This window comes from Shewanella sp. BC20 (genome assembly GCF_003129585.1).
Lineage (GTDB): Bacteria > Pseudomonadota > Gammaproteobacteria > Enterobacterales > Shewanellaceae > Shewanella > Shewanella seohaensis.
This window is the reverse complement of the sequence record NZ_NHRI01000009.1, coordinates 57672-115342: the sequence shown is the minus strand read 5'-3', so window position 1 is coordinate 115342 and position 57671 is coordinate 57672. Positions and strand designations below refer to the sequence as shown.

At 49.0% G+C, this 57671-nt stretch carries 51 protein-coding genes (2 of these 51 cut by a window edge); 29 read left to right on the top strand and 22 right to left on the bottom strand.

Annotated features, from left to right (window positions below; all coding sequences use genetic code 11):
- The 4 genes in view from menD to menE are tightly spaced (at most 22 nt apart) and all read left to right on the top strand, a layout consistent with a single transcriptional unit that may run on beyond the window.
- Window positions 1–1254: the 3' portion of a 2-succinyl-5-enolpyruvyl-6-hydroxy-3-cyclohexene-1-carboxylic-acid synthase gene (gene menD / locus CBX96_RS11180; protein WP_011624488.1), read on the top strand. The gene continues 468 nt to the left of window position 1, outside the view; 1254 of the gene's 1722 nt are visible here — the last part of the coding sequence; its start codon lies beyond the left edge, outside the window; the stop codon is at window positions 1252–1254.
- The gene (gene menH / locus CBX96_RS11175; RefSeq protein ID WP_109286740.1) at window positions 1254–2057 is read left to right on the top strand and encodes a 2-succinyl-6-hydroxy-2,4-cyclohexadiene-1-carboxylate synthase; all 804 of its coding nucleotides are present in this window, start codon (window positions 1254–1256) and stop codon (window positions 2055–2057) included. Before menD ends, menH begins: the two co-directional genes overlap by 1 nt.
- Before the next feature lie 22 nt (window positions 2058–2079).
- On the top strand, window positions 2080–3129 hold the full coding sequence (gene menC / locus CBX96_RS11170; protein WP_109286739.1) for an o-succinylbenzoate synthase: 1050 nt from the start codon (window positions 2080–2082) through the stop codon (window positions 3127–3129).
- 6 nt (window positions 3130–3135) lie between these two features.
- Window positions 3136–4611, top strand: a complete 1476-nt coding sequence (menE, locus tag CBX96_RS11165; protein ID WP_109286738.1) for an o-succinylbenzoate--CoA ligase — start codon at window positions 3136–3138, stop codon at window positions 4609–4611.
- Between the two features lie 72 nt (window positions 4612–4683).
- Here the strand turns inward: menE and rpoH are convergent, their stop codons facing one another.
- From rpoH to ftsY, 4 genes are all read right to left on the bottom strand, one after another.
- A complete protein-coding gene (gene rpoH / locus CBX96_RS11160; protein ID WP_011624492.1) occupies window positions 4684–5541 on the bottom strand; it encodes an RNA polymerase sigma factor RpoH in 858 nt (285 codons plus the stop codon).
- A gap of 230 nt (window positions 5542–5771) precedes the next feature.
- A complete protein-coding gene (ftsX, locus tag CBX96_RS11155) occupies window positions 5772–6737 on the bottom strand; it encodes a permease-like cell division protein FtsX (protein WP_011624493.1) in 966 nt (321 codons plus the stop codon).
- On the bottom strand, window positions 6734–7435 hold the full coding sequence (gene ftsE, locus CBX96_RS11150) for a cell division ATP-binding protein FtsE (RefSeq protein ID WP_011624494.1): 702 nt from the start codon (window positions 7433–7435) through the stop codon (window positions 6734–6736). The genes ftsX and ftsE overlap by 4 nt, the downstream gene beginning before the upstream one ends.
- A 3-nt stretch (window positions 7436–7438) precedes the next feature.
- On the bottom strand, window positions 7439–9178 hold the full coding sequence (gene ftsY, locus CBX96_RS11145) for a signal recognition particle-docking protein FtsY (RefSeq protein ID WP_109286737.1): 1740 nt from the start codon (window positions 9176–9178) through the stop codon (window positions 7439–7441).
- A gap of 213 nt (window positions 9179–9391) precedes the next feature.
- Here ftsY and rsmD point away from each other — a divergent pair, with 213 nt between their 5' ends.
- A complete protein-coding gene (gene rsmD, locus CBX96_RS11140; protein ID WP_109286736.1) occupies window positions 9392–10039 on the top strand; it encodes a 16S rRNA (guanine(966)-N(2))-methyltransferase RsmD in 648 nt (215 codons plus the stop codon).
- A 1-nt stretch (window position 10040) separates the two neighbouring features.
- Window positions 10041–10316, top strand: coding sequence for a DUF1145 domain-containing protein (locus CBX96_RS11135; protein ID WP_109286735.1), 276 nt, complete (start codon window positions 10041–10043; stop codon window positions 10314–10316).
- A gap of 70 nt (window positions 10317–10386) precedes the next feature.
- Here CBX96_RS11135 and cymA read toward each other — a convergent pair whose 3' ends face one another.
- Window positions 10387–10950 carry a NapC/NirT family cytochrome c CymA gene (cymA, locus tag CBX96_RS11130; RefSeq protein ID WP_086902435.1) on the bottom strand — a complete coding sequence of 188 codons (564 nt, stop codon included), beginning with the start codon at window positions 10948–10950 and terminating at the stop codon, window positions 10387–10389.
- Between the two features lie 413 nt (window positions 10951–11363).
- Between cymA and CBX96_RS11125 the strand changes: the two genes are divergently transcribed.
- The 8 genes from CBX96_RS11125 (at window position 11364) to CBX96_RS11090 (ending at window position 21514) form a co-directional block, all read left to right on the top strand.
- Window positions 11364–11726: a hypothetical protein gene (locus CBX96_RS11125; protein ID WP_109286734.1), complete on the top strand. Its 363-nt coding sequence runs from the start codon at window positions 11364–11366 to the stop codon at window positions 11724–11726.
- A gap of 102 nt (window positions 11727–11828) precedes the next feature.
- Window positions 11829–12284 carry a DUF2057 family protein gene (locus CBX96_RS11120; RefSeq protein WP_011624500.1) on the top strand — a complete coding sequence of 152 codons (456 nt, stop codon included), beginning with the start codon at window positions 11829–11831 and terminating at the stop codon, window positions 12282–12284.
- 72 nt (window positions 12285–12356) lie between these two features.
- Entirely contained in the window at window positions 12357–12833 is a 477-nt protein-coding gene (locus tag CBX96_RS11115; RefSeq protein WP_011624501.1) for a hypothetical protein, read from the top strand.
- 219 nt (window positions 12834–13052) lie between these two features.
- Window positions 13053–13313, top strand: a complete 261-nt coding sequence (locus CBX96_RS11110) for a heavy metal-binding domain-containing protein (RefSeq protein ID WP_023266436.1) — start codon at window positions 13053–13055, stop codon at window positions 13311–13313.
- Window positions 13314–13334: 21 nt separating this feature from the next.
- Window positions 13335–14843 (top strand): efflux RND transporter periplasmic adaptor subunit, encoded by a 1509-nt coding sequence (locus CBX96_RS11105; protein WP_109286733.1) that lies wholly within the window; start codon window positions 13335–13337, stop codon window positions 14841–14843.
- 9 nt (window positions 14844–14852) lie between these two features.
- Window positions 14853–17990 (top strand): efflux RND transporter permease subunit, encoded by a 3138-nt coding sequence (locus CBX96_RS11100; protein WP_109286732.1) that lies wholly within the window; start codon window positions 14853–14855, stop codon window positions 17988–17990.
- A gap of 178 nt (window positions 17991–18168) precedes the next feature.
- A complete protein-coding gene (locus CBX96_RS11095; RefSeq protein WP_109286731.1) occupies window positions 18169–19326 on the top strand; it encodes a ribonuclease T2 in 1158 nt (385 codons plus the stop codon).
- A gap of 226 nt (window positions 19327–19552) precedes the next feature.
- Entirely contained in the window at window positions 19553–21514 is a 1962-nt protein-coding gene (locus CBX96_RS11090; RefSeq protein ID WP_109286730.1) for a methyl-accepting chemotaxis protein, read from the top strand.
- Window positions 21515–21626: 112 nt separating this feature from the next.
- Here CBX96_RS11090 and CBX96_RS11085 read toward each other — a convergent pair whose 3' ends face one another.
- The 3 genes from CBX96_RS11085 to plsB all read right to left on the bottom strand — a co-directional run bounded on the left by CBX96_RS11085 (window position 21627) and on the right by plsB (window position 26215).
- Window positions 21627–22403 (bottom strand): VOC family protein, encoded by a 777-nt coding sequence (locus CBX96_RS11085; protein WP_109286729.1) that lies wholly within the window; start codon window positions 22401–22403, stop codon window positions 21627–21629.
- A gap of 132 nt (window positions 22404–22535) precedes the next feature.
- Window positions 22536–23792: a tryptophan permease gene (mtr, locus tag CBX96_RS11080; protein WP_109286728.1), complete on the bottom strand. Its 1257-nt coding sequence runs from the start codon at window positions 23790–23792 to the stop codon at window positions 22536–22538.
- Complete coding sequence (gene plsB / locus CBX96_RS11075) at window positions 23792–26215, bottom strand: glycerol-3-phosphate 1-O-acyltransferase PlsB (RefSeq protein ID WP_086902444.1); 2424 nt, start codon at window positions 26213–26215, stop codon at window positions 23792–23794. The genes mtr and plsB overlap by 1 nt, the downstream gene beginning before the upstream one ends.
- Window positions 26216–26376: 161 nt before the next feature.
- On the opposite strand from plsB, the gene lexA reads away from it, so the two are divergent.
- The 6 genes from lexA to CBX96_RS11045 all read left to right on the top strand — a co-directional run bounded on the left by lexA (window position 26377) and on the right by CBX96_RS11045 (window position 32511).
- Complete coding sequence (gene lexA, locus CBX96_RS11070; RefSeq protein ID WP_086902445.1) at window positions 26377–26997, top strand: transcriptional repressor LexA; 621 nt, start codon at window positions 26377–26379, stop codon at window positions 26995–26997.
- Window positions 26994–27506 carry a cell division inhibitor SulA gene (locus CBX96_RS11065; protein WP_109286727.1) on the top strand — a complete coding sequence of 171 codons (513 nt, stop codon included), beginning with the start codon at window positions 26994–26996 and terminating at the stop codon, window positions 27504–27506. The genes lexA and CBX96_RS11065 overlap by 4 nt, the downstream gene beginning before the upstream one ends.
- A gap of 406 nt (window positions 27507–27912) precedes the next feature.
- Complete coding sequence (coxB, locus tag CBX96_RS11060; RefSeq protein WP_109286726.1) at window positions 27913–29454, top strand: cytochrome c oxidase subunit II; 1542 nt, start codon at window positions 27913–27915, stop codon at window positions 29452–29454.
- Window positions 29455–29463: 9 nt separating this feature from the next.
- A complete protein-coding gene (gene ctaD, locus CBX96_RS11055; protein WP_109286725.1) occupies window positions 29464–31056 on the top strand; it encodes a cytochrome c oxidase subunit I in 1593 nt (530 codons plus the stop codon).
- 1 nt (window position 31057) lies between these two features.
- The gene (locus tag CBX96_RS11050; RefSeq protein ID WP_011624514.1) at window positions 31058–31639 is read left to right on the top strand and encodes a cytochrome c oxidase assembly protein; all 582 of its coding nucleotides are present in this window, start codon (window positions 31058–31060) and stop codon (window positions 31637–31639) included.
- Complete coding sequence (locus CBX96_RS11045) at window positions 31636–32511, top strand: cytochrome c oxidase subunit 3 (protein ID WP_109286724.1); 876 nt, start codon at window positions 31636–31638, stop codon at window positions 32509–32511. The genes CBX96_RS11050 and CBX96_RS11045 overlap by 4 nt, the downstream gene beginning before the upstream one ends.
- Before the next feature lie 28 nt (window positions 32512–32539).
- Here CBX96_RS11045 and CBX96_RS11040 read toward each other — a convergent pair whose 3' ends face one another.
- On the bottom strand, window positions 32540–32770 hold the full coding sequence (locus CBX96_RS11040) for a DUF2909 family protein (RefSeq protein ID WP_041412864.1): 231 nt from the start codon (window positions 32768–32770) through the stop codon (window positions 32540–32542).
- Here CBX96_RS11040 and CBX96_RS11035 point away from each other — a divergent pair.
- The 5 genes from CBX96_RS11035 to CBX96_RS11015 all read left to right on the top strand — a co-directional run bounded on the left by CBX96_RS11035 (window position 32715) and on the right by CBX96_RS11015 (window position 36901).
- On the top strand, window positions 32715–33626 hold the full coding sequence (locus CBX96_RS11035) for an SURF1 family protein (protein WP_181382192.1): 912 nt from the start codon (window positions 32715–32717) through the stop codon (window positions 33624–33626). The genes CBX96_RS11040 and CBX96_RS11035 overlap by 56 nt on opposite strands.
- Window positions 33627–33693: 67 nt before the next feature.
- Window positions 33694–34239, top strand: coding sequence for a hypothetical protein (locus CBX96_RS11030; RefSeq protein WP_023266448.1), 546 nt, complete (start codon window positions 33694–33696; stop codon window positions 34237–34239).
- Complete coding sequence (locus CBX96_RS11025; RefSeq protein ID WP_109286723.1) at window positions 34239–35297, top strand: heme A synthase; 1059 nt, start codon at window positions 34239–34241, stop codon at window positions 35295–35297. Before CBX96_RS11030 ends, CBX96_RS11025 begins: the two co-directional genes overlap by 1 nt.
- Before the next feature lie 17 nt (window positions 35298–35314).
- Entirely contained in the window at window positions 35315–36217 is a 903-nt protein-coding gene (gene cyoE / locus CBX96_RS11020; protein WP_089068794.1) for a heme o synthase, read from the top strand.
- Window positions 36218–36271: 54 nt separating this feature from the next.
- Entirely contained in the window at window positions 36272–36901 is a 630-nt protein-coding gene (locus CBX96_RS11015) for an SCO family protein (RefSeq protein WP_161629207.1), read from the top strand.
- Window positions 36902–36915: 14 nt separating this feature from the next.
- Here CBX96_RS11015 and CBX96_RS11010 read toward each other — a convergent pair whose 3' ends face one another.
- Complete coding sequence (locus CBX96_RS11010; protein WP_109286722.1) at window positions 36916–37962, bottom strand: polysaccharide deacetylase family protein; 1047 nt, start codon at window positions 37960–37962, stop codon at window positions 36916–36918.
- A 22-nt stretch (window positions 37963–37984) separates the two neighbouring features.
- Between CBX96_RS11010 and CBX96_RS11005 the strand changes: the two genes are divergently transcribed.
- Entirely contained in the window at window positions 37985–39352 is a 1368-nt protein-coding gene (locus tag CBX96_RS11005) for an MATE family efflux transporter (protein WP_109286721.1), read from the top strand.
- Between the two features lie 77 nt (window positions 39353–39429).
- Window positions 39430–41367, top strand: coding sequence for a S9 family peptidase (locus CBX96_RS11000; RefSeq protein ID WP_109286720.1), 1938 nt, complete (start codon window positions 39430–39432; stop codon window positions 41365–41367).
- A 63-nt stretch (window positions 41368–41430) separates the two neighbouring features.
- Here the strand turns inward: CBX96_RS11000 and nfuA are convergent, their stop codons facing one another.
- The 7 genes from nfuA to CBX96_RS10965 all read right to left on the bottom strand — a co-directional run bounded on the left by nfuA (window position 41431) and on the right by CBX96_RS10965 (window position 48647).
- Window positions 41431–42009 carry a Fe-S biogenesis protein NfuA gene (gene nfuA / locus CBX96_RS10995; protein ID WP_011624525.1) on the bottom strand — a complete coding sequence of 193 codons (579 nt, stop codon included), beginning with the start codon at window positions 42007–42009 and terminating at the stop codon, window positions 41431–41433.
- A 227-nt stretch (window positions 42010–42236) separates the two neighbouring features.
- Complete coding sequence (urdA, locus tag CBX96_RS10990; RefSeq protein ID WP_089068798.1) at window positions 42237–43985, bottom strand: urocanate reductase; 1749 nt, start codon at window positions 43983–43985, stop codon at window positions 42237–42239.
- 93 nt (window positions 43986–44078) lie between these two features.
- Window positions 44079–44843 carry an outer membrane protein OmpK gene (locus CBX96_RS10985; RefSeq protein ID WP_109286719.1) on the bottom strand — a complete coding sequence of 255 codons (765 nt, stop codon included), beginning with the start codon at window positions 44841–44843 and terminating at the stop codon, window positions 44079–44081.
- Between the two features lie 189 nt (window positions 44844–45032).
- The gene (locus CBX96_RS10980; protein WP_109286783.1) at window positions 45033–46277 is read right to left on the bottom strand and encodes a HAMP domain-containing sensor histidine kinase; all 1245 of its coding nucleotides are present in this window, start codon (window positions 46275–46277) and stop codon (window positions 45033–45035) included.
- On the bottom strand, window positions 46264–46941 hold the full coding sequence (locus CBX96_RS10975) for a response regulator transcription factor (RefSeq protein WP_109286718.1): 678 nt from the start codon (window positions 46939–46941) through the stop codon (window positions 46264–46266). Before CBX96_RS10975 ends, CBX96_RS10980 begins: the two co-directional genes overlap by 14 nt.
- A 2-nt stretch (window positions 46942–46943) precedes the next feature.
- On the bottom strand, window positions 46944–47690 hold the full coding sequence (locus CBX96_RS10970) for a helix-turn-helix transcriptional regulator (RefSeq protein WP_109286717.1): 747 nt from the start codon (window positions 47688–47690) through the stop codon (window positions 46944–46946).
- Between the two features lie 168 nt (window positions 47691–47858).
- Window positions 47859–48647, bottom strand: coding sequence for a ComF family protein (locus CBX96_RS10965; protein WP_181382191.1), 789 nt, complete (start codon window positions 48645–48647; stop codon window positions 47859–47861).
- Between the two features lie 25 nt (window positions 48648–48672).
- Between CBX96_RS10965 and bioH the strand changes: the two genes are divergently transcribed.
- Together bioH and CBX96_RS10955 are read left to right on the top strand one after the other, a co-directional pair.
- Window positions 48673–49467: a pimeloyl-ACP methyl ester esterase BioH gene (bioH, locus tag CBX96_RS10960; protein ID WP_109286716.1), complete on the top strand. Its 795-nt coding sequence runs from the start codon at window positions 48673–48675 to the stop codon at window positions 49465–49467.
- 61 nt (window positions 49468–49528) lie between these two features.
- Complete coding sequence (locus CBX96_RS10955; RefSeq protein WP_023266455.1) at window positions 49529–50083, top strand: hypothetical protein; 555 nt, start codon at window positions 49529–49531, stop codon at window positions 50081–50083.
- A 66-nt stretch (window positions 50084–50149) separates the two neighbouring features.
- Here CBX96_RS10955 and CBX96_RS10950 read toward each other — a convergent pair whose 3' ends face one another.
- The 5 genes from CBX96_RS10950 to CBX96_RS10930 form a co-directional block, all read right to left on the bottom strand.
- On the bottom strand, window positions 50150–52114 hold the full coding sequence (locus CBX96_RS10950; RefSeq protein ID WP_109286715.1) for an LTA synthase family protein: 1965 nt from the start codon (window positions 52112–52114) through the stop codon (window positions 50150–50152).
- A gap of 218 nt (window positions 52115–52332) precedes the next feature.
- Window positions 52333–54672, bottom strand: coding sequence for a Tex family protein (locus CBX96_RS10945; RefSeq protein WP_109286714.1), 2340 nt, complete (start codon window positions 54670–54672; stop codon window positions 52333–52335).
- Between the two features lie 129 nt (window positions 54673–54801).
- Window positions 54802–55305, bottom strand: coding sequence for a transcription elongation factor GreB (gene greB / locus CBX96_RS10940; protein ID WP_011624531.1), 504 nt, complete (start codon window positions 55303–55305; stop codon window positions 54802–54804).
- A 58-nt stretch (window positions 55306–55363) separates the two neighbouring features.
- Complete coding sequence (locus tag CBX96_RS10935) at window positions 55364–56290, bottom strand: diguanylate cyclase (RefSeq protein WP_109286781.1); 927 nt, start codon at window positions 56288–56290, stop codon at window positions 55364–55366.
- Between the two features lie 20 nt (window positions 56291–56310).
- Window positions 56311–57671, bottom strand: partial view of a PAS domain S-box protein gene (locus tag CBX96_RS10930; protein WP_109286713.1) — the end only. It continues 3520 nt past the right edge of the window; only the last 1361 of its 4881 coding nucleotides appear in the window; the start codon falls outside the window, past its right edge — the gene reads right to left on this strand; it ends in the stop codon at window positions 56311–56313.

The following is a 57671-nucleotide window of genomic DNA, read 5'->3' as shown; positions in this document are numbered from 1 at the left end:
GCGGTGGCAAACCAAACACGCCCAGTGCACATCAACTGCATGTACCGCGAACCTCTATATCCGAGTGAGATGAGTGGCACCATTCTCGATAGCGAATCGCCTTATCTGAGGCCACTGCAAACTTGGCTGCAACACGCCAGACCCTACACTCAATACGGTAAGAGTGAACAGCTCAGTAGCCCGAGCGATGATGCCATTATGCGTTTCGTCCACGGTAAGGGCGTCATCATCGCGGGTACACTCACGCCGGAGCAAGATCCACAGCAACTTATCGCCCTCTCGCAAAAGATTGGTTGGCCATTGCTGACCGATGCACAGTCACAACTGCGGCAACATCCCGCGGCGATAGGCAATATTGACCAACTACTGCAACATCCTAAGGCGCGCAATCTGTTGCAAGAGGCGGACCGCGTGCTGGTATTTGGTGGGCGCTTATTGTCCAAGCGTTTGATTGCTTACCTTGCCGAGCAAAACTGGCACAGTTACTGGCAAGTGCTGCCACAGCAGGACAGGCTCGACCCAAGCCATAATGCCAAACACATTTGGCACGCCAACGCCGCGCAATTTGCTCAACTTAATTGGTATCGTTCCTCTTCGGCTAATTGGGCCAACACCTTAGTCACCTACAACGATGAATTACATAGTTTATTTGTACGTAATATCGATCAAGGAGAGTTTGGTGAAGCACAGGTTATCCGCGCCATTGCCAATACGCGGCCGTTAGAGCAGCAATTGTTTATCGGCAATAGTCTGCCCGTGCGGTTATACGATATGTACGCCCCAGTGAGTTGTTGCACGGCCACCACTTACACCAACCGTGGCGCATCGGGGATCGACGGCTTACTGGCCACCGCCTGCGGCATTGCCGCGCATCAAGGTAAACCCACGAGCTTGATTATTGGGGACTTATCCCAGCTGCATGATCTCAACTCTTTTGCCATTGCCCGCAGCTTAACCAGCCCGCTGGTGATCATTATTCTCAACAACGACGGCGGCAATATCTTTAATCTCTTGCCCGTCCCTAATGAGGAACTGCGCAGTGATTACTACCGCTTAAGCCATGGTCTAGAGTTTGGTTACGCCGCTGCCATGTTTAATCTGCCATATAATCAAGTGGATAATTTAGCTGACTTCCAAAGCTGTTATCACGAAGCGCTCGATTATCAGGGAGCCTCGGTGATCGAAGTCAGTGTAAGCCAACACCAAGCCAGCGAGCAGATCGCCGCGCTGAATTTATGGGTGAAACAAAGCTAATGCCAACCGTGGCCCGTTACGGGGAAGTCTCGCAGCCAAACTTAGTCCTGCTTCACGGCTTTTTAGGGACTAAGGCCGATTGGCTGCCGATTATCCCCGAACTGAGCCAGCATTTTCACTGTATCTGCCTCGATTTACCCGGACACGGCGATAATCAGCATGAGCTGCCATCGACGCTCGCCAATGGTTTTGAGCATTGTGTTCAGGACATTATCAGCCGCCTCGATCGCCTTGGTATTGAATCCTTTTATCTCTACGGTTATTCCCTCGGCGGCCGCATCGCGCTGCATCTTGCCAAGGCGTATCCGCAGCGCATTTTGAGCTTATGGCTAGAGTCCTGTCATCCCGGGCTAACCGATACCGCAGAGCAAGCCGCACGCAGTAAAAACGACAATCTGTGGGCCAAACGCTTACTCAGCTTAAGCAGTCGGGATTTTTTACAGCTTTGGTACCAACAAGCGGTGTTTGCCGATATGTCCGACAAGGCGCGGCATGCCTTGATAGCCAAGCGTGCGGCGCTGCTAGACCAACATCCCAAGCAGACACTAAAGCAGATCTTTTTAGCCACATCGCTGGCTCGCCAAGCCTCTCTCTGGGATGTACCTGCAAGCCTTGGCTGTGAATGCCATTTTTTTGCTGGCAGCCAAGATGCGAAATTCACCGCCATAGCAAAGGATTGGCAAGCACAACAGCCCATCATCTTGCATCAGATTGAACAGGCTGGGCATAACATACATCAAGCCAATCCCGCGGCGTTAGTCGCTTGCTTAAGCGCACTCAAGCTTAAAAAATCGATGACTTGAAACAGATAAATTTAGGGAAAATATGATCTTAACTTCGCTCAGCTTGTCCTTATATCGCCTGCCCTTAGACCGCTTTTTACCCGTGGGGAAACAGCGTATCGACCATAGAACGGGCTTAGTGTTGCAGGCAAAAGCACGAGCAGAGGGTGAAGAAAGCGAGCAACTGGTTGAAATCGCGCCGCTCTCAGGGATTGATATCGACCAACAGCCGTTGTCCGGTTTTAGCCGCGAGAGCCTAGACGAAGTACAACAGGCCTTAGTGGCGCTATTGCCCGAACTGCAAAATCAGCCTATCGATTGCTTGCTCGAGCAGGCCGAAGCGAGTCCCTATCCGTCCATGGCCTTTGGCTTGAGCCTATTGCATGCCAAACTCAGCGGAAAACTCGAGTCGGTGCGGCCTGTCACCAGCACAGTGCCGCTCATCTATCAGCCAGCGGATGCGCCAAAATCCGAATTGATAGCAAGAATTGCGAGTCTCGATAGCGGCGTACACTCAGTCAAAGTGAAAGTCGCACAAACCTCAATGGAAGATGAATTAAGCTTGATTTATGGCATCTTAGGCCAGAGACCCGATCTCAAGCTGCGCTTAGATGCCAACCGCGGCTTTAGCTTAGAACAAGCCCTCGATTTTGCTGCCTGTTTACCACTAGAGAGCATTGAATATATTGAGGAACCTTGCCAGCATCCGCAGGATAATCAAACCCTGTATCGCGCTATTCCTCTGCCCTACGCCTTAGATGAATCCCTCAATGACCCGGATTATCAATTTGTGATGCACGAGGGACTCACGGCACTCATCATCAAACCCATGCTACTTGGCAGTATTGAAAAACTTCAGCGCCTTATCGACGAGGCCCACAGCCATGGCGTGCGCTGTATCTTAAGCTCAAGCCTTGAGGCCAGTTTAGGTATCAATGACTTGGCCCACTTAGCCGCCATACTGACGCCCGATGAAATCCCAGGGCTAGATACTTTGAGCGCCTTTAGCCAAGACTTAATCGTACCAAGCAACAAGCCACAATGCTTGAAGCTTCATCAACTTAAACTTGTCACCAGTACGCAGCAGGATTAATCGCCAATGTCCGGATCTCAAACATTGGCACCATCCCACTCCATTGCACTGCAAGGTATCTCGCCATTACATAGCGCGGCGCTCACCTCACCCACACAAACGGCGGTTAAGTATAATGGGCAGGACATCAGCTACGCCCGCTTAAGCCAAATGGTGCTGGGCTTGGGTGAACAGCTCACGCGCATCGGCGTAGGCCAAGGGCAACCACTGGCATGTATCAGCCGCAATAATTTAGAGATGATTTGCTTGTATTGGGCCTGTGTGGATATTGGCGCAATCTTCTTTCCTATCTCGCCACGTTTTCCGCTGGCGCAAGTTCAAGGGCTTATCGATAGCCACCACATTCCTTTCTATTGGAGCGAAGCGGCGCTGGCCTTGTCAGGCAGTCATCAACTCACGCTGGATTTTAGTCTCGATGCAGCACCTAGCGCCGACCTCGCCGCGACAGCTTTTGATATTTATCGTCCAAGTAATGTGATTTTAACCTCTGGCTCCAGCGGTTTTCCTAAGGCGGCCGTGCACAATCTTGCGAATCATATTGCCAATGCCGAGGGCGCCCGCAGTCTTATCCCGCTAGTCACTGGTGATGCTTGGTTGTTGTCGTTACCTCTGTTTCATATTGGCGGCCTCGCCATTCTCAACCGCTGCGCCCTAGTGGCGGCGACGGTAGTGCTGCCGGACCCCGCCCTACCGTTACAGGCGCAAATCGAGCGCGACGGCTTAACCCATGCTTCCCTCGTGCCGACACAGTTACTCAATCTACTCGCCGATAAACAGGCTTCACTCAAGAGTATTAAAGCCCTGCTGCTCGGCGGCGGCGCAATTTCTATCGATTTGCTCAAACAGCTGGAACAGCGGCATATTGCCAGCTTTACCAGCTACGGCATGACTGAGATGGGCTCGCAAATCACCACAGGCCCTGCGCTAAGCGATGGCACCAGTGGCAAATTACTCCCAAGGCGTGAACTCAAAATTGTCGATGGGGTAATTTGGGTGCGAGGAGATTGCCTATTTATGGGTTATCTCACGGATAAGGGGATCGAAAAACCACTCGATGCCGAGGGTTGGTTTTATACCAAAGACAGGGGCGAGTGGGATGCTAACGGTAATCTTAAGATCTTGGGCCGCGTCGATAATATGTTTATCAGTGGCGGTGAGAACATTCAGCCAGAGGAAATTGAAGCGGCGCTCAAACTGCATCCGCTAATTTATGAGGCAATCGTCTTCCCTCTGCCTGACGTCACCTTCGGCCAACTCCCCGCCGCCATTATTCGTGGTGACATTATTCTCGGTGAGACAATCCACAGCAGTACAAGCCAAGAGTTAAGCGCAATAGAGGCTGAACTTGAAGTCTTTCTCGCCGACAAAATCGCTCGTTTTAAACGACCACGTCGCTATTACCCTTGGCCAGAGCATGCCGAACAAACGGGTTTAAAGGTGAATCGCAAGCAACTTATTGCCGCTATTCAATCCGAATTTTGATAACTCTTGGTAAATTCAGCCACAAAAAAACCTGCCGCAGCAGGTTTTTTTATGTTCTCACGCCGAGCCTAATTAGGCTTCCATACAAGCCTTAAGCTTGTTCATGGCGTTTTTCTCTAACTGGCGAATGCGCTCAGCCGAGACTTGATAGGTTTCTGCCAATTCCTGCAGTGTGGTTTTATCATCATCTAACCAACGGGCACGCAGAATGTGCTGGCTACGCTCGTCTAAGGTTTTGATGGCCGATAATAAACGACCTTGGGCATTGGATTCCCAGTTATCGTTTTCGATATTTTCGGCTAAATCCGACGAATGATCTTCGAGATAATGCACAGGGGCAAAATCCTGCTCATCATCGTTGTCACTGCTGAGGTCAAACGCAGGATCCTGCGCCGCCATACGTGATTCCATCTCAGTCACATCGGCCTTAGATACACCTAAGTTTTCTGCCACCATTGCGACTTCATCATCGCTAAACCAACCGAGGCGAGTTTTCGCTTTACGGATATTAAAGAACAACTTACGTTGTGCTTTGGTGGTTGCAACTTTAACAATGCGCCAGTTTTTCAGCACATATTCGTGAATTTCAGCTTTAATCCAGTGCACAGCAAAAGACACTAGACGAACGCCCACATCGGGATCGAAGCGCTTAACCGCTTTCATCAGACCAATGTTGCCTTCTTGGATCAAATCCGCCTGTGGCAGACCGTAACCTGAGTAGCCCTTAGCAACGTGCACCACAAAACGTAAGTGCGACATAATCAGTTGCTTCGCCGCTTGCAGATCACCCGTTTCCTGCAAACGCTTGGCTAACTCATACTCAGTCTCAGCGTCTAACATTGTCATGCTAGTCACTGAATGGATATAAGCTTCTAAACTACTGCTGCCCTGAGGGACTGTTAGTGCCATTGATTGCGTTTGAAAGGTCATTCGCGCTCCTACTTTCTTGCTACTTATCAAATATAAGTCGATTTCATCCTGTGGCTTAACTCAAAACACCTTGAGGATGAGCTGACGAACTATCGGCTAATTGACAGAGTATGTCAACCTTCGCTCGTCTAGGGTGTTACTTTTAACCCCGTTGAATAGACATTGCAAGTGAACAAAAGTTCATCGCTTGCCTTATCTACTCGCATTTTTAAACGATAAATGATTGATCATTAAGAGGGTTCAATCGCTCTTAAATGTTGCCTTACCGAAAGGTAAGAACCCAGCCAACCTAAGAAGGAGGCTAAGCCCACTAATTGTAGCAGTTCGGTAAAGGTCAAAGACTTCATCTCTAACTGACTGCCATACAAACCGAGCAGCTCAGCGAGGGCAGAATCTAGATACCAAACCAATAGGTTAATGATAAGCCAAGCCAATACACCGCCAATGACCCCGTACCAAATGCCCGTATAAAGGAAGGGGCGCTGAATAAAGGACTCAGTGGCGCCAACCAGCTTCATCACTTCAATTTCGGTGCGACGGTTCATAATCGCTAAGCGAATGGTGTTACCTATCACCAACACCACGGCGAGCACTAGTAAGGCTGCAATCGCCATCACGGTACGTTCGAGTAAGCGCACCACGGCTTGCAGACGCTCTAGCCATTCGATATCTAAGCGGCCAAAACTGATTTCAGGCTCGCGCTCCAGCTTAGACAACAACTCACGGGCACCCACTGGGGTGGAATAACGCTGAGTCGGCGTCACGGTAATCACCGCTGGCAGCGGGTTTTTATCGAGATAAGCTAACGCTTCACCAAACCCCGACAGGCGCTGAAATTCCTCAAGCGCTTGATTGCGGTCGATATACTGCACCTTTTCCACTTCGGCATAGGCTCGGATGCGGGTCAGCAAACTTTGAATTGTCTGCTCGCTGCGATTTTCATCGATAAACAGTGAAATCTCCGCCGCGCTGTTCCAAGAGCTAGTAATGGTCTCGGCATTTTTCACTAACACTTGCAGCGCCGCGGGTAAGCTTAGACTCACACCGAGAACCGCCATCGTCATCAGAGAAGAAACTGGACTGCGCCACAGCTCACCCATACTCGCCATGGCTTGCTGCACATGACGAATAAAAAACATCACGATACGCCCCGAAATGGGCAACTTACTGCGCGTTAATTTAGCGTTGTCACTCATTGCGCATCACCTCGAGCCGTCGCGTGTCCATGGTGTAATTCCTGTGCGCCGAGCATACGCCCTTGTTTCAGGGTAAAAGTGCGGTACTTCATCCGCGCGATCAGTCCCAAATCGTGGGTAGCGATAAGCACGCTAGTGCCCGCATCGTTAAAGGTTTCGAATAAGCGCAAGATATCCATCGACAACTTAGGGTCCAAGTTGCCCGTCGGTTCGTCGGCCAGCAATAGTGGCGGTTTATTCACAATGGCGCGGGCGATACCGACACGTTGCTGCTCACCACCGGATAACATGATGGGGTTATGGCGCTCTTTGCCATACAAACCCACCATATCCAGCGCGCCAGCGACACGTTTGCGGATCTCACCGTGGGAAAAACCTTCAATCACTAATGGCAAGGCGACGTTGTCGAATACGCTTCTGTCCATCAATAGATGATGGTTTTGGAAAATCATTCCAATATTGCGGCGCAAATAGGGCACGTGTTTAGGGCTGATTTTGGCAATATCGTGGCCATTAATCGCCACCCGGCCAGTGGTGGCACGCTCGATCACTGTGATTAATTTCAACAGGGTACTCTTACCCGCGCCCGAATGGCCGGTTAAGAATGCCATTTCACCTTTTTGTAGATGAAAATTCACCTCTTCCAGTGCCATTTGGCCACCAGGATAAATCTTACTGACCTGCTGAAAATCAATCATAAATTAGCTATCCGCTTTCTCTTGAGTGAACAAGGCATCAATAAATTCTTTAGAATTAAAGGTACGCAAATCATCAATTTGCTCACCCACGCCAATATAGCGCAGCGGGATTTTAAACTTGTCGGCAATCGCAAACACCACGCCGCCCTTGGCGGTACCGTCGAGCTTGCTGATGGTCATGCCGGTGACGCCAACAGCCTCTTGGAATAACTGCGCTTGGCTAATGGCATTTTGGCCCGTGCTCGCATCTAAGGTCAGCATGACTTCGTGTGGCGCCTCTGGGTCGAGCTTCTTCATTACCCGCACCACTTTCTTTAACTCTTCCATCAGATGCGACTTGTTTTGCAGACGACCCGCGGTGTCGGCAATCAAGATATCAATCTTACGGGCCTTGGCCGCTTGCAGCGCATCGAAGAGTACCGAGGCACTGTCGGCGCCCGTATGCTGAGCCACCACGGGAATATTATTACGTTGACCCCAAACCTGTAATTGCTCAACCGCTGCAGCACGGAAGGTATCGCCCGCCGCTAACATCACAGACTTGCCCTGACGCTGATATTGCTTCGCCAGTTTACCGATAGTGGTGGTTTTACCCACACCGTTAACGCCAACCATTAGAATCACATAGGGGCCGTTAGCATTTTCAGGCACTAAAGGAATAGCGACAGGATCGAGCGTCTTCTGCATTTCATCACGCAGCAGATCGTAGAGTGCTTCGGCATCCTTTAGTTGCTTGCGAGACGCGTGTTCGGTCAGGCTTTGGATAAGGCGTGAAGTCGTTTCGACACCCACGTCGGCGATTAACAGCTGCTCTTCCAACTCTTCAAACAGATCATCATCGATTTTTTTACCACGAAATAACCCGATGAAACCGCTACCAATATTTTCGCTAGTGCGCATCAAGCCGCGTTTTAGTCGCGCGAAGAAGCTTTCTTTGGCGGGTTTTGCCTGAGGTTCGGGTTGTTGTTCAAGGGGTTGTTCAGCTTGGACCTGTTCAGCGGCAACTCGCTCTGCTTCTGCTTGGGCTTCTGCAGCAACTCTTTCGGCTTCTGCTTGTTCAGCGGCTAACTGTTCTGCCTGAGCTTGCTCCGCCGCTAAACGCGCGGCTTCGGCCGCTTGTTGTTCGGCTAAACGTGCAGCTTGCTCTTCGGCAATGCGCTGGGCTTCAGCTTGAGCTTTTGCAGCTTGTTCTGCGGCAACTCTTTCCGCTTGCGCTTGTTCAGCGGCTAACTGCTCAGCCTGCGCTTGCTCCGCCGCTAAACGCGCGGCTTCGGCCGCCTGCTGTTCGGCTAAACGTGCTGCTTGCTCTTCGGCAATGCGCTGGGCTTCTGCTTGAGCTTGAGCTTTTGCAGCTTGTTCTGCTGCAACTCTTTCCGCTTGCGCTTGCTCAGCGGCTAACTGCTCAGCCTGCGCTTGCTCCGCCGCTAACCGCGCGACTTCGGCGGCCTGTTGTTCGGCTAAACGTGCTGCTTGCTCTTCAGCAACACGCTGGGCTTCTGCTTGGACTTTTGCCGCTTGTTCTGCGGCAACTCTTTCCGCTTCTGCTTTTTCGGCCGCTAATTTGTCGGCTAAAGCCTGTTCGGCGGCCGCCTTTTCAGCCGCGTGACGGGCTTCTTCAGCGTGCTGCTTTGCTAATGCTTCGGCTTGCTCGGTTTGCGATGGAGTAGAGACTGGGGTTTGCTCGACAACCTCATCTTGTGATTTATCTTTACGAAACCAGGAGAAAAAACCTTTCTTTGCCATGTGTAATTCCAGCGCTCTACTTCAGTGTTGAATTTAAAATAAGACCCTGCCGTTATACCAGATTACCGCGGCAATTACGCCCAAAAAGTCGGCAATTAGTTCTGCTCTATCAGCCTTCTCACCTTTTACTAGGAGTTTGATATAAAATAGTGGCCTTTATTAAGGTGGCATAGTCTACCACTTTCTTTCTTCAGGCAAAATCACGGGGGCACTTTGGCTAATAATCGTGCAAACAACAAGCAAGTGATCAAGAGTCAAACGGCCAACAAGAAAGCCGGTAGTGGCCAAGTGCGGATCATTGCCGGGCAATGGCGTTCGCGCAAACTGCCCATCCATGATTTAGACGGCCTGCGGCCGACCACAGATAGAGTCCGCGAAACCCTATTTAACTGGCTTGCCAATGATATAGCCCACGCAAGGGTGCTCGACTGCTTTGGTGGCAGCGGCGCCTTGGCGCTTGAGTCTCTCTCACGTTATGCAAGTTACGCCAAGATTATCGAGTTGCAACGTCCTGCCGCCATGCAACTTAAAGCGAATCTCAATACCCTCAAGTGCGACAATGCCGAGGTACTCAACGCCGATACTTTAGTTGTGCTGCAAAATGGCTGCGACCAAGGGTTTGACGTGGTGTTTATCGATCCGCCTTTCCGCAAAGGCTTGGCAGAAAAGACCATTCAACTATTGGACAGCCAAGGTTGGCTTAATGATGGCGCGCTAATTTATGTGGAGATTGAGTCGGAATTAACTCAAATGGCAGTCCCTGCGACTTGGCAACCGCTCAAAGACAAGACAGCAGGGCAAGTCAGCTATCGCTTATATCAATACCAGGCCGAGGACTTTCAGGCTAACACCGAGGAATAGCATGTCGTTTCTGATCAATATGGGCAAAGCCATTACCTTAATCGCGTGGCTGATGATGGCTTATAACCTTGTTATGCCTTTTGCAGGCAATATCGGCATTATTCTCAATATCTTGCTTGGCATTACTTGCCTGATGCATTGCTTCCAAGTTGCCATCTTCCATATGCTGTTTAAAAACCTTCTGACACTGCGCAAGCAAGATTATCTGCAAGTGTTTATCTTCGGCGTATTTAGCCTTTTGGCTTTTCGCAAACAGGTTTTATCCCAATCCAATTAATGCTCGGCAAGCAAAAAGCCCTCTTTCGAGGGCTTTTAATTTTCATATCAAGCTATTGAAGCGCTAAACCTTATCCTTTTGGATAGGGGTGAGCGACACCTTTGTGACAATCCACACAGGTCTTTCTTGCTTCAGGATCTTTCTTGAAGTTGTTGCTGTGCATTCTCACAGCCATTGGCTTCATAGTGTCAGGCTGGTTCTCGTAAATACGAGTATGGCAGTGTTGGCAGTTTGCAGAGTCATTACCACGGAAGTAAGCCAATGCTTTGTCTGCTTGTTCTTTGCGGTTTTCGTCTAACCAAGCTTGAGTGTTAAAGCCATCGATCGTTAAGAAACCGTATAAGTCTTTAGATACGATGATCTTCTTAATTAAGTAATCCACTGGACCGTGTGGTAAGTGGCAGTCTTGACACTGTACAGTCACACCCGCACGACCACCGCCGTGGGCAGAAGCTAACACTTCATCTTTCAATGAGTGGTTGCTATGGCAGCTCATACAGAATGCGTCTTCGCTTGTCGCATGTAAGGTTTGCTGGGTTGCAAAGTAGCCCACAACACCGACAACAATACCGACGACGATCAGCGCCAGGATGGAATATTTTGCGCTTGGTTTAAATAGTGCACGCCAGTTCATCACTCTATCTCCAAAAAATATTGTCAAAATTAGTTTTTATAAGACTATTTTATATTTTTTCATTTATTAGAAATTTGATTTTAAGCCTAAAAATGCCCATTAATTTAAACTTAAAAGTGCAAAATGAGACTTAGGTCTAACTCTTAATACATAACTCACTCAACCCAGCTTAGCAGAGCTTGAGGGTACTTCAACTCACGCTAATACATTAATCATTATGCTAAGCGACCAATGATTAAGTACTACCTTATGAAGCTAAGGCAATGAAATCATTTTTAGAATACAAAAATGTGATCAAGACGACATTTAACCTGCGAAGCCACAGTGTGATACATAAAAAAACAAAATGAGTACGAAACTTTTCACCAACTTTAAAGGTCATTAGAGGTAGACATTATTTTATGTGAGTTTTTATGGCTAAGTTTTGGATCACCATAGCACTGTTATTTTCACTTATCGCCCAATCGGCGATGGTGAATGCTATGCCAACTTCAGCGATGAATGACTCCCACGATACGCCCAGCATGCAAATGGTCGATGGCAAGATGAAGTGTACTATGCCCGATTGTCCTTCGGACGAATGCATGCTGCATTGCCAAGACTCCCTCACCAACCACTGTAAAACCCATTGTCTCGCACAACTTTATCTCTCTACGTCACAACCCCAACTCGCACTGATGAATCATGCGAGTAAGCGTATTGCAGTCCAAAGCTGGGCGATTCAAACGGCCGATCTCGGGTTAACCACACCCCCTCCCAACTCCAATTTGCTGTAACCGATCTGTTTTAAGTTTTAGCAATTAAATCGATTCAATATTTCGCGATGATGACGCCACGATTGCGCACTCACGCGATATAGCAAATTTTTGGAGTTTATTATGAAAACCACTTTAATCAACAAAACCTTAGTTGGCGCGACTTTAATCATGAGCACTCTGGCGATTAGCATGACGGCTAACGCAGCAACCCTAAAAGGTACAGAAACCCTCAATGTTGTCAGCATTAATGGTCAAGCCACTAAAGCGTTTAAACCCGTTGAACTGCCCGAAGGTAAAGTACTGGTTGAAGTTAAATATCAAGATGTATTCAACTACCGTGCTGACGACAGCGGCACTTGGGTGAAGTCGGAACCTTTATTCTTTACCTTAGATGTTGCATCTCAGTCTAATTACCAAATTAGCACGCCTAAATTAGTCAGTGAGGCGGATGCGAGACGTTTTATTAAAAATCCCAGCATTCAATTAAGTGTGGATAATGCGACGCCACAGCCACAGCCATTGCAAAACCACAGCCAATTAATGGCGGATATGTTGGAAAACCATCCCTCAAAATAATTAAACCGTAGGAGTTTATAAGCGGGGGCATTAACTGAAATGTGAGTTAACTCATTGCAGGATAATGCCTCTATGCTAAAATCGAGCCGTTCATTATTTGGAATATTTATGCATCACACACTAGGTCGTTCACTATTAGTCATATTCACTTTACTCGCACTCGTCGGGCAAAGTGTTGCGTCTAATGGTCACGCGATGGTGATGCGCTCTATGGAAATGAGCGCTATGGTTCATAACCCTTCCAGCCAAGGAATGGACCATGCCGCCATGATGCAGATGAACACTGAGAACCGAGCTGATTCAGGTGCAATGGCCAGTACAGATTGCTGTAACGATCAAATGCTTCCCGGCGCGAAGCAGCACTGCTGTGATGGCACCACATCTTGTCTTAATGACTGTGGACATTGTTTAACGATTTCAGTTGCCGGCACTCTTTTCAGCCCACACCTTTGGCCCAGTGTTGGACTGAGTGATACCCCAGTGGCCACTCCTATGCCTCATTTCCACTCTATCTCCCTGTCTTCGGCCTTTAAACCGCCGATAGCCTAGCCTCATTGTGCCCTTTTTTCAGGGCGAACAAAGCTAACAATTTATTTCGCCGTTTATTGTGGTGCACCAACAACTCAGCACCCAGAGTAAAGCAAAAGCGTAGTACTGACCCAGCTGACCGCTATGGCAGCCCTATTCGCGCAGGTTATCGGCGCAGAATAATACCAGTCACGTTTTATGCACTCATATTCGGCTACCAAACCCGATGGAGTGAACAATATGAAAACCTTAACTAATCTTGCCTTAGTTGCATTTTTAATGACTAGCACCAGTGTGTTTGCTACGGCAACGCCCCATGAGCACCACCATGACAATGCCGCGCCACAGGAACAAGCTCAAACCTATGTTTGCCCTATGCACCCAGAAGTGACAGGTAACAAAGGTGACACTTGCCCTAAATGTGGCATGAATTTAGAGCCAAAAGCGACTGAAGAGAAAATGGCTGACGGTGCAATGCACAAAGACCACGCGCACCACTAAGCTAGGCTGGAGATGAGGCATATGAAGCAATTTAATAAAGTAAAAAAGCCGGGCCCTAAGGCTGTATTGATACTCAGCAGCCTACTGATGGGGACGCCTTGGTTAACCCAAGCGCAGCTCGTTAATGCCGCAACACAAGCTGAAGCGGGCCACGAGCATGCAACCAATACCAGTAAAACTAATCAAGTCAAAACATACACTTGTCCAATGCACCCCGAGGTCGAAAGTCACGAGCCCGGCCGTTGCCCTAAGTGCAATATGTTCCTCGTTGAGAAGGAAGAAGAGGAAGAGGCAAGCACTGCCGGCCAACATGCGGATCATCAAGCCAGTGGCGCAAGCCAAAATGCGGCGCAAGTCTTTGATACGCCAACGCCTAAAGCCAATAGCTTAGTCAAGAATCAAAGTTCTGGGGCAACCATTAAATACGTCTGCCCTATGCACGCCCACATTATTAGTGATGTACCAGGCACTTGCCCTATCTGCGGCATGAATTTAGAAAAGGTTGAAACTGGCGGTAATACCCAAGAAATCAACCTTAATGTCTCGGGCAGCATGCAACAGGCGCTTGCACTGAAAGTGGCCGAGGTAAAACGCGATACCCTATGGAAATTTGTCGAAACTGTGGGTCAAATAGACTACGACGAGAGCCAAATCAACCATGTGCACGCCCGTGTTACCGGCTGGATTGAAAAGCTGATGATCAAATCCGTTGGCGACACAGTTAAAAAAGGCCAGCTGTTATACGAGATCTATTCCCCCGATCTGATTAACGCCCAAGATGATTATCTGTTAGCGCTCGATACCGCCAAGTCTGCGGGTAATGGTAGCCGTTATCAGGATTTAGTCCGTAAAGCGGGGCTACGCTTGTCACTACTTGGGATGAATGAAAAGCAAATTCAACAACTTGCAGACTCACGTCAGACCCAGTACCGCGTGCCTTTCTATGCCCTGCAAGATGGCATTGTCAAAGCACTCGATGTGCGCGATGGCATGTATATCCAACCCTCTACTGAGGTGATGTCGGTTGTCGACCTTTCCAAAGTGTGGGTGATCGCCGATGTGTTTGAAAACGAGCAAAGCTGGATTGCCCTAGGGCAGAAAGCCGAAGTCTCTGTGCCCGCCATGAATATCAGCGGTATCGAAGGCACAATTGACTATATCTACCCAGAGCTTGACCCCATCACCCGCAGCTTAAGAGTGCGTGTAGTGCTGAATAATACCGATGTCTCCCTCAGACCTAAGACGCTTGCCAAGGTCTCGCTCTTCGGCGGGCCCAATAAAGATGTGTTAGTGATCCCGCAGGAAGCCTTAATCCAAACGGGTAAAGAAAACCGCGTGATAGTGAAACAGGCCGACGACAGCTTTACCGCTAAGGCCGTGACGGTCGGCATGATGAGCCAAGGTAAGGCCGAGATAGTCTCGGGTCTCAGTGAAGGTGAACGCGTGGTGACATCGGGACAATTCCTACTCGACTCCGAGGCCAGCCTCAAGGGCAGCTTAATGCGTTTAAGCAGCGGCCATCAGCACTAGGAGCGGATTATGTTGAAATATATTATTGAGTCCTCGATCAGACAAAGGCTCATGGTGTTGATTATCGCCATGATGATCACTGTCTGGGGGATACAGGAGCTGCGTAAAACGCCGCTCGATGCCCTGCCTGACTTATCCGATGTGCAGGTGATTATTAAGACTCCTTATCCGGGCCAAGCGCCAAAATTAGTTGAAGAACAAGTAACTTACCCACTCTCAACCGCCATGTTAGCCGTGCCCGGTGCAAAAACCGTGCGGGGTTTTTCGATGTTTGGTGACTCTTATGTGTATGTGATCTTCGAAGATGGCACTGACATCTATTGGGCGCGCTCGCGGGTGTTGGAGTATTTAAGCCAGATCAGCAGTCGCTTACCTCAAGGGGTACAACCCTCACTCGGCCCCGATGCCTCAGGCGTGGGTTGGGTATTTGAGTACGCACTGGTCGATCGCTCCGGCAACTTAGACCTGTCTCAGCTCAAGAGCTTGCAAGATTGGTATCTCAAACTCGAGCTACAAAGTGTTGCCGGAGTCTCCGAAGTTGCGACCGTCGGCGGCATGGAACAAACCTATCAGATCGTGCTTGAGCCAGACAAAATGGCGATTTACAAGCTCGATATCGCCGCGGTTAAGCAAGCGATCGATAAAGCCAACAGCGAGGCAGGTGGTTCTGTGGTCGAAATGGCCGAAGCCGAATACATGGTGCGCGCTAAGGGTTATCGCCAAACCTTAGAGGATTTCCGTGAAATTCCTTTAGGGATAACTAGCCCATCCGGCACAGGCTTGTTGCTGAAGGATGTTGCGACCGTCCGTAAAGGCCCAGCTTCTCGCCGTGGTATTGCCGAGCTAGATGGCGAAGGCGAAGTCGTGGGCGGCATTGTAGTCATGCGCTACGGTGAAAACGCCCTCGCGACAATTGATGCGGTCAAAGCCAAACTTGAAGAGTTAAAAACCGGTCTGCCTGACGGCGTGGAAATCATTCCAACCTATGACCGTTCGCAACTGATCCAAAAGTCCGTCGACAACCTGTTCAGCAAAGTAGTCGAAGAAATGCTGGTCGTGGGCTTAGTGTGTCTGCTGTTTTTGCTGCATGCGCGCTCAACCTTAGTGGCTGTGATCACCTTGCCGCTGTCGATTCTCATCGCCTTTATCGTGATGAACAAAATGGGCGTGAATGCCAACATCATGAGTCTTGGCGGTATCGCTATTGCTATCGGTGCGGTCGTTGACGGTGCCATCGTTATGATCGAAAACCTGCACAAACATTTGGAGTATTTTAAAGCCGAGCACGACCGTGAGCCTTCGGTAAAAGAGCATTGGCGCATTGTGACAGAGGCTTCGATTGAAGTCGGCCCAGCGCTATTTTTCTCGCTGATTATCATCACCTTAAGCTTTGTGCCCGTCTTCGCGCTAGAGGCGCAGGAAGGACGCTTATTCGCACCGCTCGCCTACACCAAAACCTTTGCTATGGCCGCGGCCGCGTTTTTATCTATTACCTTAGTGCCCATTCTCATGGGTTACTTTATCCGTGGGAAAATCCCAAGCGAGCGCAGTAACCCTATCAGTCGCGTGCTGATTGCCCTGTATCAACCGGCATTAAAACTGGTACTTAAGTTCCCTAAAGTCACCATAGTGCTTGCCTTAGTGGCATTGGCGAGCGCTTGGTATCCCATGACGCGCATGGGCAGTGAGTTTATGCCCGCCCTCGAAGAGGGGGATTTGCTCTATATGCCAACGGCACTGCCTGGGATCAGCGCCAGTAAAGCCGCCGAAGTGCTACAACAGACCGACCGTTTGATTAAAACCGTCCCTGAGGTAGCCCGCGTATTCGGTAAAGTCGGCCGCGCCGAAACCGCAACCGATCCCGCGCCGCTGACCATGCTCGAAACCACGATTATGCTCAAACCCCATGATGAATGGCGTGAGGGCATGACCTTAGACGGCATCATTAATCAGCTACAGCAAACGGTGAAAGTGCCCGGCCTAACCAACGCTTGGGTGCAACCAATTAAAACTCGTATCGATATGCTGTCGACGGGGATTAAAACCCCCGTGGGGATTAAGATCACCGGCGCCGATGTCAATGAGCTACAAACCCTAGGCGCTAAGATTGAGGCTATCTTAAGTAAAGTGCCGCACACCAAATCGGCCTACGCCGAACGCAGTGGTGGCGGTCGCTATATTGATATCAGCCCCAAGCTCGATGTAGCCGCCCGCTATGGCATGACACTACAGGATATCCAAGATGTAGTACGTTACGCGATTGGTGGTATGGATATTGGTGAGTCGGTTCAAGGCGCGGAGCGTTACCCCATCAACCTGCGCTACCCCCGTGAACTGCGTGACAATATAGAGAAACTGCGCGAGCTGCCAGTAATCACTAAATCAGGGCATTACTTGCCGCTGCGTAACTTGGCCGATATCGAAATTAACGATGGCGCGCCAATGCTTAAGAGTGAGAACGGCCGGTTAATTTCGTGGGTATTTATCGATATCGAAGGCACTTCGATTGGTGAATATATCGCCGCGGCAAAAACCGCTTTAGATGAAGAACTCGTTGTGCCGCCCCGTTACAGCTATAGCTTTGCGGGTCAATACGAGTACATGCAGCGGGTCGATGCCAAGCTTAAGCAAGTGATCCCTATGGCACTCGGGGTGATCTTTATTCTACTGATGATGACCTTTGGCTCGACCATGCAGGCCAGCATTATTATGCTAAGCCTCCCCTTCGCCCTTGTGGGTAGCACTTGGTTATTGTATCTACTCGACTACAACATCTCGGTCGCCGTCGCCGTGGGGATGATCGCCCTTGCCGGGGTCGCCGCCGAATTCGGGGTGGTGATGTTGGTGTACCTCAATAACGCCATCAAACACCGGCAGGAGAAAAACACCTACCACACAGTCGAGGACTTAAAAGAAGCCTTGATTGAAGGTGCGGTAATGCGTATTCGACCTAAAGCAATGACAGTAGCAACCATCTTCTTCGGCCTCTTGCCCATCATGTGGGGTGCGGGTTCGGGTAACGATGTGATGCAAAAAATCGCCGCACCTATGGTCGGCGGTATGGTGACAGCACCGATATTGTCGCTGTTTGTTCTGCCTGCACTGTATCTGTTGATCTACGCTCGCCAAATCAATAAAGCAGAATAACCCTTTGCTTTAATTCACCATAACCCCTAGCGAGATTTACGCTAGGGGTTATGTTTTTTGAATTCGAAGTAGTTTTTCAGTCCATATCCTATTCGCGTATTCGGTAATTTCACTGCACAATAGCAGCTTGCAACACCATATGTTTGTGCCACCGCCATAGCAGAAAGGACGCCAGCGAATGACAGCTTTATTTTCTCTTCCCATCCACAACCGCGCAGGTATTTATCGCCATAGCTTTGGCTTACTGGGGCTGTTGTTGATAGGTTTTACGCCCATCGCCCTTCAGGCGGCCCCTGCCTCGGGAGAGTTTGTCGCCAATAAGCGCTGCGAACTGTTTCAGTCTAAAAATAAACAAACCAATCCCGATGATTGGCAGAGCAATATTGGCGAGCGTTATCCCGTTGCCGAAATTTTAGGTAATAGCAATAATCCAGATTGGCTCAGGGTGCGAACTAATGCCAACAGCTCGCCACTGCGTTGGATAAAAGGTGATTGCGGACAATACAATGCCGCAGCTACAGCGCCCGCCGAATCCATAGCGACCGCTCAGCCCACAGCGAATGTCGAGCCCGCGCAAACAAGCCTCGCTAGCGAGAGCACGGCGGTTAAGAGTGAAAACCCGCAAGAACGTGGCACGCCAGAGAAGCGCCAAGGCAATGTGTGCCAAATCGAGGATAACTACGACTCCAATGTGCTCGCCCTGAGTTGGCAAAGCACCTTTTGCGAACTCTATGGCAGCCGTAAACCTGAGTGCCGCGCCTTAAGCCAGAACAGTGATGCGCCTCAGTGGCAACACTTTAGTCTGCATGGCCTGTGGCCGAATCGCCAGCAATGTGGCACCCGTTACGGTTTTTGCAGCAGCGTGAAACAACAACCGAGTGATTTTTGTGATTATCCCGAGGTGACGCTCAATGCCTCCGTCCAAAAAAATCTCGAGGAAGTGATGCCAAGTGCCCGCTACGGCAGCTGTTTAGAGCGCCATGAATGGTGGAAACATGGCACCTGTCGCAACCAAGACCCTAATGACTACTTCTTACTGGCGACTCAGCTGACACAGGAAGTGAATGCCTCGGCATGGGTGCAACAATTTATCCATGAAAGAATCGGTAAAAAAGTGACTCAACAGGAGCTAAATCAGAGCTTTGATGCCAGCTTTGGCCAAGGTGCGCACACTAAAGTCACCCTAGACTGTGCCAAAGGACTCTTGAGTGAAATCCGCATAAACCTGCCTCAAGTCATCAACAACTCCGACTCTTTGCCGAGTCTGCTCGCTAAGGCGCCGAAGGCGAAAAAAACCAATTGCCCGGCCACACTGTTTATCGACAATCCAAACTAACCGCATACAGCCAGTGGCGGGGCATATCGCCACTGGCAACCGCTTATAAACCAAGAGGCTAAAAACGGTTATCCCTCCCAAACGCCCTCGCCCAATATTAACGAAACTTCATTTAAGCAGTCCCTTTACCTCAGGATATGTCTCCTATACTCAAACAAGCCGTGCCTAGTACAGGAGCTAGCGCTTTAATCCAAGCCATGGAAGACAAGTTCACTCTGAGGTAACTATGTTTTCTATCAATCAGTTAACGCTCACTAAAAAGCTTGCAATCGTTCCTGTCTTTCTCGTTGCCATGCTTATCACTTTAGGGGTATTAAGCTACTTTGCCCTGACCGACATTGATAATCGGATGCGCGCCGTTACTGAAGATCTTGCCCCAGAAAGCGATCTCACCAGTAGCCTGTTACAGGAAATTTATCGCCTGCGCCTCACGGTAAAAACCTATGTCAAAACCGGCTCCAGCGAGACGGCAGCCGAATTTAGCGCCCAAGACAGCAAAACCCGCGACATATTGGCAAAGGCCAAAGCCCATATAGATAATCCTGAACGAACTCAAATGCTTGAGCAGATCATTGCCCATGAAAAAGAATATGTGGATATTTTTAATCGCCAAGTCGTGAGCAATCAGCAGCAAAGAGCCAAGCTAGTCACCGGCATACTCGATGTCAAAGGGCCCGAAATCGAGAAAATTATCTCCCAGATCATGCAGTCTTCTTTTACCGATGGCGATGTTCAGGGCGCCTTCTTCGCCGGTAAAAATCTGCGTGAACTGCTCTTGGCTCGCCTCTATGTCAGCAAGTTTCTCCTCGATAACCAAGCCGATCAGGCGCAGCGTTTTCGGGATGAAATCGTCAACACTCATACCACTATGGATGAGCTTGCCGCCGCGCTCGATAACTTGAGCTATCAATCACAAGTCAAGCAAGCCGCCGGACTGCTTAGCGAGTATGAACAAGCGGCCAACGGGGTCTTTGAGGCGATTAACAACCGCAATCAAGCCATAGTGCAGCTCGATAATATCGGCATCGAAATGGCGCAGATAACCTCAGAGCTGCAAGACAATACCATGAAGTCTCTCTCCGAAGCGGGCGATATCGCCGCCAAGGAAGTCAGCCAAAAAATCATCTTTATCAACATTATCCTGCTGATCGCGATTCTGCTTTCCGCCTTTATTACCGTGATAGTGACCCAAAGCCTGCTACGCACCATACGTGAAGTAGTGGCGCTACTGAATGAAATCGCCGATGGCGAGGCCGATCTCACCCAGCGCCTCCCCGTAAACGGCCATGACGAACTGACCCAACTTGCCAAAAACTTTAACCGCTTTGTGCTGCGGATCCAGCAGTTAGTCGCCGAAGTCAAAGACACGACAGTTCAAATGGTTAGCGCATCAACCCAGCTCAACAATGTGACTCACAGCGCAACCCAAGACATGAGTTCGCAGCAGAATGAAACCCAACTCGTCGCCTCGGCCATCACCGAAATGGCCGCCAGTGCCGTTGAAGTCGCCGCCAGTGCCGATACTGCCAATAAGCTCTCAGAAGATGCCAAAGCACAAGCTCTCCTCGGCCGCGAGACAGTCACCCGCGCCACCCATTCGATGAGGGAACTGGCGAGCAAAGTCGAAGCCTCGGCCACCACCATAGAACAGTTACGTAACGACAGCGATAAGATTGGTGCCGTACTGGATGTGATCCGCGCCATTGCCGAGCAAACCAATCTGTTGGCGCTCAACGCGGCCATCGAAGCGGCTCGGGCAGGCGAGCAAGGACGAGGCTTTGCCGTGGTGGCCGATGAAGTACGTTCACTTGCCAGCAGAACGCAAGAATCGACCAAGCAAATCCAGCAAATCATCCAAACACTGCAGGATAGATCGGGCTCAGCGGCGACCATGATGGGACAAAGCCGAGAAGCCACCAACAGCACGGTCGAGCAAGTAACCCAAGTGGAATCGGCCCTCTCGACTATCACCGAAATGGTCATGTCGATCACCCACTCGGTCTCGCAAATGGCCCACGCTGCCGAGCAGCAGTCGACCGTGGTGGAAGAAATTAATATGTCGATCAACAGCGTGAATGACAGCGCCAACCGTACTCTGACGGGGGTTAAACAGGCTGCCAGCTCTGCCAATGGCTTGCTGGGGATAGGTCAACAGCTGGATGGTTTAGTGAGTGAGTTTAAGGTGTAGCCAGTAGCGGATAAAGGAATAAGCGCATCGACATAAGACCATATAAAACCTAGGTATGACTCAATAAACCTAGGTTTTATTGTCGTTTATGCTGAAATCTCTCCTCGCCAGCTTAAGATAGCGCATTTAACTTGATGACCGCGAAGGTTGCCCCTTGCGCGTCGGCAATCACCGAAAAACGTCCCACATCGGGGATATCGCTTGGCGGCACGCATATTTGCGCACCCAGCCCCTGCGCCTTAGCGGCAAAGGCATCACAATCCGCCACCACAAAATAAGGCATCCAATGGGCGGGGATCTCGCCCCATTCCGGCATCATTTTCATCATGCCCCCCATAGACTGGCCGTCGATTTGCCACTCGGTGTAATCGATGCCGGGCACATGACTAGTGAGCGCGGTCCAAGGAAACACTTGAGTGTAAAAACTGGCTTCGGCGCTAGGCTCGCGACAGGCCAGCTCCACCCAACACAGGGTATTTTCTTCACCTTGGCGACGCGAGCCAGAGTGATTTTTTGCTTGCCACAGGGCAAAGCGTGCGCCTTCGGGGTCGCTCACCTGCGCCATCACGCCCGCATCCCCCACCACATGCGGTCCCATATGTAATTGCCCACCCGCAGCCAGGATGGCGGCAACCGTTACTTCAATATCATTAACCGCAAAATAGATCCGCCAATGGCTAGGGATCTGTGGTTCCGACTCAGGGATTTGATACATGGCCCCTAAATCGTCGCCCTCCAGATTGAACAGCGAGAAATGACCATTAGGAATCGCCATTTCCACTGCATTCCAACCAAACAGTGCATGGTAAAACCCCTGTGCGCCCTGCCAGTCATGGCTCGCCAGTTCGACCCAACAGGCCTGCCCCTGCGCGTACTGAGTAATCCTCATTGCAGACTCCAATCAAACAGATAATGTGTTCGAGTTAAGCTGGAGTTTGAGCAACTGTCCAGTTTTGGCGATAAAAAGATGAATATAAAGAAAAAGCCCTCAATTTGAGGGCTTGATTCGTAGGCGAAATACTTAGGAGAACTGCGGCAATAAATTCGCCATCGCGAGTAGATGGCAAGCCCCTGTCACCACGCCATATAACACCACAAGGATAATTAAGGGCGTGCCACCGAAGACTCTAAAACCTTGATGGTTAGGGAACTGCTGTCTCGATTTATAGGCCATCAGTGCTGGCACTATGACGGCCCAAACGGTTGCCGCTAAGGCTGCGAAACCAATGGCAACCAAAAAGCCATCGGGGAACAGCAAAGCTAATATGGTCGGCGGCACAAAGGTGACAACAGCCGTTTTCATCCGCCCCGAGCGCGTATCGTCGAACCCAAATAAATCGGCCAAATAATCGAATAAGCCTAAGGTCACGCCAAGGAAAGAAGACGCCACAGCTAAGTTAGCAAATAGGGTTAACATGCTGTTTAACCAGTTACTTTCCATCACTTTCGACAAGGCGCCGACTAACACACCCATATTGCCACCCTGGGCAATAATCTCACTAAATTGGCTGCGGGGAATGTTGCCCATAGTGGCGACTAACCAGCAAGCATAAATGATCAGCGCGATGAAAGTGCCGACGAAAATCGCTTTGATGATGGTCGATGAATCTTTGCCATAGTACTTCACCAGACTCGGCACGTTGCCATGGTAGCCAAAACTTGCCAAGCCAAAGGGCAAAGCAGCCCACAGATAAGGCATAAAGCTTTGATTGCCATCCGGTTCGAGCAACTTAGTCACATCAATCTCGATCAGTAAATTACCAATCGCGAGGAAGAAAGTAATAATCATACCGCCGAGCATTATGGTCGTAATACGATCCACCGCCTTGGTGCTGATCAGCACGATACAGGCGAGCACAACCGCAAATACTAATCCAGCAACACTCTGGGGTAACTCAATCCCCATACCCTGTAGGCTATGGTTAACAATCGAGCCGCCGCCACTGATGTAGGCGTAGGTTAAGATGTAAAGCACGAAGGCAATCGATACCCCATTCACGATCCGCCAAAACTGACCTAGAGTTTCCTTGGTCAGGGTATCGAAACTCGATCCCGGTTCGAAATGCAGATTGGTTTCGAGCAGTAACAATCCCGACATCAACATGCAGAACCAAATACCGAGTAACATCAGTACCGAGTAGCCAAACCACATGCCAGCGCCCACAACGGGCAAAGAAAACATCCCCGCCCCGACTGTGGTGCCGGCAATAATCATGGCACCACCGAGCAAAGACTTGCCCACCGGCTTATTCTTCGCCGCATTCATATGGTTAGCCATTAAACGATATGCTCCGCGGTCACGCTCGCTACTATGGTTTGTCTCACTGAGGCTCTGAGCAAGCTATTGGCTTGATCGCGAATGCGCTCAACGTCGGATTTATCTTCCTTCTCGGAGAAATAACCCAACTCTTTAAGCTTAACACTCAAGGTGTTATAGAGTTTCTTGTCGTAGAATTCTGGCGCGGTAATTCCATGCAGCGCCCCTAAACGTTGGGCAAGCAGATGGCTTTCAGACTCCAGCTCCGAACGCTCCATCTTAGGTCTGTGGGCCAGCAGATTGAAGATAATCGCATAACGTTGCAAGGTTTCGCTAACGCTTCCGGCCAGCAACAACATTTGACTGGTGTGCTCGGTCACCACCGACAGCGTATCGCTTTCCTGCACCAGACCCTGCTCAATAAACAGATCCAGCACTTGATTCACATAACTTGGGAGGTCCTTGATACCCATGAATAACTCCGCCTTCAATAGCGGATAGAAGTCACTCACAATCCCTAGGATATGGGCTCTTGAAATCTGCTTATTGTTGGTTAAGCAGCTGGCAATCAACGACGGAATAATAAATAAGTGGATGATATTGTTACGATAGTAAGTCATTGAAATCGCTTGATTCGCGTCAATAGATACTATCTCACCCAGAGGATCGGCATTGATGGAGAACTTATTCAGCTCTAAACCTTGTTGCACTAAGTGCTTGCCATCACCTTCGGCCACCGACGTAAACGAAGTGTAAGGCACACGCTTAAGCAACGTCAGGTACAAATCTAACTGACGCTCGAGCAAACAACGCTCTAGGGCATTTTGCTCCGACGCCAGCAGCACTAAGCTAGTCAAGGTGATAGAACTGGCGGCGGCAGCATCGTTAATGCGGGTCATCACGCGATTCGCTAACACGTTGACCGCTGGGGTTAACCAAGTCGGTTTTTGTTCGGGATCGTCGGCCACTTCAGTGCGCCAGTTAGGCGCGGTTTCATTCAAGAAGTTTTGCAGTGTAATCGGCTCACCAAAGTTGACATAACCTTGGCCAAAATTACCTAATTTACGAATAGCACCAAAGACTTGCCATACAGATTCTTTCTGTTTTTTCTTACCGCTCAGCTCTTTGTGGTAAGTCGCCACTTCCATCACGTGATCGTAGCCTAAATACACAGGCACTAAGGTGACAGGGCGTTCGATACCACGCAGCACACTGTTGATCGTCATGGCGATCATGCCCGTTTTCGGCGCCAATAGACGACCGGTGCGAGAACGGCCTCCCTCAGAGAAATACTCAACCGAATATCCCTTAGCAAACAGCTGATCGAGGTATTCACGGAACACTGCCGTATAGAGTTTATTGCCGTTAAAACTACGGCGAATAAAGAAAGCGCCGCCACGGCGGAATAGCGGCCCCGCAGGCCAGAAGTTTAGGTTAATCCCCGCCGCAATATGCGGTGGCACCATGCCTTGGTAATACAGAATGTAGGATAACAGCAGGTAATCCATATGGCTGCGATGGCAAGGTACATAAACAATCTCGTGACCATCATGGTGAAGCTGACGGATTTGTTCAGCACCTTTGATGTTGATACCGCTGTAGAGCTTGTTCCATAACCAAGTTAGGAAACGCTCGGCAATACGCACTAGGCTGTCGGAATAATTCGCAGCAATTTCATCAAGATATTCAATTGCTGTTTCACGGGCTTGGGTTTCGGAAATCTTCTTACTCGCCGCTTCTTCCTGAATCGCCTTGCGTAAGGATTCGGATTTCAGCAGGGAGTGGAACATTGCCTGACGATTCGGCAGCACAGGCCCTGTCATCACTTTGCGTTGGCGGCGGAAATGTACTCTAGCCACCCGCGCCAGTTTATGGGCAATCCCCATATCGGTGCCGTGTTCGTCGGCCATGTAACGTAGCGATACCGCATTCGAAAACTGAACAAAGTTGTGACGGCCCAAAAATAGGATCATCAAGCACTTACGTAACCAAGTTGGGTTCTCGCGCTCAAGCACAGCCGCCTTCATGGTGTCGTCTTCTTTACCCGGAGTACGGCCCCAATACAGACTCACAGGCACCAGCTGAATATCTAACTCTGGCTTTTCCTTATGGACGGCCAACAGGCGCATAAAACATTCGAGGAATGGCTCATTACTGGCACGCTCGCCAAACAAAGGCTTACGGCCTTCGAGGCAAACTACACGGGGCGCGACAACGCCATTGACCACGAGCGGCTCGTAGGGGCTTGGCAAACCCAGCTTAGTGGTGATTTCGCTTAACGCAGCAATATCACTCAGGGATTCTGTTTTCATTACATAAGCAAGCGGTCTGGACGCGTCCAGATTCAGATCGGCAAAGGGATCCTGCGGCACAACAATAGTGTGCACTAAGTGTTTTTGGATCCAGCGTAATGATTTCAACCAAAGAGAGTCTTGTTTAGGCATTATTCTTATGCAATGTAAGTACGTTCATTAGCCCCATAGAATACCAGATTCTAGGGAATATTCGCTAATACTCTCCAATCGCGTTAAAAAGTGGTTAATACTTGCACTACGAATAATACTGTATATACTAACAGTAACTGTATAGAAAAACAGGAAAGAACATGAGACCGTTGACGCCACGCCAAGCCGAAATTTTAGAGCTGATTAAACGTAATATTGCCGAGACTGGCATGCCACCCACCCGGGCCGAAATCGCCACCCGTTTGGGTTTTAAAAGTGCAAATGCCGCCGAGGAACACCTTAAGGCATTGGCAAAAAAAGGCTGCATCGAGATCATGCCTGGCACTTCCCGCGGGATCCGCCTCCCAGTTGAGGAAGAAGATAACAGCGAATCTGGCTTACCACTGATTGGTCAAGTGGCTGCGGGCGAACCTATCCTCGCCCAAGAGCATGTCGAACAGTATTACCAAGTCGACCCCAGCATGTTCCACCCAGCCGCCGATTTCTTGCTGCGCGTCAGAGGCGACAGTATGAAGAACATCGGTATCCTCGAGGGAGATCTGCTCGCCGTTCATAAGATACAGCAAGCGCGCAATGGCCAAGTAGTTGTTGCTCGCGTTGACGATGATGTAACAGTTAAACGCTTTGAAAAGAAAGGGAATCTCGTTTATCTACATGCTGAAAATGAAGATTACTCCCCGATTAAAGTCGATTTAAGTTTCCAAAGTCTAACAATTGAAGGGCTCGCCGTAGGGGTGATCCGCAATGGAGATTGGCTATGAACAAACTACTAGGTAATGCCCCGCGTCACCCCGGTTTATGGCTCGATGCGGTACGCGAAACCGATACTGACTGGCAGCATACGCCTATCATCACTATGCCTACCGAGAGCCAAGGGCGCCAAGAGCTAATGCAACTTAGTAAACAGTTGGCACAACTGAGCCAACAAGGCCGCTGGGTCGTGCTCATCAATCCACCCAGTATTGGCTACAAGCAGTTACTGGCCAGCGCTGGCGTGCGTATGGATCGCGTACTCTTAGTCCATGCGAAAGATGAAGTGGAAACCCTGTGGGCCATGGAAAAAGCCTTAACTAGTGGCACTTCCAGCGCAGTAATTACTTGGATCCACTCACTCGATGCCCGTGACAATCGTCGTTTGCAAATTGTGGCCAAGAGCGCCCGCGCCATGGGAATCGTGCTCGAAGGTTTCGTAAATCACTCACCTACGGACGCGACACTCAAGCAACCAGCTCACTTTGCCCAAGGTAGTTTTTTTAGCTCTGTTCATTAAAATTTTTGCACTGCGTATTTAGCCTTGAAAGCCGCCTCACCTGTGAATGTGGGGCTTTTTTTTGGCAATTTTTCAGACAATTAGAAAAAGAAGTGATCTTGATCAATTTTTAAACAGCAAGTATGTTTGATTCAGGCGAGCATAATATATCGCCCGTTTAGGCAAAAAATATCGACGATTTATCGAATATCTCTTGCCCACAAAAATCGAGAATAATGGGTTTATTCAGCAGTATGTGCCAGTGTGGCTAATACCAGCAGTAACAATACTTAATCAAAAGTAAGCCGCCAACGCACGTTGAAGTCAGAGAAGCTTTTTTGGGAACTGAAGAGTTTGCATAGAGTTGAGACTTACTGTGTTGCTCTTCTTTGTAGTTGCTATTCGCAATTGGCAGAGGAGAAGTCTTGTGAAGCAATGGTTGTATTGTTTACTCGTGGTGCTATTCGCCCCACCGTTGGCCGCAGCGGACATGCGGTTCAACATGACCCCCGGCGTAACAGAAATCAGTGGCAAGGTTTATCACTTACACATGACGATTCTGTATATCTGCTGCGCGATAGGCCTAGTGGTTTTTGGCGTGATGATTTATGCCATGATCAACCACAGAAAATCCAAGGGCGCGGTCGCGTCTCACTTCCATGAGAGCACAAAAGTCGAAATCGCGTGGACGATTATTCCTTTTGTCATTCTGATCTTAATGGCGATTCCCGCCACGAAAACTCTGATTGCCATGGAAGATCCCAGCAATGCCGATCTCACGGTAAAAGTCACAGGTTCTCAATGGAAATGGCATTATAGCTACTTCGATCAAGATATTGATTTTTACAGCATTCTCGCCACTCCAAGACCTCAAATCGAAGGTAATGAAGCCAAGGGAGAGCACTACTTACTCGAGGTCGATAAACCCCTAGTATTACCCATCAATCGTAAAATCCGCTTCTTGATGACCTCAGAGGATGTCATCCACTCATGGTGGATGCCCGCCTTTGCGGTAAAAAAAGACGCTAACCCAGGTTTTATCAACGAGGCGTGGACCCGTATCGATAAACCCGGTATTTACCGTGGCCAATGTGCCGAGCTTTGCGGTAAAGACCATGGTTTTATGCCGATAGTGGTGCAGGCATTACCCGAAGCCGAGTTCGATGCATGGGTTGAAGAACAAAAACAAGCCGCCAATGCCGCTGCGCAAGCCGCACAAGCCGCGTTATCGCAAACACTGACTAAAGAAGAGCTGATGGCTCAGGGTGAGCAAGTTTACCTCGGTCACTGCGCGGCCTGTCACCAACCCAACGGTGAAGGTCTACAAGGAGTATTCCCGCACCTCAAAGGCAGCCCGATTGCGACCGGACCACTGAGCGGCCATCTTGAAATCGTGCTCAATGGTAAAGCGGGTACGGCCATGCAAGCCTTTGGCAAACAATTAACGACCCAAGAGATTGCCGCCGTGATTACCTATGAGCGTAATGCGTGGGGCAATAACACGGGGGATGCGGTGCAAGCCAAAGACGTTGATGCCCATAAATCAGGTGGCACCAATAGCGAACCAGTAGCAACGACTCCGCCCCCAGCAACCACCGATGCGCCAAAGCCTGCGACAGAACCCGCCGCCAGTGTCGACCCCGCGAGTCTTCCCACGCTTAGCCATGATGAACTGATGGCCGAAGGGGAAAAGACCTATGCCACGATTTGCGCCGCCTGCCACCAGCTAACGGGTGCCGGTATGCCTCCCGCCTTCCCCGCCCTTGCTGGCAGCGCTATCGCAACGGGTCCGGTCGCCAATCACATCGACATTGTGATGCACGGTAAACCGGGCACGGCGATGCAGGCATTTGGCACACAACTCACGCCACAACAGCTTGCCGCCATCATTACCTATGAGCGCAATGCGTGGGGCAATAATACTGGCGATACAGTGCAACCCGCTGATATTGCTCGCCATGGACAGTAGGGGATTAAGATGAGCACACTGACTCAAGACCAAATTGCCGCCCATGATGAACACCATCACGGTGCACCTAAAGGCATCATGCGCTGGTTACTCACCACCAACCACAAGGACATTGGCACCCTGTACCTGTGGTTTAGTTTCATTATGTTTTTAACCGGTGGTGCGATGGCCATGGTGATCCGCGCCGAACTCTTTCAGCCCGGATTACAACTCGTTGAACCTAACTTCTTCAACCAGATGACCACAGTTCATGGGATAATCATGGTATTCGGCGCCGTGATGCCGGCCTTCACAGGGCTGGCTAACTGGCTGATCCCTATGATGATTGGTGCGCCAGATATGGCACTTCCTCGGATGAACAACTGGAGTTTTTGGATCCTCCCCTTCGCCTTTACTATTTTACTGAGCTCACTGTTTATGGAAGGCGGCGGCCCTAACTTCGGTTGGACCTTCTACGCACCACTCTCGACCACTTATAGCCCTGACAGCACAGCATTATTTGTATTCTCTATTCATATCATGGGGATAAGTTCGATCATGGGGGCCATCAACGTGATCGTCACCATAGTCAACCTGCGCGCTCCCGGCATGACGTGGATGAAGTTACCGTTGTTTGTCTGGACTTGGCTGATTACCGCCTTCTTGCTGATCGCCGTAATGCCCGTACTCGCGGGCGCCGTTACTATGGTGTTAACCGATAAGTTTTTCGGTACTAGCTTCTTCGAGGCGGCAGGTGGTGGTGATCCTGTGATGTTCCAGCATATCTTCTGGTTCTTCGGTCACCCCGAAGTCTACATCATGATTCTGCCTTCCTTCGGCATTATCTCCGCCATAGTTCCAGCTTTCAGCCGTAAACCATTATTCGGCTATTCATCCATGGTGTATGCCACGGCAAGTATTGCGATTCTGTCCTTCCTCGTGTGGGCGCACCATATGTTCACCACCGGCATGCCTGTGTTTGCTGAGTTGTTTTTTATGTACTGCACTATGCTGATTGCCGTGCCGACTGGGGTGAAAGTGTTTAACTGGGTAGCGACCATGTGGCGCGGCTCATTGAGTTTTGAAACCCCGATGTTGTTCGCGGTGGCCTTTATTATCCTGTTCACTATTGGCGGCTTCTCTGGCCTGATGCTCGCCATCACGCCAGCCGACTTCCAATACCACGATACTTACTTTGTGGTGGCCCACTTTCACTATGTGTTAGTCACTGGTGCGATTTTCTCCATCATGGCGGCGGCCTATTACTGGTTGCCAAAATGGACCGGCCATATGTACAGCGAAAAGCTCGGCCAGTGGCATTTTTGGTGCTCGGTGATTTCGGTCAACGTGTTGTTTTTCCCGATGCATTTCTTAGGTCTTGCGGGTATGCCAAGGCGTATTCCCGATTACTCGATTCAATTTGCCGATGTAAACCAAATCGTGTCGATTGGGGGTTTTGCCTTTGGGCTATCTCAGCTGATTTTCCTCGTGCTGGTGATTAAGTGCATTCGGGGCGGTGAAAAGGCGCCCGCCAAACCTTGGGAAGGCAGCGAAGGCTTAGAATGGACCCTCCCCAGCCCTGCGCCCTACCACTCTTTCACCACGCCACCCGAGGTGAAATAACATGCAAGGCCAACCCCATCAGCCCAACATCAAGTCCAACCGTAAGCTCATCAGCCTGCTGGTGCTGGGCTGCCTTGGGATGTTTGGCTTTGGGTTCGCCTTAGTGCCGCTCTACGATGTGTTGTGCGAAAAACTGGGGATTAATGGCAAAACCTCCAATACTGCCAGCAGTTATCAAGCGATCACTGTGGACAAGAACCGCGTGGTAACGGTGGAGTTTATCTCGCAGGTGCAGACCGGCATGCCGTGGAAATTTGAGCCACAAACGAAACGGCTCGAAGTGCATCCGGGAGAACTCATTCACACGGCATTCCTGGCGCAAAATGTCTCTAACAGAGCGATCGTTGGCCAGGCGATTCCTTCTATTTCGCCCGGACAAGGTGCGGCTTATTTCAATAAAACCGAATGTTTTTGTTTTAACCAACAACACTTAGCCGCCGCGAGTCGCGCCGAGCTGCCGTTGATCTTCTTCGTGGATCCTCAATTACCCGAGTCTATCCACACCTTAACCCTCTCTTACACCCTCTACGACATTACCGACAAGCAGTTAGCGTCTGCCATAGAGCAAGGAGCTGCAAAATGACCACTAAACATGAGACTTACTACGTCCCCGCCCAGAGTGCTTGGCCGATTGTTGGTGCTATCGGCTTGTTTTTAATTGCCTTTGGGGCAGGACATTTTGTACATCAACTCAAATCTGGCGCTTCGGGTGGCGGCTATATTCTACTGGCAGGCATAGCCGTCATCCTGTTTATGCTGGTTGGCTGGTTTAGAACCGTGATCAAAGAATCGATGACGGGCCTCTATTCCCATCAGATGGATAGATCGTTTCGCCAAGGCATGAGCTGGTTTATCTTCTCCGAGGTGATGTTCTTTGCCGCCTTCTTCGGTGCCTTATTTTACGCCCGTATGGTCGCTGTGCCTTGGCTCGGCGGCGCGTCCAACAATGCCATGACCCACGAAGTCCTGTGGCCACACTTCGAGGCTGTTTGGCCACTCGTCACCACACCAGATGGCACCAAAACCGAAGCCATGCCATGGAATGGGTTACCGCTAATCAACACCATAGTGCTGCTAACCTCCTCAGTCACGCTGCATTTTGCCCATATCAGCTTAGAAAAAGGTAAGCGTTCGGCCATCACCCTCTGGCTAGGGCTCACGATTTTACTGGGAATTAGCTTCCTTGCTTTGCAGGCGGAGGAATATAGCCATGCCTACCATGAGATGGGGCTAACTCTCGCCTCGGGCATCTATGGCAACACCTTTTTTCTGCTGACGGGTTTCCACGGCATGCATGTCACCTTGGGCACTATCTTTCTATTAGTCTTGTTTTTCAGAGTGTTAAAAGGCCATTTTAGTGCGGATAAGCATTTTGCCTTCCAAGCAGGCAGTTGGTACTGGCACTTTGTCGACGTAGTTTGGCTCTGCCTGTTTATCTTTGTTTATGTGCTCTAAATATTCATTGAAACAATAAGTTGAAAGCTTAAGGCGTGGGATTGAGACCAAGCAGTCCAGTCCCCAAAGCCACCAGCAAGAGCAGGATAACCAGTACAGAAAACATCACCCTACGGCCCAAATAGCGGCTCATAGGCACAGGGTGATCAGCGGTTTGATCGTCACCTTTAACCATAATGATTAAGGCTCTGCCTAGGTTAAAAATGATAAACAGTAACAGCAGTACTAAAACACACTTAAAAATGAACGGGATGTTCATACGCTATCCTTATGTTTTGCTGACCAAATTAATTGGATTGCCAAGATATATTTGGTTGCATAGGGCAATGTTGTTACTGCTGATATTGACTGTGGTGGTATTCGTGATTTTGGTCAAGCTGGGTTTGTGGCAAATGGATAGGGCCGCGGAAAAAACCGAACTACTCGCACAAATGGAGGCCAGACAATCCGCTGCCGCACTCAATCCCGAACAGCTCATAGCTGAATTGGCTAAAGGCGGCGTTACAGGCTATCGCCTTGAGGTTCAAGCCAGCCCCGTTAATCCACAAATCTGGTTACTCGACAATCAGGTCTATCAAGGGCAAGTGGGCTATCTCGCCTTTCAATTACTGCAAATAACGTCAGAAAATCAGACAAATCATCGCGAACAACCTTGGCTGTTACTCGAACTCGGCTTTATTGCCGCTAAATCCCACCGAGATGCCTTGCCCGAAGTCAGCCCCATAGTCGGTGAACTGGCTCTTACAGGCCGCCTCTATCAAAAACAGATTAATCCCTTGAGCCATCATTTATTAGCAGAACCCTTCACCACGGAGCAAGGTGAACGGATTCGGTTTCAAAATCTCAATCTGCCCGAGATGGCACAAATGTTAGGGCACCCTATCCTGCCCGCGGTGTTACAACCCGATGCCTTGCCTCAATTACAACCCGCGCAGGCCTTGCCTCACCCTTGGCAGCCTTTCCCGCTCTCGGCCGAAAAACATTGGGGTTATGCATTGCAATGGTTTGCCATGGCAACTGTGTTTGCGGGGCTGATGGGTTGGCAAGCAATGAAATATCTCAAAAAATCACGACAACGGCATCAAGCCGATAAGGAAGCGACTAAGACCGAGTAACAGATACCAGCAAGATTTTAATAAAAAACAATAAAACAAAGCATTAGGGACAATAAGAGGAGCAAATATGGACTCCCAACAAACAGCCAAATACCGCGCATTGGGGTTATTGCTACTGGCCTTTATCGCGCCTGTGGTCATCGCTAAGTTAGTGCTGAGCATGCATTGGTATCAAGGCGGCTCCACCAACCACGGTGAGCTCATCAGCCCAGAAACCAGTTATACCAGTCTTGGCCTTAACAATCCTCAGCCTAAGGAATGGCAACTGTTGTATTTATTGCCCGCAAAGTGCGATGAAGCTTGCCGCGAGCGCTTGTATATCCTGCGTCAGAGCCATACCGCCTTAGGGCCAGATCAGGCTCGTGTCGAACCGCTTATTCTTGTGAATCCAGACAGTGACTTAAGCGCATTAAGCAGCTTTAACTTCAACACTCAGCCCGCCAGCCAAAGTCTTATTCAATGGCTTGACCAACAGCAGTTGATTATTGTCGATCCACTCGGCGCACTCGTGCTGCGTTACCCCCAAGTGCAAGGCAAGGCGGCACATTTAGCTCAGGGTAAGGCCTTGGTCGCGGATCTGCGTAAGTTATTGAAACTATCGAGGGTAGACTAATGCAACTGACTTGGCTCCTACGCGTCACCATAGTCTTTACCCTGTTAGTGATTTTAATGGGGGCTTACACTCGGCTCTCGGACGCAGGGCTTGGCTGCCCAGATTGGCCCGGTTGCTACGGCCATATCAAAGTGCCCACCCACGACCATGAGATCTCCCATGCCCAAACCCTATTTCCTGACCACGATATCCATCCCGAAAAAGCTTGGCTCGAGATGATCCACAGGTATATCGCGGGTGCCTTGGGCATACTAGTGTTACTGATTTTGATCCTTTGCTTAAAAACATCCCAAGCCCCCAAGAAACTACCCTTTGCCATAGTGCTACTCATCATCTTTCAGGCGGCGTTGGGGATGTGGACTGTGACGATGAAATTAATGCCGATTGTCGTGATGTCCCATTTAATTGGCGGCTTTAGCTTGCTCTCGCTCCTGCTCTTACTGTATCTGCGAACACGTCCGAGGCGAATTTTCGAAACCGCTGATATTCACAGTCAGCGTGGTGCGGGCGCAGGATTTAATGGCGCCCATGGTTCGCGGATAGGCTCGAGCCTTAAATTTCTCGGCCAGAGTAAACACCTGCCGAAACTGGCGCTGTTGAGTCTGCTGGTGCTGATAGGTCAGATCATGCTCGGCGCCTGGACCTCCTCCAACTATGCCGCACTCGCTTGCACGGCTTTGCCGATTTGTGAAGGTAATTGGATGGATAATCTCGCCATTGCCGATGCGTTTTCCCCTTTCCAAGGGCAACACCCAAGCTTTGAATTTGGCGTATTGGATTACCATGCCCGCATGACCATTCATATCGCCCACCGCGTTGGCGCCATTATTACCGCCAGTCTATTGTTGCTGCTCGCCTATCGGTTATTTTTCAGCACCCAGCTCAAGGCCCTTAGCCTATTGCTGGTCGCCTTAGTGATACTTCAGGTCAGTTTAGGGATTTCAAACGTGGTGATGCATTTACCACTGGGGATTGCCGTTTCCCACAATGGCGGCGCGGCGCTGTTACTACTCACCTTAGTCGCGATTAACTATTTCCTTTGGCGCAGGGCACCTTAATCATCGGGGGATTTATCATGGCAAAACCACTCTCTATCAGCAGTCACCCCAGTGTCCATTTGGCTTGGCGTGCCTATTTCGAGATGACCAAACCTAAGGTTGTGGCTTTAATGCTGCTCACCGTCTTAGTCGGCATGTGTTTAGCCATGCCTACCATACTGCCAGTCAAACCCTTAGTGGCAGGTTTGCTCGGCATCGCCATGATGGCGGGATCGGCCGCCGCTTTAAACCATCTGATTGATAGGCGAATCGACGGCATGATGGCACGCACTTATAACCGTCCGCTGCCCAAGGGCCGAGTCTCGGCGACGAGGGCGTTGTTGTTCGCGGCACTCTTAGGCAGCCTAGGTTTTGTGATCCTCTATGTTTTTACTAATCCGCTCACCGCTTGGCTGACCTTTGCCAGCTTGATTGGTTACGCCTTGATTTATACCGCCTATTTAAAACGGGCCACACCACAAAACATTGTCATTGGCGGTTTAGCGGGCGCGATGCCGCCACTCTTGGGCTGGACGGCGGTGACGAATCAATTCCATGGTCATGCGCTATTGCTCGTCATCATCATATTCCTGTGGACGCCGCCGCATTTTTGGGCACTGGCAATTCACAGACGCGCAGAATATGCCAAAGTGGATATTCCCATGCTGCCCGTGACCCATGGGGTAGAATTTACTAAGACCTGTATCTTGCTCTATACGATTTTGCTGGCGATAGCTTGTCTATTGCCCGTGTTAGTCGGAATGAGTGGACCGCTCTACTTTGTGTGCTCAAGTTTGCTCAGCACAGGATTTATTTATAAAGCGTGGCAGTTAAAGTATCAGGATTGCGAAGGGCTGGCGATGCAGGTGTTTCGTTTTTCGATTTATCATTTAATGTTGTTATTCATGGCATTACTGCTCGACCACTATCTTTGGGCTTAATGTGCAACGAGCAATAGGGCGAGCATGGTTAAAGGACAAAATATGCAAGCAAGAATCTCCAACAAGATCTTAGTGATAGCGATTCTGTTAATAGGATTGGGTGGACTATTTGCAGTGAAGTTCAATCCACCTAAGCCCGTTGAGTTAGAGAGTGGTTTTTTGTTTCCCGAGGCGTTCGAACTAGCGCCCTTTGAGCTTGTCGATCAACAGCAGAAACCCTTTACTAATGCCAATTTGAAGGATCAATGGAGCCTATTCTTTATCGGCTTTACCTATTGTCCCGATGTCTGTCCGACCACCTTAAACAAGCTCGCCGCCGCCTATCCTGAGCTGAAAAAAATTGCCCCCATTCAAATCGTGTTTTTATCCGTAGATCCGAAGCGGGACACCCCAGAGAAACTCCTCACCTACGTGAATTTCTTTAATCCTGAGTTTAAAGCGGTGACGGGTGAGCAAACCCAAATATTCCCCCTCACCCGCAGCCTAGGGCTCACCTATGCCATGGTCGGCGAAGGGGATAATTATCAAGTCGATCATAGTGCTGGCTATGTACTGGTTTCTCCCCAAGGCACGCGGGTCGCGGTGTTTAAACCCACGGCAGCCTTAGGTAAAGCCCCTCAAGTACTCAACCAGGCCTTGATTAGCGACTTCGATAAAATCGTTAAAAGCTACAAACCTAAATAGCCGCCGCTGACGTGTTACTCTTTAACCCAAGTGCCGTCGTCTTTGGGTCTCACCCATGCCTGCGAAAACCAGTAATAGCCGTTGCGCGTCTTGCTTGGCGCCGTGCAATTGTAGCGCGAGCGACCCGCTGGCAGGGCTAAATCAGCTTGAATACTAAATTCATTATCACTGCTCCAAGTGGGTGTTTTAGCGCCTTGCCCTTGGATATAACACATGACTTGCTTGGCCGAAATATCGCTCATATCCAGCTTAACCTTAAGCTCGGGGCGCCAATGCCCGCCCTTCAGCTCAGGATCGCTAGGCGTTTGCTCAAGCACTGGCATATTAAGGCTGTATAACTTGGCTTTTAGGCTCTTTAGATCCGCATATTGCCCCGCCACAGGAAAGCGCGGCAGCGCCGTGAGTGGTGAGTAAGGCCCCGCCGCACCAGACTGCTGGCCAAAGGCAACGAAGCCATTTTCGGTCAACATATCTTGAATCGCCTGATTGTATTCGCCATAGGGATAGGCCAGCATTTTAAAGTTCTGCCCCGTCGCCTCACGAATCGCGTTTTCGGTGTCCTGAATATTGGCTTTAATTCGTGCCAGCCATTGGCTTGGGGATTCATTGTCTAGCCTGCGGATCAGATGCTCATGGGCCCAACTGTGGTTAGCAATGTCGGCCCCTTCCTTGGAAAGCTTAATCAGCTCATCCCAGGTCATCATCTCGGTAAACTTTTGTTTAATCGGCTCAATCGCCACAAATAGGGTGTAGGGAAAACCAAATTCCTTTAGGATAGGGTGCGCTGTGGTCGCAATGCTGCGATAACCATCATCGAAGGTGATCGCCACCGTTCTTGCGGGTAAATCTTGCTTGTTTTTGATCGCCTCAACCACTTGGGATAAGGGAATAACTTTAAAACCATCGTCCGCCAGAAACTGCATTTGCTCACGAAATTGTGCAGGCGTGACGCTCGTCGCCGCCGGCGTGGTTTCTGACACATGGTGATACTGTAAAATGACCACAGCATGGGCCGAGAAAGTCATCAGCCCTAAGAGTGCCAATAACGCACGTTTAACCATAATGTGAATACCTCTGAAATCAATGACTACCGCAAAATCCACCGCACTCGCGCTCCTGTTGAATGGCACCAAGAATCGCCAGCTGCTCGCGCTTGCCCTGCCGATGATCCTTTCCAATATCACGGTTCCGCTGTTGGGATTGGTCGATACGGCCGTCATCGGGCATTTAAGTGACGCCTATTATTTAGGGGGCGTCGCACTCGGGTCAACGATTATCACATTAATCATTTGGTTATTAGGCTTTTTACGGATGGCGACAACCGGATTGGTCGCACAGGCCTATGGCGCAAACGATACCGCGCGCCAATTAAAGTTGCTGGTCCAAGGCGCCATACTGGCGACTGGGCTGGGTATCGCGGTGATCCTATTACAGATCCCGATACTGAATTTAGCGCTCGGCCTCTCCGAGGCGAGTGTGGAAGTGGAGCGTTATTGCCGAGAATATTTTCAAGTCCGAGTCTGGTCGACGCCATTCGCACTGCTCAATTTAGTGATGCTCGGCTGGCTCCTTGGCAGACAACAGCCCAAGGCGGCCATGTGTCAGCTCATCTTCGCCAACGTAGCCAATATTATCCTCGATGTGTTGTTCGTCTTAGGTTTAGGCTGGGGAGTCAAAGGGGCGGCACTTGCCTCAGTATGTGCGGATATCACCGCCTTTAGCGTTGCGCTCTACATGGTATTACAACAGCTTAAGTTAATACCTCGATTCCAATTTGCCGATATCAGAGTTCACCTGAACTTGTCGGGTTACGGCCAGCTGCTTAGGCTCAATACCGATATTTTTATCCGCAGCCTATGCCTGCAAGCCGCCTTCGCCTTTATGACCTTTCACGGTGCAGGCCTTGGGGATAATACGGTCGCAGCCAATGCCGTCTTGTTGAATTTACTGTTATTAATCGCCTACGCCCTCGATGGCATTGCCTATTATGCCGAGGCGGAAGTGGGCAAAGCCTACGGGCAACAACGCACACAACCACTGTGCGAAGCTGTGCTCCTCGCCTGGTGTTGGTCAGCCATCACAGCCCTAGGTTTTAGCCTGATATTTTATCTTTTGGGAGACCATATCATCGGGCTGCTAACCAATATTGATGAGGTGAGAACCACAGCGCAAATTTATCTGCCTTGGCTGATATTACTGCCGCTTTGGTCTTTTAGTTCCTATCTGTTTGATGGGGTTTATATTGGCGCCGCTAAGGGCAAAGTCATGCGTAATAGCATGATTATCGCCACATTTGGCGCCTTCTTCCCGACATGGTATTTGCTGCAATCGCTGTTGCCTTCCGAACAAGCTAACCATGCACTGTGGGCGGCCATGACGGCCTTTATGCTAACGCGCAGCCTCACCCTAGCGGCACATTATCGCTTTAGCAAGGCATTTATTCTTAATTAGTTCTGTAAAGACAGTAGCTTACTTAAGGTTATCCCATTAAGATACGCGGCATTATTGTAATAAAATTGTGATGCGCTATGAAAAGGATTTTACCTTTGTTACTCCTGTGGCTAAGTCTGCCACTGCTTGCTCAAACGGTACCACAGCTTCCGGTCGAGGCTTTTGCCAGTATTCCCGATGTCAGCTCAGTCCAACTGTCGCCCGATGGCAAAAAAATTGCCTCTATCGTTCGGGTCGACCAGCCCAAACTTAAGGGCACTGTGGTCAGTATTCTCGATTTAGAAACGGGCAACAAAGACTACGCGATTCACACCGATAACCAGAAGTTTGTCCTGCTGTCATTACAGTGGGCAAATGACACTACTTTGCTGATCAGTGCTAAGTTTCCGGCAAACCGCTACGGTACACCGACCACAGAAACTCGCTTGGTGAAGTACGATTTAACTACACGAAAAACCACGAGCGTACTCGCCCGTAGCGTCATCGACCGACTCAGTTGGATCCCCCAACATCAGGGACAGATTATCGATATGATGCCGGATGACCCCGATAATATCTTGCTCTCCCTCGATGGTATGGGCGAAGAAGTGGGCGAAGACAGCGTGCTGAGAGTCAATCTCTCGCAGGGAAAATCCGCATTTATTCAAAACTCTAAACGTAAAATCATCGGCTGGATTACCGACAGGCAGCACAAGGTCCGTATCTCCATCTATAACGATGACACTGAATATAGGATCTACGAGCAACCCGAACAAAAGGCAGAGCCACGCTTACTCTGGACCTTTAAAGCCTTCTCCGACGAAAGCGTCTGGCCACTGGGCTTCGATGCCGACCCCAACATCTTATTCGTACGCGCCTATCACCAAGGCTTTGAAGCTATCTTCAAGGTGAATTTAACCGATCCTAAGCTCACGAAGGAACTGGTGTACGCCAACGAAGATACCGATGTTGAAGGCAATCTCATCTATTCAGAACTCAAGAAAAAAGTCATTGGGGTCAGTGAAGGCGACGGCGAAGAATATACCTTCTGGGATCCTGAGTATGCGGGTCTGCAAAATGGGTTGAAAGCGGTATTGCCCAATGCCCATAACTACATCACCCAATTTAGCGCGGATGAACGCCGCTATATCGTCTACTCCACCAGTTCGACTCAACCTGGCACCTATTACTTCGGCGATAGGGATGAAAAGGCACTGTTTCCGATTGCCGATAGATATAGCCAGCTAAGTAGCGAGCAACTCGCCGACACTCAATATCTGAGCTACGAAGCGCGGGATAAACTCAAAATCGATGCTTACCTGACAGTGCCAAAGGGCCTCGAAGCCAAGCAACTCCCCACCATTATCTTCCCCCACGGCGGACCGATTAGTTTCGACAGTAACGACTTCGATTATTGGTCGCAGTTTTTCGCCAACCGTGGTTACGCGGTATTTCGAATGAACTTTAGGGGCTCGGCGGGCTACGGCTATGAGTTTATGAAGGCCGGCCTCAAAAGCTGGGGACTCGAAATGCAAAACGATGTGGAAGATGGTACACGTTACTTAATCAATCAAGGGATTAGCGATCCACAGCGTATCTGTATCGTCGGCGCGAGTTATGGTGGTTATGCCGCCTTAATGGGCGCGGCGATGACACCTGATCTGTACCGCTGCGCGGTCAGTGTGGCAGGCGTAACAGACGTGGCTTACCTGGTAAAATCCAGTCGCCGTTTCACCAATTATGAAGTTGTTAAAGAACAAATTGGTGATGATTTTAGCGCCCTCTATGAACGCTCACCCGTCAGTAAAGCCGATAAGATCACTATCCCGGTATTACTACTGCATGGCGATAAGGATCGAGTGGTTAAGGTGCAACATAGTCGCGAAATGTTCGACGAACTGAAATCACGTAAGAAAAACGTCGAATATATTGAGCTCGAAAATGGCGACCATTATTTAAGTAACAATGACCATAGGTTAACTACCTTCAAAGCACTTGATAAGTTTTTAGCCGACAATCTGAAAACCCAGCTGTAGCTACAAAACGCCATAAAAAAACGCGACTCAAGGTCGCGTTTTTTTATTCAGTTCAACACCCGCTTAAGCGTAAGAATGCGCACCGTGTTGGTGATCGGTCACATCGCTCACACCTGAGAGTTCACCTGGGAACATATCGAGTAGTTGCTTCTCGATACCATCTTTTAGGGTGATATCAACTTGCGAACAACCGTTACAACCACCGCCAAACTGCAGTACTGCTACGCCTTCTTGGGTGATTTCAACCAGCATGATGTTACCACCATGGCTTGCCAGTTGTGGGTTGATTTCAGATTGGATCACATACTCAACACGCTCGGCTAAAGGCGCATCTGAAGCCACTTTACGCATTTTAGCGTTAGGGGCTTTAAGGGTTAATTGCGAACCTAATTGATCGGTCACGAAGTCGATTGAGGCTTCTTCTAAGAAAGGCGCACTCTTCTCGTCAACCATAGCGCTAAAGCCATTGAATTCTAATTCAATATCATCGCTTTCAACGGCGTCAGGCGGGCAGTAAGACACGCCACACTCGGCTTGTGCGGTACCTGGACTGATCACAAATACGCGAATATGAGTGCCTTCAGGTTGATCGGCTAACAACTTTACAAAATGGGCCTGAGCCGCATCGGAAATAGTAATCATGGAAACCAGCTCCGTCAGGGGATACCTGAGTGTTTTAGTAAGAATTAGGCGTATGATACTCCTACTCACACGCGCTTTGTAGTCCCTAGGGTAGCAAGTTCTGGAATTTTGCTAAATCCATCACGCTTTCACGCTCAGATAAAGGGCTCAAATAAATGAGTAAAATATCCTTCTTTCAAGGCAAAAAAGCGACCGAAAGGCCGCTTTTACTTGCAACAAACCATGCTCTACTTAGCAGCTTCTTGGCCTGCAATACGACCAAACACAATAATATCTGTGTACGCATTACCACCTAGTCGGTTTGTACCGTGGGTTAAGCCTGTCACTTCACCTGCGGCAAACAAACCAGGAATAATATTTCCTTTTTCATCTAGCACACGAGTGTGAGTATCAACCACAAGCCCCCCCATAGTGTGGTGCACAGAAGGAGTCGCTTTTAAAATCCAATATGGTCCTTTGCTTAAATCGACTAAACCAGAGCGATGGTTAAAGGCTTCATCCTTGCCAGTTGCGGCATAGTGATTAACGTCTTTAATCGTTGCTAATAGCTTATCTTCAGGAATATTAAAGACTTTGGCCGCTTCTTCTAAGGTATCAACCTTGTACATTAGCCCATCTTTGGTAAATTCTTTCAGTTCGCCTTGGTGCATTTCAACCGTATGGGCAACGTCCTCGATAGCTTGATTCCATAACACATAGGTATAACGTCCTGGCTGTGCCAGAATGGCCTGCGAAATCACATCTCGGCGGTCCAGTTCTTCCACAAAACGCTCACCATTCTGGTTAATTAGCACAGCTCCAAAAAAACGTGCATCAGCAATCAGCGCAATCGCACCTGATGTAGGGCTACAAATAGGATATGACTGGATATAGCCCATGTTTTTAGCAGCCGCGTGAATCTTCTCCGCCATAACAATCCCATCACCAGTACCACCTGAATGTCCCGTACTGCCGTAACGCTCATCTAACTCAGGGTTGTATTTCTTACGCATTTCCATATTTGATGAGAAGCCACCGGTGGCAACAATCACACCGCGTTTAGCATGATAAGTGATGGTTTTACCATTGTGAGTCGCCTCGACGCCAACAACCCGCCCCGTTTGATCTTGAAGTAATCGCTCCGCTTTGGTGTTGGTGTGAATAGGTAAACCAACTTCTTCAGCTTTAATAGAAAACTTACTGATCACTTCAGCACCGGTGTGGCCTTTAGGGATTAAAGCCCGTTTAACGCTATGTCCACCAAATTGGAATAATTGGTCGGGATAAAACTCAACTTTTACATAATCCCTTAACCACTCTGCGGCCTCGACGGCATTGTCTGCCATGGTCTTAACCATTTCGGGATCGCCCTTAAAGTCCCCACCTTTTAAGGTATCGCTGATAAACAACTCTTTGCTATCAGTTATACCCATGTTTTTCTGTACCCAGCTTCCGGCCACATTCATCTCAGCACCAGAAATCAATGAGTTACCACCAACGATCGGCATTTTTTCAATAATAACAGCCGTTCGACCTGCAGCCATAGCCTCTAAGCCCGCACTAAATCCAGCCCCACCCGAACCAATCACCACAACGTCATAGGTATATTCGGTCGGTGTCACAGCTTCCGTTTTTTTTGCGGCAGCAACTGCTGCCAATGTGACGCCTGCGGCTTCGATACTTTTACTGACGGCTTCTTTAAGTGCATTCGATGTCACTGTCGCCCCAGTAATACCGTCAACATCGACAGAGTTGTTATCAATAATCGCTTGCTTCACATCACGAAATACTGCTCCCGCAAGAACTTTATTTTCCTTTTGCTTGAGTACATCAATCGCAACGATATGACCGTCTTTAAATGTGGTTTCAACCTGCACTTCGCCATGCTTACCTTGAGCCGTGCCTTGGCTTTTGACTATTTGATGTGTCACTTGACAACCCGCGACCACAATGAGTGCAGTAATAGCAAGACCTATGATGGATTGTTTATAATGCATTACAGTCCCTCTGTATTAAATGTATAGAAATTTTAAAATCAACATGAATTATAAGTAATATACTTATTTAAAATATTTAGTAGCTTATTTTATTCAAAACTGATAACCGACAGACACACCACATTCAATTCCATCATTATATTGTGCCCCCCAACTGTCATAATGGGTAAGATGCAGTTTGGTGTATATTAAATCAGTCAAACTCGTCTGCAACGTAGTTATAATTTGGTGACCATAACTTTCATAAGAAAATAGTTCCTGATGCGCCTTATCCCGATCAATCTGAGCCTCGTAATTTAGATTAAGGCTATGTTTAGCCCCTAATAGTTCAAATGGATATTTTGCATTTACAACAAGTGCGTAGCCGGATAAATCGTTAAACTTCTCTGATGTAGGAGAGAAATTGCCAAAGGTATAATTAAAGCCAACACCATAATTTAATGATAGAGACTTGAATTTTGTATTATGTGTTAAACCTAGATAAAGATTGTCTTCGACTAAGGTTTCACTAGCTGATATAAAGTTTTGCGTCCAAAAATTGAAGTTAGATTCACCTAGCTGATTTTCTAGTATCATTAATGACTTAAGTGTTGTTTTCCCATCCTTATTTTTCTGATTCTCGGCCAGTTCTGCAGGGTTTTCTAATTTTATATTCGCAAAATAGGTCCCCCAATCCCCAATCCCTAAATGATTTAATTTAACAAATGGTTGATTAAATACCCCTGGGTTATCATCTTTTGTACTCTCGGTATAAAACTTATAACCCAGATCTACACTAGTTTTAGTAACATCGGCATAGGCTGAAGCACTAATGAAAATTGTGCTTAATAAAGCGGACACCATACTTTTATTCAACATAAATCCTCCACACCATTATGTCTGACCAGACAGTAGTCTCCTCACCATAAAAATGATTTTTTAGTAGAGAAACCATTTAATGATATTTTTACTACAATCAAGTAAAAGGCTATGTGATCTATGATTTAAAAGTTTTTTGATTTGGAAATGTGTGTGGTTTTACGCAGTAAAACTACACTTTAAATATACTTATTTTATTTCTAACCTTGATATAAACAGATTATTTTCTGATGATATTTCAAAAATCCACCCTAATTGTTGCGCTAACCGCCTGACCAACAGTAAACCTAGCCCAAAACCACTATTGCCTTGTCCACTATACGAGTTAACTATCTCTATTGAATGTCCACTTTGAGTGATATGTATATTAGCACCACCATGCTCCATGCTATTTCTTAACAAATTACTGATAACAATTCGTAGCGGATGCAGCTGTACTAATAATCGTGTGCTATCTGTCACTAACTGTATATTTCGATCTAGTCCATGCACTCGTTTTTGCTCCTCAACAATATTAAAAAGCAAGGGATAGATAGCTACTACCTCCTTTTCCATAACAACGCATTCTTTATTCGTTAGCCAGAGTAATGTTTCAATAAGTGACTTCATTTGCCCTGTTGCTTGAGAAGCATTTAGAGTTGCACCAGTGAGTTCTCCTTGTTGCAGGGTAAGAATTTCAAATGATGACTGACATATCGCAACGGGTGTACGTAACTCATGGCTAGCAAAGCGTAAAAAATTTAACTCTCGCAGCTGAGCTTCCTGGAGTTGTAATATCGAGTTATCTAAGGCATCAACAATAGCCCTTAACTCAGCATATTCCTGTTCGGGTAACCTTAATTTTTTCCCACCAATCCAATCATGCTGCTTTATTGCATGGCTAATCTGACGAATAGGAGTGATCACTTTACTTTGCATATAAAAAGCAAGACCAGCACTCGCAGAAAAAGTAATTAATATCAGAAGTAAAATTGCCGTCATATTTTTGGGTGCAAATTGTAAATCATGGGTTACATTGATATGCAACCAAATATAGAGAGCTATATTATCTTTCGTGTAATACACACTTAATGCATCAACATAGGGGCCTTCAGCATGCTCATATACAATCTTATTAGTATCAGAGAGGGCTTTATTATTAGTCAGTGCCCGAATGTTCGAAGGGAGCTCATGCCAATTAGCATAGACGGTAAGATTATCCGTTTTTAGAATGGGTTGTTTAACTGAAGGTTTATGCGACTGAGTGCTTTCAGCTAATTCTAATATTAATTCAGCAGATTGCCCCGCATTATGAACCGTGATTTTATGCATCGAAATCATCCCGGCACACATCATGCAGAGAGGGATAAAGCTATTAACCGCTAATGTGATTAATAGGAAAATAACACCCCATACTTGGTAGCTTCGCTTAAGGCTAAGCTTAGGAACTTGCATCAGAGTCATCTCTAAGACTTAATCCAACCCCACGAATCGTATGCAGCAATTGGTGTTCGAAGGGCTTATCGAGCACTCTACGTAGAAGATGAACATGGCTGCGTAGGCTATCACTATCCGGAATACTATCAGGCCAAATCAATCGCTCAATTTCTTCTCGACTGACCGTTTCTGGGCTGCGCCGCGCTAATAACGCTAAGATCTGCCAACCTGTTTTAGATAACGTAAGCAATAGTCCTTGGCGATAAACCAGATGATTCCCAAAATCTATTTCTAGATCACCGATGGTGAGACGTTGAGGCGCAGGTCGACGCTGGGCAACCACTTTTAGTCGTGCAACCAACTCTTCCATCGCAAAAGGCTTTACTAGGTAATCGTCAGCCCCAACCGCAAACCCACTCAAACGTTCTTTAAGGCTACTGCGTGCAGTTAACATAATCACGGGTGAAGTAATGCACTGTGCTTTCCACCGTTCACACGCTTTTATTCCATCACCGTCCGGTAAATTAAGATCCAGGATAATAGCGTCAAATTGTTGCCGGCTAATGAGCATATCTGCTTGGGCTAAATTAAATGCGTAATCACACTCAATGCCACTTAACTCAAGATATTGAATGATGTTACTTGATAACAGCCGATTATCCTCAACCAGTAATATCAACATATTTAAATCAACTCATATTGGTGCGCCAAATGAACCAAGTTTGCCCTATTAGCTGCACCAAATTTTTTCCGCATGGTTTCCATATGATATTCAACTCCTCTAACACTTATCGGGAGCTGAGTAGAAATTTCATCGTTTTGCAAACCATTTGCAACCATTTGCAAAATATCTCTGGCATTTTCTTTTATCAGGGGACTTTGTAAAAATGGATTGAATTGGGGTTTGTTGAATTCAAATAGTTTGTGTTGCGCATCCTTTAACGTATCTGCTAATCCGTCTAACATTAGGTCTGAATTATTTCGGTGACTCAGTAGTATAAAACGACCAGTCCAACGACATTGCTTGTGACACGCAATAGGCCAACTCAGGACAGTCTGAATATTGTGCTTATTAAACAGTACGCTTGCCTTATTGTTTTTTTCACTTATAAATTTATATGCGTAGGGTTTTGATGTGTCGAGTGAAAAACCAAAATTAGCATCACTAGCGGCCACTTGATTTAAATAAAAGCGCTGTAATTGAGCAACCACAGGTGAAGAAGCTACGCTAGCGGTCGGTTTACGCAATGCCGTTGGGGAAAATAAACTGGTATCTTTCGGAAAATGATAGTTTTCATAAGCACAGTGTGGGATCCCCTGAAACCAAAAACCACTAAAACCGTGCAGTTTCAATGAAGCACTAATTTCCTGAATAACGTCTTGTAACGTCGATACCCTATTTGCATTTGATAGAGCCTGTTTAGCTTCCATAAATACCCCCAAACCAAATAATAAAGGAAGGTATCTCAATACAAATAATAAACAAAACCTATTGATACATATACTTACATCTGATCCCAAAAATAAAACTTATTTTTTATTTGTCGTTTTTTTGACATTGTTTTGACGTAAGCAAAGGTAAAATGCATTGCCGCTTGCCTACTCCTCAAACGCTTCCAATAAACCCGGTGCTTCGGCTCTGGCGATACACCATATTTGCACTTGTATATATCGCGCCTCGAACAAGCGGGCAATTTCTGCCACTGTGGTCCCCGTGGTGACCACATCGTCCACCAGCGCAATCCGTTGATAGGCAAAATCGGCATTTAACTCAAAAGCATCCTGTAGATTTCGCCGGCGCTGTGCGCCATTGAGTCCGGCTTGTGGGCGGGTATCCTGCCGCCGAATTAATCCGTCACTGACCAGTGGCAGCGAGAGCTGCTTCGATAATTCATGGGCAATTAACCATGCTTGATTAAATCCACGTTGGCGCAGCCGATTCGGATGTAAAGGGACTGGCACTATGGCCTGCGGTAGAGTGATTAAGTCTTGTTGTTCGAGCTGACCAATGCGCGCCACTAAGGCTTGGCACAATATGGGTAAAGCGGCGAGTTGCCCCTGATATTTAATGGCCGCTATCCAAGGGCCAAAGCCTTGATGATAACTACAAGGTGCGATGACTTTTCGCGGTTGATGCCGTAGGCACTCACCGCAATATTCGAGTTCAAGCGGCATGGATTTTCCACAACCTAAACAAATTGGGCTGTGATATAAGCCCGTTTGCAGGCATATCTGGCAAAATCCGGCTTCCTTTGCATTGAGGGATTGGTGGCACAGTAAGCAGCGGTTAGGTAAACTGCCCGCCAAGTAACGCTGCCCCAAATGCGAAACTATGCGTAACAGCTTCGCCCCCTGTTGCGACCAAGTCCATTTGCTATCGCCCGACATACAACTTCCTATTAGAGGTATTTTAGTGAACTCTGCGACGCCAGCCCATCATCCGCAACTGCGTATCGACACCCGAGGCCAAGGGCCGGATCTGGTCATGCTCCATGGTTGGGGTGTTAATAGCGCCGTCTTCACGCCGCTCCATGAGCAGCTTTCTGAGTATAGAGTCCACTATGTCGATCTGCCGGGCTTTGGCTTAAGTCAGCCAATCGCGGGCGATTTATCGACTTGGGTGGATGCGCTAATTCATGCCTTACCCGCCAATGCGATTTGGGCCGGCTGGTCACTGGGTGGATTAGTAGCCACCCAAGCCGCCATAAGCTATCCATCCCATGTCAGAGGATTAATGACTATCGCCTCCTCGCCCTGTTTTATGGCGAGGGAGGAAGAAGCATGGCCCGGCATTCCACCGCAGGTGCTCAGCATGTTTGGCGAGCAGCTTGGGCAAAATTTACCAAAAACGATTGAGCGCTTTTTAGCGATTCAGGCCATGGGCAGCGAAACCGCCAAAGACGATATTAAGCAGCTGCGGGATTTAGTGCTAGCGCGTCCGTTACCCGATGCTGCCGCCTTGACTCAAGGTTTGGATATGTTGAATCAAATCGATCTTAGGCCACATCTCTCGGCGATACAGCAACCTTGGCTTAGGATCTGGGGGCGACTCGATGGACTCGTGCCCAAACGCGTACAACCTAAGATGCCAACCGCAAACCAGATCACCGATGTGATGCTTGCCAGGGCATCCCACGCACCGTTTGTTTCCCACAGAGAAGAATTTTTACAGGCAATCACACCTTGGCTGGCGCAATTTAGGGACTAGTGCTTTATCTTTGCACAATAAGTGGCTAGTATTTAACCATTAAGGCCATAAGGATTTTTTCATGCTGCTTGTCAGTAACTACCCCCAAGTTCCGATAGCGACCACCAATGTCGCAACGGACTCGGCTCGGGTCGACAATCAGCTCAAGCCTGTCGTGATCCCACCACAGGCTGCGACTAAGGGCCATGAAGAGCGCGCTTTTAATCCGCAAAATGAACGTACCGCAGACCAAACTCAGCAGCAGGCGCGCTTACTCGAGCAAAATCAGCAGCAAGTTCAAGACAAACAGCAACAACAGCAGTCTTCACAGCAGCAGAGCCAGCAACAGCAAGAGAAACAAGCGCCCCTAGTTGCTGCCGATCGTGCGCTGCCTAAAACCCTTAAAGTGCCAGTGCGCGGCCCTGCGGCGCTGCAGCGTAAGGATATTCGGTTAAAGGTCGGCCAAAATACTCCCCGCCCCGCCAATACTACAGCGAAAACCACGACTGCGGCGGCGCGTCAGCCGATGCAAGGGGAATCCCCTCAGTTTTATCAACAAGTTGGACAGCGTATTGGCCAGTATTATGCGCAGCAAACTCAGCCCGAAGCCGAACCTGCTATGTCGGCTTGGATTTAAAATCTGCTGGTTTAAAGATAAGTTTGAAAATAAAAATGCCGCTAATCAGCGGCATTTTTAATTCGGTTATTTACCCGAGCGATACAGCTCTTGCTGGTAGGCTAGGCTGCCCCACAGGGCCCAACTTAAGGCCTTTTTCTCCAGCGCCTGCGCCGCAGGGGCATAAGGTGTTAAGTGCTCAGTCTTTTCATCGTACTGGAAGCCCTGCGCAGCTTTCTCTGGCTGCAGGATAACCACATCTTTACCTTCCATCAGGGCAAAGTTTTTATCGTATTGCATCAGCGCACGCCCCGGCCAATCATCGCTGACCTGAGTTAAGTCACGACCTAACATAGGGTAAGAGTCTGAAATACCAATCAAAGATAACAGGGTTGGCGGCAAGTCGATTTGACTCACAATACGGTGATCGCGTTTTGGCGCAACATTATCTCCAATGATTAACCCCGGAATACGGAAGCGAGATACCGGCACCAAATCGGCCCCCCCTACGCGACTATCGTGGTCGGCCACTACGATAAAAATAGTGTCCTTCCAGTAGTCAGCATTTTTCGCCAGTTTGAAGAACTCACCAATCGCATAATCGGCATATTTGGCCGCGTTATTGCGGGTTTGCTTAGGTTGTTCATACAGCTCAATGCGGCCATCGGGGAATTCGAATGGGTCGTGGTTACTCGAGCTAAACACCAAGCTAAAGAATGGCTTACCCTCACTGTGAAGACGCTCGAACTCACTATTCGCCTTACGCATTAAATCTTCGTCGGATGCGCCCCACGAGCCAACAAAGGCCGGAGACTTATAATCCTTCTGGTCGATAATGTCGCTAAATCCATTACCGAGGAAGAAACTGCGCATGTTGTCGAAATGGCTCTCACCACCGTAGATAAATTGGGTGGTGTAACCGTGGTTTTTCAGCAATTCAGCGAGAGTGAAAAAGCCCGTCTGACTCTTACCGAGTTTCACCACGGCGCGTGCCGGCGTTGGCGTAAAACCTGTGGTGACCGCTTCGATTCCGCGCACTGAACGTGTGCCAGTGGCGTAAAGATTATCGAAATACCAACCTTCCTGTGAGAGCGCATCGATATTCGGCGTTAAGGGCATACCACCTAAGCTCCCCACAAAGCGGGCGCCTAAGCTTTCCTGTAACAGGATGACTAAGTTTTTCGGTTTACCGCTGTAGCTGGCCTGGTTAAAGCTCAATGAAGGGATATCGCTCGAGGTAAAGGCACTCTCGGGGCGGCCACTCTCTTGTCTGATGGTCTTGATGATCTCATCTCTATCTAATGAGCCATACACCTTAGAGGCATCTTCTTCGCTGCCCATTTGCTTGATTGCAAACACTAACGAATAAGCAGAGTTAATCACGAGGGAGTTCACTAATGGATCGTCGGCAAATGCCACCATCGCTGGGTTGATTGGACGATGACCTAAGGTTGAGCGCGCGCCCAATAGGGTCACGACGATCACCATGACAGCTAACACAGGACGCCAATACCAACGTGGGAAACGCAGATTTTTAGTCAACTTACCGCTGAGTATCCAACCGCCACACAGCGTCGCTAGGGTAAGCAGCACAGAGAAAATCAGCTCCAGCTTGCGTCCCGCCCACAGCATCGACAGCACTTCTTTGGGGTAAATCAAATACTCCACATACAAGCGGTTCGGGCGAATGCCGTATTCCTCAATAAAGGCTGGCGTTGAAACCTCAAGGAATACAATGGCCCACAGACCTAAGGTTAGCCATAGGCGCAGCACCCATTGCCAAATACGGCCTAGCAGGTGTTCACCCGAAAACAACGCCGTACCTAAGGCGGCGACACCCCATAACCAACACAGGGTTGCGATATCGACACGAATACCTTGTAGTAGCAGATGCGACCAACCGTCAACGGCGGCCACACGTTCGCCCTGCCACAAACCTAAGCCGATGCGGCTTGCCGTAGCAATAACGAGTACTAACAGACTGAAAACAAGAATGACGCGAAATGGCCCATGGGCGGGCTGGCGTCCACGAGCGGATGAACCTGACTGCATGTATAACCCCAAAACATTAAACTTCCACTCAGCTTTGGAGTGTCAATTTGAAAAAAATCGGTGAAAAAGTTGTGGTATGACAACCGATTTTGCTTAACGTTGCATTAAATGCCGACTTTATATTACCTAGGACAGCATATATGCAACAATTTTGTGGCTAACAAGTAAAAAAATGTCGACTCGAACACAGGTGTGTATCCGAGCCGACCTGAGTCAGATTACTTTTTCAGCTTTGCGAAGGCGTCTGCAAAGGCATTGCCCATGGCCGCGTTGACAGGTGCCGCTTTTTGCGCGGGGCGCGAAGACTTATGCTGGGCATTGCCCTTATGAGCCTGTGGCTTACCTTGGGATGGGCCGCGAATTTGAGCCTTGCTCTGATCGATAGCCTCATCCAAACGCATACTCAACCCGATACGACGACGCTCGACATCGACCTCCATCACCTTCACTTTCACTACATCACCCGCTTTGACCACAGTATGGGGATCGGTAATAAATTTGTCGGTTAATGACGAGATATGCACCAAACCATCTTGATGCACACCGATATCCACAAAGGCACCAAAGTTAGTCACGTTGGTGACAACACCTTCGAGGATCATCTCAGGTTTCAGATCCTTAAGCTCCTCAACCCCATCCTTAAACTTGGCGGTTTTAAACTCACCACGGGGGTCACGACCCGGTTTATCCAGCTCGCTGAGGATGTCGGTCACTGTCGGTAAACCAAACTCAGGGGTCGTAAACTCCTGCGGTTTGATATTGCGTAGCAGCTCAGAATTACCGATAAGGCTCGCCAACTCCACTTGCTTGGTCTTAGCAATGGTTTCAACCAGCGCATAGGCTTCGGGGTGAACCGCCGACATATCCAATGGATTGTCGCCATCACGGATCCGCAAAAAGCCCGCTGCTTGTTCAAAGGCTTTAGGGCCTAAGCGCGGCACTTTCAGCAGTTCTTTACGGTTTTTGAAGGCGCCATAGGCATCGCGGTAATCAACCACGTTTTTCGCTAAGGTTTTGTTTAACCCCGCCACCTGCGACAGCAAAGGCACTGACGCCATGTTTAAATCCACGCCCACACCGTTTACGCAGTCTTCGACCACGGCTTCGAGCGAGCTAGATAGCTGGCTTTGACTCACATCGTGCTGGTATTGACCCACACCGATGGATTTAGGCTCAATCTTCACCAGTTCCGCTAAGGGATCCTGTAAACGGCGTGCAATCGAAACGGCGCCACGAATAGACACGTCCAGCTCAGGGAACTCCAGCGCGGCGAGTTCTGAGGCGGAATACACGGAAGCACCCGCTTCACTCACCATCACCTTGGTCAGTTGCGGTTGGCTATCCTTAAGGCTGGCAATCAACTCACCCGCTAACTTGTCAGTTTCGCGGGATGCAGTGCCGTTACCAATCGCAATTAATTCCACCTTATGCATTTGCGCTAAGTTGGCTAAGGTACGAATCGACTTGTCCCACAAATTCTGCGGCGCATGGGGGAAGATAGTCGTGTGTGCGACCAGCTTACCCGTGTTATCCACCACTGCCACTTTAACGCCCGTGCGTAGCCCCGGGTCTAGACCCATAGTCGCCTTAGCGCCCGCTGGTGCGGCCATAAGTAAGTCGCCTAAGTTGCGGGCAAACACTTTAATGGCTTCTGCTTCGGCGCGCTCACGCATTTGCGAGATAAACTCAGTTTCCATCTGCAGAGCAATTTTAATCCGCCATGTGGCGGTCACAACGGTCTTAAGCCATTGATCAACACTGCTCTCGCCGAGTTTTAGGCCTAAGTGCTCGCTAATGATCACTTCGCAGTAACTGCCCTGACCCGCTTCGGCAGCTGGATCGGCATTCATGGATAGAGATAAGAAGCCCTCATTGCGACCACGCAACATCGCCAAGGCGCGGTGTGACGGTACTTTCGCCAGAGGCTCGCTGTGCTCAAAATAGTCGCGGAACTTAGCGCCCTCTTTCTCTTTGCCGGCGATAACACGGCTCTCTAACACACTGTTTTGGCTAAGGTGTTCACGAACTTTACGTAGTAATTCCGCATCTTCGGCGTAACGTTCCATCAGAATATAACGAGCGCCTTCCAGTACGGCTTTGGTATCGGCAAAGCCCGCTTCGAGATTCAGATAACCCGCAGCCAATGCTTCAATATCCGCCTTGCGATTGGCAAGCACGGCTTCAACAAGCGGCTCTAATCCCGCTTCAATCGCAATTTGCCCCTTAGTACGGCGCTTAGGCTTGAAGGGAAGATACAGATCTTCGAGGCGGGTCTTGCTGTCCGCGCCTTCAATTTCCCGTTGCAATTCAGGCGTTAACTTACCCTGGGTTTGAATGCTGGATAAAATGACCTGACGTCTGTCATTCAGCTCGCGTAAATAACCTAAACGAGTGTGCAGCGTACGTAACTGGGTGTCATCTAAACCCCCAGTCGCTTCTTTACGGTAACGGGCAACGAAGGGAACGGTAGCACCATTGTCGAGCAAATCTATGGTGGCAGTGACTTGATGCTCCTGAACATTCAGTTCCTGAGCAATAATTTGGGCAATAGTCTGCATAAATAAAGTATCGTGCCTAACGGTTTGATTGATCCTAATTGCGCCCAAGATACCACAGGCGCAGTCGTTATTTCATATGATGCTGTCGATTTCAGCATGAAAATCGACGAGAGTTTGATCTACTAAAGGTTATTCTGGCTCGCCCTCGAGCGGCGTCTCGAATGGGGTATAGCGGATGTCGTTGATATACCATTCCTTTGGACCCGAGGGGGTTTGCACGACCACTTCATCATCGACCTGTTTGCCGATCAGTGCCCGCGCCATGGGAGAGTCTATGGTGATATAGCCCAGTTTAGTGTCGAGCTCATCCTTGCCGACAATACGATAACGCACGCGCTCGCCCGCTTCGTTTTCAAGCTCGAACCAAGCGCCAAAGTAAATTTTGCCTTCTTGCTGGGGAGAATAATCGACGATTTTAAGTTCTTCGAGGCGTTTGACTAAGTATCTGACACGGCTATCGATTTGGCGTAAAAGCCTTTTATTGTAAGTGTAATCCGCGTTTTCACTTCGGTCGCCCTGGGCGGCGGCCTCTTGCACTTTAAGCGTGATCTGCGGACGATATTCCTTCCACAGGTATTTTAATTCTTTATCTAAGGTCATCCAGCCTTGGCGGGTGATCAAATGCGCTTTCATAACTCACTTTCCACGGGTTTAACCATGCCGAGTAGCCTTACTCGACACACAAACTAGACTATTGCGCCGGTTCGATATCGACACCAACCACTTGATTACGGCCATGATGCTTCGCCAGATAGAGTTGTTGATCCGCTACTTCGACGAGCGACTCCCAACTTAAATCGGCTAAGGGTTGAATCGTCGCAATACCAGCACTCACAGTGACTTCGCCAAAATCTGACCCCAAGTTCTCTATGTGTAAGGCTTGCACCGCATCCACCATCGCCTGCGCGAGGCGCATGGCGCCAGACAACTTAGCCTCAGGCAGGATACAGATAAACTCCTCGCCACCATAGCGCGCGATAAGATCGTTGGGGCGTTTTAACATGCCCTTAGCGGCATCGGCAACCAGTCGCAAACATTGGTCACCTTCTTGATGCCCATAGCGGTCGTTATAACGCTTAAAAAAGTCCACATCCAGCATGATAACGGATAAGTAGGCTTGATTCCGACAGCAAAAACGCCAGATTTCGGGTAAGCGCTGCTCAAACTGACGGCGGTTAGCGACCCCGGTCAAACTGTCGAGTAAGGCGATGGAGTGCAATACATCGGATTGGCGCTTCAGCTGATATTGGTTCTTGACCCGCGCGCTGGTGATGATGGGGTTAATCGGTTTGTGAATAAAATCCACTGCGCCGAGTTGGAAACCCTTCACCTCTTCAACCTCATCAAAATGGGCGGTAATAAAGATCACCCCGATATTAGCTGTGGTGGGATCGGCCTTCAGTTGTTGACAAACCTCGTAACCCGACATTCCGGGCATTTCGATGTCTAACAACACCAGATCGGGCTGCATCTTTTGGCACACTTGCAAAGCCTGCTCACCGCTCGTCGCCATGAACATTTCATATTCTTCATGGAAGAGTTGGTGCAAGATTTTGATATTCAAAGGCTGATCATCCACGATCAAAATCTTGCCCTTTACGGCCTGCTGGGTCGCCATGAGTTCACTGATATACTGCACTAGGCATCCTCCAACATCATCGCACGCAATGTCTCTAAGGCTTGCATAAAGGCGAGGGATTGCACTTGTCCATTCAGCTCAGTCCATTGTGGATGCTGTGAGAGCGGTTTTGCGAGTTTATCTACAAGAGTCACGGCTTCTAAGTTATTTTCCTGTAAGAGGGAGGCCAAGTTATCCAACTCGGCTCGAACACTTTGTATATCCAAAACACCGTTTGCAGGCTCGCTCAATTGCGGCTGTTTTAACTGTGTCTTGGGTAAAAAGCCAGAAAGCTGCTCAATACTTTGATTAATTAAAGACTCCAGTGTATCCGTCCAGCATTTTATTTCCAGCAGCTCTAGGCCTTCTTGTTTAAATTGTTTTTCTAAAAATGCTGCATGCACAGCTAAACGCCTCGCGCCAAAGTTGCTGGCAATGCCTTTAATCGCATGACTGATCGCAGCTGTAGTGGCGTAATCAAAGGTTTTGGTCGATTGCTTGAACAGACTTAGCTGCTTGGTCATTTCGGGGGCAAAACTGCTCGCCATTTTTTCGAAAAACACTTGGTTGCCGCCAAAACGACGCAAAATCAAACGAATATCGTCGAGCAGGGTTTCGCCCTCGAGATTGTGTTGTGAGTCGAGATGCGCAGACTCATGCTGCTCGAGGGATGTCACATCACGCCCCACTAGACGCAGAATATTCGGCAACAGCAGCTGCATATCGATAGGCTTACCGACGTGGGCATTCATCCCCGCCTCGAGGCATTCTTGCTTATCGGTTTGCGAGGCATTGGCCGTCATCGCGAGGATAGGCAACTGGGCAAATCGACCATCGGCACGGATCCGCCGCGTCGCCTCTAACCCATCGATGTCGGGCATTTGCACATCCATAATCACGGCATCGTATAAGTCACCGCTTTCGAGTACCTGTGCCACCCCTTCCACACCGCCACCTGCGAGCACAACGGTGGCGCCTTCATAACTCAGCAACTCCTCAATCACCTCACGGTTTAATTGATTGTCTTCAACCACTAACAGAGTCAGCCCCGCTAACAGACGCTGTGAGCGCGGCTTAGGATTCGAGTCCATGGTCTTGCCTTCGATGGCATTGAGCACGGCTTCAACCAACACTTGCGAGGTGACAGGTTTAGTTAAGAAGTTGACGAAGGGAACGTTATTAATGTGTTGGCTCTCGGCAATCACTTCATGGCCGTAGGCCGTCAACATCACCACCAGCGGGGTATAACTGCCAGTTCCGGCGTTTTTCAGCATTTCCGCGGTTTGTAGGCCGTCGATATCCGGCATACGCCAATCCATTAGCACTACATCAAACTGCTGTCCGGCTGCATTGGCCTGTTTTACCTTTTCAATGGCCTGAT

Bases quoted from the DNA above. Each gene is read 5' to 3' on its own strand.
- CBX96_RS11095 (WP_109286731.1), top strand. From the start codon at position 18,169: ATGACAGCTTTATTTTCTCTTCCCATCCACAACCGCGCAGGTATTTAT.
- CBX96_RS10935 (WP_109286781.1), bottom strand. From the start codon at position 56,290: ATGGCGACCCAGCAGGCCGTAAAGGGCAAGATTTTGATCGTGGATGAT.
- CBX96_RS11005 (WP_109286721.1), top strand. From the start codon at position 37,985: ATGACTACCGCAAAATCCACCGCACTCGCGCTCCTGTTGAATGGCACC.
- CBX96_RS11090 (WP_109286730.1), top strand. From the start codon at position 19,553: ATGTTTTCTATCAATCAGTTAACGCTCACTAAAAAGCTTGCAATCGTT.
- cymA (WP_086902435.1), bottom strand. From the start codon at position 10,950: ATGAACTGGCGTGCACTATTTAAACCAAGCGCAAAATATTCCATCCTG.
- CBX96_RS11135 (WP_109286735.1), top strand. From the start codon at position 10,041: ATGTCGTTTCTGATCAATATGGGCAAAGCCATTACCTTAATCGCGTGG.
- greB (WP_011624531.1), bottom strand. From the start codon at position 55,305: ATGAAAGCGCATTTGATCACCCGCCAAGGCTGGATGACCTTAGATAAA.
- cyoE (WP_089068794.1), top strand. From the start codon at position 35,315: ATGGCAAAACCACTCTCTATCAGCAGTCACCCCAGTGTCCATTTGGCT.
- menC (WP_109286739.1), top strand. From the start codon at position 2,080: ATGATCTTAACTTCGCTCAGCTTGTCCTTATATCGCCTGCCCTTAGAC.
- CBX96_RS11125 (WP_109286734.1), top strand. From the start codon at position 11,364: ATGGCTAAGTTTTGGATCACCATAGCACTGTTATTTTCACTTATCGCC.
- CBX96_RS10980 (WP_109286783.1), bottom strand. From the start codon at position 46,277: ATGCAAGTTCCTAAGCTTAGCCTTAAGCGAAGCTACCAAGTATGGGGT.
- ftsE (WP_011624494.1), bottom strand. From the start codon at position 7,435: ATGATTGATTTTCAGCAGGTCAGTAAGATTTATCCTGGTGGCCAAATG.
- menE (WP_109286738.1), top strand. From the start codon at position 3,136: ATGTCCGGATCTCAAACATTGGCACCATCCCACTCCATTGCACTGCAA.
- rpoH (WP_011624492.1), bottom strand. From the start codon at position 5,541: ATGACCTTTCAAACGCAATCAATGGCACTAACAGTCCCTCAGGGCAGC.
- CBX96_RS11115 (WP_011624501.1), top strand. From the start codon at position 12,357: ATGCTAAAATCGAGCCGTTCATTATTTGGAATATTTATGCATCACACA.
- CBX96_RS11040 (WP_041412864.1), bottom strand. From the start codon at position 32,770: ATGAACATCCCGTTCATTTTTAAGTGTGTTTTAGTACTGCTGTTACTG.
- CBX96_RS11065 (WP_109286727.1), top strand. From the start codon at position 26,994: ATGAACAAACTACTAGGTAATGCCCCGCGTCACCCCGGTTTATGGCTC.
- CBX96_RS11085 (WP_109286729.1), bottom strand. From the start codon at position 22,403: ATGAGGATTACTCAGTACGCGCAGGGGCAGGCCTGTTGGGTCGAACTG.
- plsB (WP_086902444.1), bottom strand. From the start codon at position 26,215: ATGCCTAAACAAGACTCTCTTTGGTTGAAATCATTACGCTGGATCCAA.
- CBX96_RS11105 (WP_109286733.1), top strand. From the start codon at position 13,335: ATGAAGCAATTTAATAAAGTAAAAAAGCCGGGCCCTAAGGCTGTATTG.
- CBX96_RS10955 (WP_023266455.1), top strand. From the start codon at position 49,529: ATGCTGCTTGTCAGTAACTACCCCCAAGTTCCGATAGCGACCACCAAT.
- CBX96_RS11010 (WP_109286722.1), bottom strand. From the start codon at position 37,962: ATGGTTAAACGTGCGTTATTGGCACTCTTAGGGCTGATGACTTTCTCG.
- nfuA (WP_011624525.1), bottom strand. From the start codon at position 42,009: ATGATTACTATTTCCGATGCGGCTCAGGCCCATTTTGTAAAGTTGTTA.
- CBX96_RS10975 (WP_109286718.1), bottom strand. From the start codon at position 46,941: ATGTTGATATTACTGGTTGAGGATAATCGGCTGTTATCAAGTAACATC.
- ctaD (WP_109286725.1), top strand. From the start codon at position 29,464: ATGAGCACACTGACTCAAGACCAAATTGCCGCCCATGATGAACACCAT.
- CBX96_RS11045 (WP_109286724.1), top strand. From the start codon at position 31,636: ATGACCACTAAACATGAGACTTACTACGTCCCCGCCCAGAGTGCTTGG.
- CBX96_RS10945 (WP_109286714.1), bottom strand. From the start codon at position 54,672: ATGCAGACTATTGCCCAAATTATTGCTCAGGAACTGAATGTTCAGGAG.
- CBX96_RS10985 (WP_109286719.1), bottom strand. From the start codon at position 44,843: ATGTTGAATAAAAGTATGGTGTCCGCTTTATTAAGCACAATTTTCATT.
- CBX96_RS10950 (WP_109286715.1), bottom strand. From the start codon at position 52,114: ATGCAGTCAGGTTCATCCGCTCGTGGACGCCAGCCCGCCCATGGGCCA.
- CBX96_RS10965 (WP_181382191.1), bottom strand. From the start codon at position 48,647: ATGTCGGGCGATAGCAAATGGACTTGGTCGCAACAGGGGGCGAAGCTG.
- CBX96_RS11050 (WP_011624514.1), top strand. From the start codon at position 31,058: ATGCAAGGCCAACCCCATCAGCCCAACATCAAGTCCAACCGTAAGCTC.
- mtr (WP_109286728.1), bottom strand. From the start codon at position 23,792: ATGGCTAACCATATGAATGCGGCGAAGAATAAGCCGGTGGGCAAGTCT.
- CBX96_RS10970 (WP_109286717.1), bottom strand. From the start codon at position 47,690: ATGGAAGCTAAACAGGCTCTATCAAATGCAAATAGGGTATCGACGTTA.
- menH (WP_109286740.1), top strand. From the start codon at position 1,254: ATGCCAACCGTGGCCCGTTACGGGGAAGTCTCGCAGCCAAACTTAGTC.
- ftsX (WP_011624493.1), bottom strand. From the start codon at position 6,737: ATGAGTGACAACGCTAAATTAACGCGCAGTAAGTTGCCCATTTCGGGG.
- CBX96_RS11025 (WP_109286723.1), top strand. From the start codon at position 34,239: ATGCAACTGACTTGGCTCCTACGCGTCACCATAGTCTTTACCCTGTTA.
- CBX96_RS11035 (WP_181382192.1), top strand. From the start codon at position 32,715: ATGATAAACAGTAACAGCAGTACTAAAACACACTTAAAAATGAACGGG.
- lexA (WP_086902445.1), top strand. From the start codon at position 26,377: ATGAGACCGTTGACGCCACGCCAAGCCGAAATTTTAGAGCTGATTAAA.
- CBX96_RS11030 (WP_023266448.1), top strand. From the start codon at position 33,694: ATGGACTCCCAACAAACAGCCAAATACCGCGCATTGGGGTTATTGCTA.
- urdA (WP_089068798.1), bottom strand. From the start codon at position 43,985: ATGCATTATAAACAATCCATCATAGGTCTTGCTATTACTGCACTCATT.
- CBX96_RS11100 (WP_109286732.1), top strand. From the start codon at position 14,853: ATGTTGAAATATATTATTGAGTCCTCGATCAGACAAAGGCTCATGGTG.
- CBX96_RS11000 (WP_109286720.1), top strand. From the start codon at position 39,430: ATGAAAAGGATTTTACCTTTGTTACTCCTGTGGCTAAGTCTGCCACTG.
- ftsY (WP_109286737.1), bottom strand. From the start codon at position 9,178: ATGGCAAAGAAAGGTTTTTTCTCCTGGTTTCGTAAAGATAAATCACAA.
- CBX96_RS11110 (WP_023266436.1), top strand. From the start codon at position 13,053: ATGAAAACCTTAACTAATCTTGCCTTAGTTGCATTTTTAATGACTAGC.
- CBX96_RS11120 (WP_011624500.1), top strand. From the start codon at position 11,829: ATGAAAACCACTTTAATCAACAAAACCTTAGTTGGCGCGACTTTAATC.